The following is a 57,671-nucleotide window of genomic DNA, read 5'->3' on the forward strand; positions in this document are numbered from 1 at the left end:
CCTCGGCGGCGGCGGCGTAGTTGGAGAGGGAGACGACGACGAGCTCTCGTCCCGAGACGGCCTCGACGAGGCTCTCGAAGGCGCGGGTGCCACCACCAACAGCCGTGGCCTTGCTGGGAGTCCTGTTCCAGACCGCGACTTCGTGGCCCGCCGAGGCGAAGGCTCGTGCCAGTGCGCTTCCCATGAGACCACAACCCACCACCGCCATCTTCGCTGAACGACTCGGCTGCATGTGCAAGCTCCTTTTGTTTCGGTCCTGGAGCTCCACGAGCTCCGGGCCAGCTCGTCGCCACCCTTTCCATTCCGTCGTCAACCGGGCGATGTCAATATGCCCTACGCGTCCCAAGCGTTTCTGCGATTGACGCGTCCAGGAGGCCCGAAAACAGCCTCCTGGGCCTGTGGCTCATGGAGGAAGTGATGCGACGGTTGGGAGTGATGCTGGGGCTCCTGGGGTGCGTGGGATGTGCCTCCGCCACGCGAGGTATCGACACCCAGTACAACCCGGAGACGGGTCGGTACGAGACGCCCACGCACGAGGTCGTCTATCAGGTGCCCGTCGAGGACGCGCTGATGACGGCCCGGTACATCCTGGAGAAGAACCGCTATGCCGTGATGGAGAAGGAGGGGGGACTGGAGATGTTCTCGTCCTTCATTCCGGACGTCATCCCCCCCGAGCGATACTACATCCAGGGAGAGCGGCTCGGGCCCCGGCAGGCACTCGTTCGAGTCTTTCGCATCAGGTACGCGCAGATGGGTGGCTCCGTCGCGGAGGAATCCGGTCGGTCCAGCGTGCAGTTGTTCTCCGTGCCGGGTGCCTTCAACAATGTCCCTGGGCTGGAGGGCTACCAGCCGGCGCGCGGCTACCGCGACATGGTCATCGAGCAGAAGCTCCTGGAGCGGCTGGAGATGGCCCCCGCGCTGGAGCTGGTGAGCGGCAATCCCCCTATTCCCATTCGCTCGGTGGTGATGGAGAGCCGGGGCGAGGAGGCGGGGGCCACCGCCTCCTCCACTGCTCCGGCGTGTGGTGCTCCCGTGGAGGGAGCCTCGTCCCTGTTCTCCGCGGGAGGCGTCCTGCTCGTGGCGGACCCCCTGGGCACGCAGGAGGTACCGTCCGCGGCGCTGCGGATGTTGTGCGAGGCCACGGCCCGGGAACTGCCGGTGACGCTGGCGCTGTCCATTCCCGTCTCCGAGCAGCCGCTCCTCGAGCGCTACCTCGCCAGCGACGGCGATTCAGCGGCCCTTCAGGAGCTCCTCTCGGGGAGCGCATTCTGGCGCCGGGCATACCAGGACGGGCGCAGCAGCCGCGCCATGCTGTGGCTCGTCGAGCAGGGCCGCCGCTTGCGCGTCTCCGGAAGGGACGTGGCCGTGGTCGCCATCGACTCCGACAAGGCCTCCGGCAATGAGCGCGAGGCGCAGATGGCCCAACACCTGCTGGACGCCCAGTCGAAGCGCCCCGGGGCCTGGACGCTGGTGCTCACGGGCAGCGTCCACGCACGCACCACGGAGGTGAGCTGGGATGGCGACCTCGAGCCCATGGGCGCTCGCGTGGCACGCGCCCTGCCCTCTGTGCGTGCCCTGGACGTGGGCTTCCAGCGCGGCACCCAGTTCGCCTGCCGCTACAACGTCTGGGACGAAGAGGTGGAGTGCAACGTCTTCGGCATCAGCCCGACGCTCGAGGCACGACAGTCCTCCAAGCAGGCCGTTGGCCTGACGCTCTTCACCTCCCAGCAGCCCCACGGCTTCCACGGCCGGCTCTACCTGGGCTCGCTGACCGCATCGCTTCCCGCGCTCCAGGCGCCGCGTGAGGTCACCACCGTCAACCACGTGCCCGCCACGAAGTGACCCCGCCGCTGGCATGAACCAGCAGCCCCGGCGCCCGTGAGGGACCGGGGCTGCTTCGTTTCCACCTCCCGCCGCCTAGTTCACGTCCCCGAACACGATGCCGTAGCCCACGGCGTTGGGCGCCCCGCCATCCGCCACGCCGGTCCCCGGCGTCATGCAGGTGAAGGTGCTGGTGACGTCGTCATAGGCATACGTATAGGCCGTGGGGCAGGCCTGCTTGAGGAAGGCGATCCAGGGCTGGACGCTCTGGGCCCACACGGTGTTGTTGTTGACGCACTGCCCTGCGTCCGCCTGGGCCGGGTTGTTGCCAGCCTCCAGCGTGGTGGGCCAGAAGCTCCCCGCCGGGTTGCCCGGGAAGGTCGCGCAGCCACAGCAGGCCGGGGTGTTTCCGGCGGTCGCGTTGTAGCAGGAGCTGGAGAACTGCCCGGCGCACCCGAAGAGGTTGGTCAGCGTGTCCGTCACCGTGCCCGCGCTCATCATCTGCGAGCAGTTGAGGGGGCCATAGCTGTAGCCGGGCAGCGCCGAGCACAGGTCCTCGTAGGACCACCAGCCAATGGACCTGCCACACGCCTGGACCAGCGGAGTCATGTTGCCGATGCCCGGCAGGAACGTGGTGCCGCACGTCGGAGTCCCCGCGTCCGCCGAGCAGTCGCTGTCCGCCTGGCAGGTGCTGCAATAGCCGGCATCGGGGTTGTTGGGGTTGCTGCACACCGCGTTGCCCGCGCAGTAGGGCTGCGTGGTGTTGCACTTCGTCAGCGTCGGCTGGCAGAGGTTGTTGACGCAGCTCGTGCCCGACGCGCAGTCGCTGCTGCTCGTGCATGCCGGCAGCGTGACGGCGCGCAGCAGCACGGAGTAGTCGGCGGGGAGCCCGGCGCTCGTGTCCGGGGTGAACTTCCAGGAGCAGGCCTCCAGCATGCCCGCGTCCGCGTTGCCCTGGGCGCTTGTGCTGCCGGCATTCCCACAGGAATAGGGCGAGGGCGGAGAGGCAGGCGCGAAGCCGCCGTCGCCGCGCGGCCCCATCTGGATGCTGACGTTCGCCCCGTTGATGATGGTGACGTCATAGAAGTCGAGGGCGTTGGGCTGAAGGGTGAACTCGGCGGAGGAGAACGGGTTGGTGCCGCCCTTGCCAAGCGGGCACGGCTGGCCGGGGGCGTTGCCGCAGTCCGCGCTCTGGCACTTCGTGCCGTCGGCCTGACAGCCCAGGCGCCCGAAGATGCCGCCGCTCCACCCCACGACGGCGCGGCACAGGCACGTGCCGCCAGCCGGGCAGTCCGTCGGCGGGCTGGAGATGGCGCCACCGCTGGCCTGGAGACACCGGTTGCTCTGGCACTGCGAGTCCTGGGTGCAGGAGGTGTATTCGGGCTGGAGGCTGGCGTAGGCGGTGGGAAGCGAAGAAGGCATGCACAACGTGGCCGTCTCGCCGCTCGTCAGCTCGAGCGCGTCCAGGGGGACGCCGCCGTCCGTGGCCGGGTACTGGCACAGCCCCAGGGCCACGTCGCAGCTCTGGCCCGACGGGCAGGTGGAACTCGTCGCGCTGCACCCCTGGTTCTCGCCGGGGATGACCTGCTGGAAGTAGCAGGTGCCTCCGTTGGCGAGGCTGCACTCCTGCACGGTGCTGGAGCAAGTCGTCCCGGAGTCGGCGGGACACGCGCTCTGACCTCCGCTGGCGCACATGCACAGGCCCGTCGCCGTGTCACAGCCTTCGGCGCCACACCCCGTGCAGGGGGCCACCTGCTTCGCCCCCGTGCACAGCGGCATGGGGAGGTCGACGGTGACAGGCTTCGCGGTGCCGTTGCACTGCGTGCCGGGGGCCACCATGCACTGTCCCGTGCGGGTGTCGCACATGTTGCCCGAGTTGCAATCCGCGCTGCTGGTACAGCCCGGATTGTTGCACTGTTGGTTGGGGCCACAGTCGCTGTCGTCCGTACAGTTGAAGGGCGGCGGCGCCGCCCCCGCCGTCTGGCCGAGCCACACCGTCTGGCTCGCCTGGTTCGTCAGGGTGAAGGTGCGGAACCCCTGCGGGCATGTCACCGGGGTGGACAGCGAGGCGGACGTGGCCGCGACCTCGGGGCGAACGCTGGTGCCCACACCCTTGCAACCATGTCCCACCGCGAGCATCACCAGCACCGCGGACAGGCCCAGCGACAGCATTGGAGCAATCAACCGACGTGACGTCATGAGCGAGCCTCCCGGCGAGGGACATCCGATGATTCGAGAGACGGCGGAGTCCCCCACATTGTGATTGTCACACACGACCAGGAGCGAGCGGGCCCGGAGCAAAGCCCCCACCGCCGAGGCTCAGCGGCGTGCGTGGATCGAGGCCACCACCTCGCGCGCCATCGCCTCCTCCTCCTCGGACATCACCTCGTCCTCGCCATTCAGGTGGATGCGGTAGGCAATGGGCGCGTGGTCGATTTGCGTCCACTGGTTGTAGCCGGGAATCGGAGGCATCGCCTCGATGCGGGTGACGTCTTCGGACTTCCACAGGTAGTCGAGAATCTGGGTCCTGAGCTCCCCGGTCTCCCGCGAGCGCCGCCCGTGGGTGGCCTGGAGCCTGGGGTGGACCGGCGTCCAGTCGAAGAGCTCCTCTATCTCGTCCTCGAAGCTCTCGCGCCTGCCCGGCAGGGCCTTGTCGAGCTGCTCCCAGGCATAGTTCATGTCGCCGATGAGGACCGTGGGCCGCTGCTCCGTGTGGAGCTCGGCGATGTCGCCAAAGATTTCATCGGGGGCCTTGCTGGGGTTGGCGATGATGTGGACGCCGCCCACGGTGAGACCATGCACCCTCACCCGCAACACGGGCCGCTTCTGGCTGGCCCCGACGACCTCGATCTCCGGATTCAGCGTGTTCCGCCACATGATGATGTAGGAGCAGGGACTGGGATTGTTGTTCCGGTCTCCCGCGGGGATGTAGCGCGCCTGGTAGCCGGGGACGCTGCTGAGGTACGCGGACATCGGGCCCCCACCCTGCGACACCTCGGTCAGGAAGATGAGCGAGGGCAGTTCCTGGTGGGCGTAGTACGTGTCGCGGACCCACCGCAGGAGCTGCTCGCAACACCAGAGGCAGCGGACCTGGGGACCCAGGTTGCGGGACTCCAGGCCGCTGGCCCGCTCGGTATTCCAGTACGCGACGATCACCTGCGCCCCGCACCGACCCGGGGCTGGAACGGACGGGCGGCGACACGCGTGCGGGGGAAGCCCGGACGCGCCGGGAGCCGGGGCTGCTTCGCGGCGGCCAGCGTCGAGAGGTCCGTCACGTTGTAGGGCCCTTGCAGCACCGTCGGGGACAGCCCGTTGACGATGCTCGACAGCACCTCGCCATTCGGAGAGAGCACGCTGAGCATGTCCATCATCTGCCACTTGAGGAACATCTGCGTGTAGCTCTCGGTGGCGGTGAGGGTGTCGGAGACGTAGGCGGTGTACTCGGTGCTGAGGGAGACCTCCTGGAAGCTGGTGGAGCTGGCGCTCAGGCTGGCGGAGATGCCCACGGACATGGGCCCCCAGCCCGCGCTCGCGCTCGTGCCGAGGGAGGCGGAGACGGTGTCGGTGCTCGAGGACGTCTGCTGCATGTTCGACGTGGACGTGCTGCTGACCGTCTGCGTCTCGCCCGGGGCGATGGTGTAGGACTCGGGCAGCCGCCGCCAGTACTGCTCGCGAATCGTGCGGTTGCGGTTCTGCAGCAGGCCGGCCGCCACGAGGACGCGTGGCGAGTCCGGGGGGATGATGACCTCGGAGGTGGGCTGGGGAGGCAGGCCAATGTCGTTGGGGTCCACCATGGCGTTGGGCCCGAAGAAGACGCTGGTGGTGCTGGAGGAGATGGAGCAGACGCCAATGAACGAGCCCGTGTGGCGGCAGGACCAGCTGATGTAGTCCCCGTTGGCCACCCAGAAGTTGACCGCGTAGCCCGCGGGCACGACGCCCATGGCGCACCGGGAGGCGTCCTCGGCGAGGTAGAAGAGCTGCGCGTCCACGGGCAGGTTGTTCCAGAAGCGGATGGAGCGCATGCCACCGGTGGGTGCCGAGCTCAGGGTGCCCGCGAGGGCCTGCTGATAGATGGGGTTCATGGACGGCCTCCACCCCGGGCGAGCTCGTCCTCGAAGAGGCGGGCCCATTCCAGGGCAATGTTGTCCCACCGGAGCGTGGGGCGGGTGGCGAGCGCATGGGCGGCCCGGGAGCGGGCCTCCAGGTGCGCCCGGTCTTCGTACAGCCGGGTCAGCGCCGCCGTCAGCGAGTCCACGGACGGCACGTGGGCGTCGGTGAGGATGCGGGGCTGGCACAAGGTCAACGCCACGTCGAGCACCTCGGCGCTGCCCGCCCAGAGCTCCCCCGGGGCGGTATGGCCGGGGACCACCTGCGCGGCGCCCGTGGCGGCGTGCTCGAAGGAGACGAGCCCCCACCCCTCGCTGCTCGAGGTGTTCACCCCGACGTCGCACGCGTTGTAGACGTGGTTGAGCTGGGCAAGCGACAGCCGGGGCGCGTAGCGTTGGTCCGTGCTGATGATGAGGCGGTCGGTGACGCCGAAGCGCTCCCCCAGCCCGCGCACGTCCCAGCCCACGTCCTCGGTGCCCATGTGCAGGTAGAGCCGGGCGTCGGGGCGCCCCTTCGCGAAGGCGGCGAAGCCCCGCACGGTGAGGTCGATGAGCTTGCGCGGCTGATTGCGGTTGGCGTTCAGCACGATGAAGGCGTCATCCAGTGCATCCGTCCCGAAGAGCGCGGCGCGGCTGCGGCGGCGGGACGCGACGAATGCCTCGCCCGGGGGCGCCAGGGGGCGGAAGACGTCGGTGTCGATGCCGTGGGGGATGACATCCACGTCCGGCCAGGTGGGCGCGGTGGCGAGCCGGGAGGCGGCGGCGCGCAGCTCTCCCTGACCGAACGCGGTGTAGGCCACGAGCCGGTGGACGCCCTGGAGCCCCGCGAGGAAGCTCGCGCTCAGCGGCCCGGAGTCCACGGGGCAGTAGGCCACCGTCCGGTGGCGTCCGGGCACGCGGCCGAGCGCCCGGGCATAGTCCCCGAGCACCCAGATGTCGTTGACGAGGAAGATGAGGTCCGGCGCCAGGGTGGCGCACAGCTCCGGCAGGCGGCTGACGCCCCGGGCATCAATCGCCGGGTGGAGCGTCCACGGCAGGTCGTGGGCGCCCCCTGCGTATTTGATGCCGAGTTGGTGGATGTCGTAGTCGCTGGCGAGGGGCCGGAAGATGCTCGCGGTGACCCGGCTGAAGCCGGTGGGCGCCACGGCATCGCCCACCACGAGGATGCGTGGGCGGCTCCGGCGCCCGGACACCGGCGAAGCGGCCCGGGGCGCATCCGCGGGTGCAGTCCGGCGCTCCGCGCGCCGCTGCACGGCCTGGAGCGCCAGATCTCCCAGGACGCGGTGGCGCTCGCTCCGGCGTCGCGCGAGGACCTCGTCCCGCGCCCGGAGGAACGGCTCGTCGAAGGAGACGACCTCGGGCATGGCGAGCCCGGGATAGAGACTCCTGAGCGAGGCGGGCAGCGCGAGCTCATCCATCACCAGGTCGTCGAAGTCCACGACGAGCCCGGGAATGGAGTCGAGCGCCTCCTGGGCGTCGAGCAGGCCCTCGATGAGGGCCTCGTCGGGGTTGTCGCGGCGCACGCCCCGCGCCGGGTAGGTCCAACCCTTGTCTCCCATGGCGAGCGCGACGTCGGCGAGGGAGCGGTGGAGCTTCAGCACCCGGAGGGGACCGGGTTGGGAGAGCGCGGCGGAGACGACGAAGGGCTGCGTGACGTCCTTGTAGGCCCAGCCCGTGGGGCGCACCAGGTGCACGAGGTGCTCGCGGGCGGCCTCGAAGGCGGGGCCGTCCGACGGGCGCAGGAAGTGCACCGCCGCGGAGGCGGAGGCGGAGGCGGACGCGAAGCCGAAGCGCTCCAGGTTGAGCACCTCGCCATCGGTCACCCAGCCGGGGGACGCGAGCTGCAGTAGATCGCGCGCCCACTCCCACGTCCTCGACGAGAGGGAGCGGGGCAGCGACACCAGGAAGAGGGACGGCGTCTCTTCGGACCGCGAGGCGCTCATCCCTCCTCGAAGACCGTGAACAGCGCGCCGAAGGTGATGGTGACGTCCGACGAGAAGGTCGCCGTCCCCGAGAGGGCCTTGGGCCCTCCCGAGGAGGAGAGCTGCATGAAGTAGCTCCCGCCCGGGTCGCCGGAGAACGTCGTGGTGATGTCGGTGGTCGACGCCTTGGGGACCGACACGTTCGTCACCTCGGCAGGCTTGCCCTGGACGATCTTCTTGATGTCCGCCTGGTAGCCCTGCCCCGAGAGGGGAGCGAAGACGACACGCATCAGGGTCATGACGTCTGCTCCGAGGAGAAGACGATGGACACGTCCGTCTGGGGAGCGAGCGACGGGGAGATGATGGTCGTCGCGTAGGCGGAGCAGGCGTAGGAGCCGTAGCCCGACACCTGGAAGACACCGCTCATGCCGGTGACCTGCCCCGAATAGACGCGGACCGGGACGGAGCTTGCGTTGTAGTAGCCGTTGATGATGACCGTCACAGGCGCGTTGGCCTGGTTGCGAAAGACGACGCGTACGGGGTTGGACATCCGGCCTCCGGTAAAGTCCGATTCACGCTGGGCATGACAGCATCGGCCAACGGAAGTGCAGCAGCAACTCCATTTGGATGATGCGGGCCGTCAGAGCTCTTCAAAGATGAGCAGGCCGCGCGAGGAGTCCGTCACGTACACGTGACCATCTCCGGGAATGCGGACGAGCACCGTGTGGGTGCCGTAGCTCCCCGTCGTGAGGCTGCGCACGAACGCGGGCTCCGCGGGATTGGCGATGTCGTAGATGAGCGTCCCCGCCTCGTTGCTGGCCACGTAGAGCGCGTCGCCCTTGGCCCAGACGCCATGGCGGGTCCGTGTCGGGTGAGTCGTCTCAGCCAGACAGAGGCAGGGACAGCAGCAGGGCACTGGCGGACACCACGACTCGGAGGGATATCGTCATGGGAGGGCTTCCGGAAGGGCGCCACGCGGGGGTGCGGGCAACCTGTCGGGAAACGACACTGCCCCCACTTCACCCCTCAAACGTCTGGGAATGCTTGCGGCATGGCGGGGAACGCGCGCCTGCGGACGGCGCGTGACAGGTTTCCGGCCTGTCTGGTCCCATCGTTGCACGGCTCACCTGGCGCCTTCACCGAGCCTTGCCACGTTGGCATCCCGCGACCCCGCACGTCTCGCTGACAGCTACCGACGCGGGGAGTACGCTCGCTACGAGCGGATTGACCGCGACCCTCCTCGCGAGACACTCATGGCGCCTGGCTATCTGTACCCGGCACGACTTCCCCTGGGCACAAGAGTCGGGCCGTGGCGCGTACTGGACCGGCGTGGACGCGGAGTCTACGGCGCCGTCTATCGTGCCCTCGGTGCGGAGCGAGCCATGGCTCCCGTGGCCCTCAAGCTGGCCCTGCACCCTGGAGATGCGCGCTTCGCTCGGGAAGCGGAATTGCTCTCCCGCCTCCATCATCCGAACGTCCCTCGCCTCGTAGGGCATGGGGAATGGCAGGCTCCGGATGGCAGTGCCTACCCATATCTCGCCATGGAGTGGGTGGAAGGAAGCTCTCTTTATGACTGGGCCAGGGAGCACCGGGCCACCTCCCGACAGGTGCTCTCGTGCCTCGCCAGCCTCGCACGGGCGTTGGAGGCCACGCGTGCAGTGGGCGGCGTGCACAGGGACGTGAAGGGTGACAACGTCGTCGTGAGGGAGGTAGATGGACAGCCCTTCCTCCTCGACTTCGGCTCCAGCCACTACCTTGGCGCCGCCACGCTGACCTGGCCGCCCTTCCCTCCTGGAACGCCGGCATACCGCTCACCGGAGGCGTGGCGCACCGTGATGTCCCCCTCCCCTGCCCCCGCCGTGCCCTACGCACCGGGGCCGTCGGATGACGTCTTCGCACTGGGCGTTACCGGCTATCGGCTGGTGACCGGCGAGTACCCTCCCTCGCTGGGGCTGGATGACGAGGGCGCTCGCATCTGGAGCCTGGAGGGCCCGGGGCCGCGTGCTCCGAGAGGCCTCAACAGCCGCTGCTGCGTGGAGTTGAGTGCTCTCGTGTCTCGAATGATGTCCATGCGTCCGGAGGCGCGTGGCAGCGCAGGAGAGCTGGCTGAAGTGATGGAGAAGGCCGCGCGCGAGGCAGGGCCGAAGGCGGATGTGTCCCTCTTCGACCTGGAGGAAGCCCGGCCCGTGGCGGTACGTGCATCCTCGCGGCGCGTTTCGCTCAGGGGTCGAGAAGCGAGCAGGAGACACTGGCGCATCGCGGTCGGTGCGGGAGTGTCACTGGTCTTGGGAATCGGTTCGCTGATGAGTGCACGGACGGGACACGCGCCCACGAACGCTCAAGTCTCGGCACGGCTGGAGGCGAAGGACGGCGGCGCCGTGGCTGTCGGGGACTCCGCGCTGACGGCCCCCGTGTCCTCCACCGTGCCGCCGTCCGCGTGGTCCCCCATCGCCTTGGACGTGCCACCCAAGCCTTTCCCAGGACAGATGCGGCCGGATGCCAATGGCCGCTGCCCACACAAAGGCTACGTTCCCATCCATGGTGGCTGTTGGCTGAAGGTAGACTTGGCCCCGAAGGACTGTGTCGGGATCGCCTACGTATACAAGGAAGCGTGCTACGTGCCTGTCTTCCCACCCGCTCGCCCTTCCACCTCGGGCCCGGCGAACTGAGAGGTGTGCGCCCGCGCCGGAATCAGATGCGCGCCGTCTACCCGCATTGTGATGGAGGCGGCGGGAATCGAACCCACAGACAAGGCGATAGGAAACTCCAAGCAGGACGCGCTGTTACCCACTATCACCTTGAGCTCACGTCGGTTCGTTGTGCCGCCCTATCCCGTCTCCCCCCGTCTTGTCCCGTTCTCATCCCCGCTTGAGGGGCACACTGGGGGCACATGCAGCCCCACAGGGTCAACCCGCTCACGGACGCGAGCGGCCCGAGTTCCCCAGTCTCGCAGGGCTCACGAGAAGCCCGTGGGAGGCTGACGGTAGCGTGTGCCCTGGCGAGGTGGAGTTGGGGAGGGGCAGGTGGAGGAGCGGGGGTGGGCGTACCGGCGGAGGCAGCCGGAGGGGACGGTGCTGTACGAGGCGGTGAGGGAGAACCTTGCCACTCTGCTGGCGGAGGCGAGCGACGTGGGGCGCGGCCTGCCCCGGTGCGTGGAGCGGGACTTCGCCAGGTACCTGGAGTGCGGCGTGCTGGTGCACGGATTCGCGAGGGTGCGCTGCGAGAGTTGTAAGGACGAACTGCTCGTCGCCTTCTCGTGCAAGGGACGAGGGGTGTGCCCCTCCTGCAACGCGAAGCGGGCGCATGTGACGGCGGTGCATCTGGTGGAGCGGGTGGTGCTGCCGCACGTGCCCTACCGTCAGTGGACGCTGTCCTTTGCGCACCGGGTGCGGTGGGTACTTCAAGGACGTGGGACTACTCTCGGACGTCCTCACCCTCTTCCTGCGCACGGTGTTCGCCCTGCAGTGCCGCTTGACTCATGGGCACCATTCGCTCCTTCCGGCCCTTGCGGCCAACCGCTGGTCGAGCCGCGCCGGAAGCACCGGCTCGCCAACTGACGATGCAATCCTCCTCTGCGGCGCTTGCGACAGCAACTTGGGCGAGGGGAGTACGCAGCAACGTCTGTGGGATGGAAGATAGATTATGCAAACTAAGCGGCCAATCCGCCCGGGAGAATTCTCCCTGCCCCAACTCGTCAACGTCGCGGCCCTGGCCATTCGAGGGGCCGGCCGCCGCGCTATCTGACGCGGATCTCGATCCGGCCATCGCCGGTATGCACTCCGTCTGCGATCATGTTGCTTGCGCCCGGCACAACGAATGAGGAGCCACCACCACCACCACCGCTGCCGCCGCCGCGGCCGAACTCCCTATGCGAAAATACCGCGCCTGCTCCCCCGCCACCGCCCCCGTGATATCCACCGCCACCGCCACCGCCACCGATTGAACCGCCGTTGCCGCCAGCCCCTTGCGCGACGAACCATTCACCATCCTGTCCTTTGAAGCCGTTGAAGGCGCCCGGTCCGGTGCAGTCGGTCCTGCCGCCGATGCCTCCACTGCCGGCCGCGTCTTGCGACCCGGGTTGCCCGCCCCAGCCGTGGAGTACGGTGCACCCGACGGTGGGGACGATCTGGTCGTCACCCGGACTGCCGGGGTGCGCGCTATCACCGCCACGCCCGCCGCTCCCAGTCCCGAAGGAGCCTGGCTCGTCCCGCGCCGCCGCGCCGCCGCCCGCGCCGGCGACGACAAGGGGCATCGGTGTAGCTCCCAATAACACCACGGCCGACGCACCGCCTCCGTTGCCGGCGACATCGGTCGAGGACACCCCCGGGGTCGACTGGTGGCCACCAGCTCCGAGACCTAGGGCAGCCCCGAATCCATCCGCCCGCCAACCGACCGCCGATCGGTTGACTGCGTAAAGCCCCTTCCCGCCGACCTCGAGCTCGAGCCACTGGCCGGGGCTTACGGCGAGTGTGGCGGTGACATGAGCCCCTTTGCCTCCGGGCGTAGTCCCGGGGATGGAACTATCATCGGGAAACGAGGTGAAGTTCCCGCCGCCCTCCGCGCCGTACACGTCGACGACGATGCTGGTCACGCCATTGGGCACCCTCCATTGGTAGGCGCCCGGCGTGTCGTAGACCACAACTGGACAGCAGTCGAGGGGGCCAGCGCTCTCTCGTGCATCAAGGTCCGCAAACCCCTTCGAAATCTGTTTCTTCAGACGCTGATTAACATTGATTATTGACCTTGCAATCGAATTCGCTATGGCCTTTATGGCCTTCTGGTCGCTGGCGCGACAGGCTTTGAATGACTTCTTGGCCCATGCCTGATTGGCGCTTGCGACTGCCTTGGTGACGATGTCTACGTGCTTCTGTTCGTGTGCCTCGATAAAGGCCACTCGGGTGCGCCACATGTCTTCACATGCAGGAGAAGACGGCTTCCAGTCGATACGGGTGACTTCGGTCACTGCTTGAAACGTGAGGTCGATTTCGGTTACCCGAAAGCAGTGTGGCCTTCCCGGCAACCGCTCGATCTTGTGCTCTACCGTCTCGAAGTCCACCTCGGTCAACAGGAGGCCATTCGCGAGCAGAGTGAAGGTGGTGACGCCCCAGAATGTGGGATAGCTCGTTCCATTTTCGTCGGTAACGCCAGTCGTGGCGACGAAGGCGTTCAAGTCTCTACAGTTGCCTGGCACCAAATCGAGCCGCATGAGAAATACTCCTGAATGCTGATGCAGCCAGCCTCGGGTGGCTGTCGACCCCTTGAGTGGCTGTTGGCCCGCTGAATGTCGCAGACAGGTTGCTGCGAGGGGCTAGGGTTCAGCAAGGCAGAGAAGTGAAGTCCCGGATGTGACGGCGCGCCCACTGAAAGCGCAGCGATGCGTCGGACGCAGCGCGGCGGATATGGAGCGCGTACCGCACCGGATTGTTGAGGCACCAGGTTGGTCGTAATCAGGCCGCCTGCTTCGACTGCATCAGCTCTCGCCGGACCTGACTCGGCGAGAGGAAGTGGTGACGCTCCAGCAGCCAGTGCTCGTTGTACCTGTAGGCCCACTCCAGCAGGGCCCTCCGGAATTCCTCCACGGTGGAGAAGGTACGCACCCGGAGCAGCTGCTCCTTCAGGGTGCGGATGAAGCGCTCGGCGCAGCCGTTGCCCTCGGGGCTGCGGACGAAGGACGGACTGGACTCGGCTCCCAGGAAGCGCAGTTCGCCCTGGAAGGCGTCGGAGGTGTACTGGCTGCCGTTGTCATGGCGGATGGACAGGCCTGTCGCCACGCCCCGGCCGTACGCACCGAAGCGAGTCTTGGCACCCTGGCGGATGGGCTCGAGGGCCTCGAAACTGGTGCCCACCTTCGCTGCGTGGATGCCGACGCACTCGGAGGTGGCGTGGTCGACGGCGATGAAGACGATGGACTGGCCCTCCAGCGTCTGCACCGTGCAGGTGGCGTCGGTGCCCCACATGACGTCGGGCGTGTCGGTGGTAATCGTGCCATCGTGGTGGCGCGGCCCCAGCACCCGGCGGGCACGGCCCGGTGCCAGCAGCCCGGCCTCGCGCATCAGCCGCAAGCAGCGGGCCTTCGAGGTGCGCACACCCTGGGCACGCAGCCGAGCCCATACCTTGCGGTGCCCCCCTCGCCCAGGAAGGGCGAGCCGGCGAGCACGCCGCGGATGGCCTCCAGCAGCGTCTCGTCCGTCAGCGCCGTCTTGGGCCCCCGACGGGCTGCCGGGAGGGCCACAGCCTGACGGCGGGCGCGGTGCCGGTACACCGTGGCGCGCGGCACGCGCCAGGTGGCCATCACGAGCGCCAGCCCGTACGGCTTGCCGCTGGAAGGCGAGAGGCTGGCGCTCATCCTCTCGATTTCCTCCAGGGAAAACCCGGCGCGTTGCCCTCCAGCAGCCGGGCCTTCTCAGCCAGCAACTCGTTCTTCATCATCAGCTCGCCCACCATGGCCTTGAGCCGCAGCACCTCGTCGTCCGCGGGCTCGGGCTCGCGGCTCTTGAGGTTGGCCTCGGCCCCGGCCAGGAACTTCTCCCTCCACGCACTCAGCACCGCCGCGGTGACTCCCAGCTCCCGCGAGAGCGCATCGAGTTCCTCGTCCTTGGGCAACCGGAGCACGGCCTATTTCTTCCGCTTCGCCGAGAACCGACCGCGCTCCGCCGTCCTGTCCTGCTTCTGCTGCTTCTTCACATCCATCTCACGAGGGGAGGTTATCCCCAGAGAGGTGTCTCTGAGCGTCACCCGCTTCGATGGACAGGTTGACTACGCTGCCTGCCTCTGCACCTCAGCCGTTCGCTCGTACTCGGCGGGACTGACGTAGCCGAGTGAAGAGTGACGGCGCCTGCGGTTGTGGAACACCTCCATGTACTCGAACAGTGCGAGCTTCGCCTCCGCGCGCGTCCGGAAGCTGCGTATGTGGACGAGTTCCATCTTCAAGCTGCTGAAGAAGCTCTCGACCACGGCATTGTCCCAGCAATTGCCCTTGCGACTCATTGAGCAGGTGATACCGCGCTCGGCCAGCCGCGCTCGGTAGTCCTCGCAGGCGTGCTGCTTAGATTCAAGGGGTCGTCGCAACGCCACCTCGTTGGAGTGAGCATAGATGAGCGTCGAGAGATTCGGCGGGCGTTTTCCATCCAAGAGCCTTGCGAGGCCGGTTGTTGAGGGCAGCGGCGACAGTGGCGAGGTTTTCGCGGGAGTACCTGGACAGGTCTGTCCCTTTCGGGAAGTACTGGCGAAGCAGGCCGTTGGTGTTCTCGTTCGTACCTCGTTGCCATGGGCTGTGTGGGTCGCAGAAGTAAATGGCCAGGCCTGTATCGGCTCGGAGGCGCACATGCTGAGCCATCTCGGCGCCCTGGTCCCACGTGAGTGTTCGGCGCAGCTGTTCCGGCAGCGTGGTGCGCGAGGAGGCGATGGCGCTGCGGACTGCTTCGGCACCATGTCCGGCCAAGGCGGGACCGTTCTTGACGCGAGGTTGGCCGTGGGCGTCCATGCTGGGCAGGTGCAGGAGCATCGTGAACCGGGTGTTGCGCTCGACCAGAGTGCCTATTGCAGAACTGCCTAGCCCCAAAATCAGGTCACCTTCCCAGTGCCCAGGCACGGTCCGGTCCGTGACTTCAACTGGGCGTTGGCTGAGTCTGCTCTCGGAGCTGACGAACTTCTTGCCTTGCCCACGGGTGCGTGCCCTTGGCACCCGCAGCGCCCGTCCGGTCCGCAGGCAGCTGACCAACTCGCGTCGTAGTGCACCACGGCTTTGCACGTAGAGCGACTGGTAGATGGCCTCGTGGGAGAGCCTCATCGACTCATCCTCAGGGAAGTCCACCCGAAGTCTGTTGGCAATCTGCTCGGGGCTCCAGGAGATTGCCCACCGTCGGTCTTGCCGTTGTCCGTGGCGCCGACCATTCCATCGAGTCTCTGGGCCGGGCACGCCCGTTCCGTCCGTATCGGTGAGCATGCCTGCCAGTCGCGTCTGCACGTACTCTCGCAGCTGGCTGTTCGCCGTGAGTTTCGCGACCTTCGGACGTCTCGCGCGCCGGTCCGCATGCCACTGGGCGGTCGTGGCCCGGTACTCCAGGGCGCCGCCACGAGTTGCGGCATTGCGGCGTAACTCCCGAGAGATGGTCGATGGAGAACGCCGGAGCCGACGCGCTATCGCGCGAACCCCGAGGCGCTGGGCGTGCAGAATCGCGACTTCTTCTCGCTCGGCAAACGACAGGTACCGCCCCGACAGCGGGGCCAGATTGCTCGACGGCATACCGCCACCTTCGCGGAACCACCTGCATCCAACCACCGGCGATACGCCGGCTTCTCTCCCGGCGTCTTCGCTCGAGAGGCCGCGGGCAATTGCTTCCCAGAATCGTTGTCGGTGCTCACGCCTTCCCACGGATGGACGACCGGGCGACGGCATAGGAGACCGCCCTGCACGGGCAGACCGTCGACTCTTGTTTGCTCCCATCGCAACTCCTCAGATTCGAGCGTTGCGACGACCAGCTGAATCCACCCTGCAGCAGGTGTTGCGTTGACCAGTTGAGTGCACCGCTGCATTTTTAGTATCTCCCGCTCCAGGCGCAGCTCCCGGTTCTCCTTGCGCAGCCGGGCCAGTTCCTCGCGCTCCGCCGTCGTCAGCGCACCAGGCTTGCCCTCGCCCCGGTCCGTCTTCGTCTGCTCCACCCACAGCCACAGTGCCGACTCCGTCAGGTCCAAGTCACGGGCGACTTGAGGAAGGGACTTGCCCTCCACCAGCACCAGCTTCACGGCCCCGGCCTTGAACTCCGCCGAGAACTCACGGCGCGGCCTCCTTGGCTTCTTCGGCTTCTCCTCGTTCGCGGACATCCCGTGCTCCTTCCATCACATCTCGGGTGTCCACGGAACTGGGCTACTCCCATTTGCGCTGCTCGTGATGCAGGGAGTGGCCTCGGTGGTGGGTGCCGAGGGCCTGCCGGGAGTAGCGACGGCGTTGGTGGCGCTCGCTGCGAGTCGGAGCTAAGTTGTCATTAATAGGCTCGGCGTCCGTCGGGCCTTCTGATCGGGAGAGCGAATGCGTAGAAGAATTGCCAAGCTCATGTTGGCGGCCGTCCTGGTGTCGGCCGGCGTGCCGGCCGGCGCGACGATGCTGGTCACAGGTCCGGATTCGGCGGCGACCGCGACGTGTCAGGGCTCTCTGATCGCCACGTTGACCCACACGAGGTACACCGGGGGAGTGGTTGCGAAGACCGGCGTCTATGAGACGGCGGATCATCACATCTGCGCCGTGACGATCAAGCAGGGGGCGCTCTATGGGCAGTCGACGCGGATGGAGCTGAGGCTGACGCGCTTCCGCAAAGACAACAGTCAGACATCGGTGTCTGACGTCGGCTACTTCAAGTACCAAGCGGGGGCGCTCACGATGAGCGCGTCGAATTCGTGCATCTACATCGATTTGGCCATGTGGGGGACCGGCGGTGCTGAGATTCTGCAGGACCACACCTACACGGGATGGTGCCGCTAGGTCGAACGTTTGTCGTTGAGAGCCCGCAGGCCGCCAGGCCTGCGGGTTCCGTCGTTCCAGGACCATGGCCCGTGTAGCGGCGACGGTGAGTCCGGAGCCATCCCGCGCGGTTCCCCCAAGCGTGGGAGTGGGCCGGGCCGAAGCCACAAGAGGCGAGCCCACCGCCTGAGGCGGCGGCGAAGCTGGAAGCGAAGAAGGAGCGGACGCCGCGAGTGGATTGGGCCGGGCTGCTGCGCCGGTCGTTCGCGCTGGACGTCTTCGCCTGCTCTCGGTGTGGAGGCCGTCGGCGGGTGCTGGCATACCTGACGGCCCCCGGTGGGGTGCACGCCATTCTGGAGCACCTGGCATGGCCCTCGCGGCCTGCTCGGTTCGCCCCAGCGCTTCGGGCCACCCCAGAGCTCGTGGTGTTGAGCCCCAAGCACCCGCAGTGCCCTGGACGCCCACACCCCTGCGCCCTGCTGCCTGGCTGGGCCGCTTGGGCCGGCGGGTGCCCAGAGGCGCTGCACGGCCTCTCCTCTGGCCCGGCCCGGCCCAGCCCGCGCGGGGGAGCACGGGTGGGCGTACCGGCGGAGGCAGCCGGAGGGGACGGGCTGTAGCGCACGCTGGACGACGAGCGCATCAAATCGACCGGCGCGAAGGCGTATCGCGCGCGCGCCGGTCGCATGGTCGTCGTCATCTGAGCGCAGGGTCGCGCCTACTGCTGGACGGCCGGGTCATCAGTCGGACGTCACGATCTCGAACCCGGCGAGGAGCGCCACGCCGCCGCCGAGACCCGCGCCGACCGAGTAGGAAAACCCTTCGTACTTCATCTTGTCGTCGGCGCTGAAGAAGATGTTGAATCCGAGGCCGGCCCCGACGTGAAGACCGACGTGGGCGCCCCAGAACTCGCCTTTCAGCTCGTGTGGAAAGGCCAGCTTCGCGCCGATCGAGATCGCGGCCGCTTCCCACTCGATGACAACTCCAACGGATGCCTCGGCGCCGGAGAACCATTTCACCTTGCTGCCCTCGTGCAGCGGGAGCGCCACGCCCGTGATTCCGCCGATGCCGGCGCCGACCCTGGCGCCCGACACGATCCCTATCTGCAGGGTGTTGTGACCCCCCGGGGCCTTGGAGCCGAGGCGCTGCTGAAGATTGCTCACGAGGCGCGGATCCGCCTGGCCCGCCTGGATCATGCGCTGTGTCTGCCCGATGAGTTCGCTTCCCGCCAGCCCGGCGACGGCGCCGGAGAACTGGGCGAAGGTGTCGCCGTTGCGCGCGGACTCCTCGGCGAAGCGAGCCCAGAGCCTCGCCCCCTGGAAGAGATCGGGAAACTTCGGGATCTGCGGACCGCCGGCGCCGCCTCTCAGCAGCTTCGGGCCGACCATGTCGGCCCGCATCTGGGCGAGCACCGCAGCACTCCGAATGGCATCCGCCGTCTGGTTCTGGAATCGTTCGACGTCGTGCTGCGAGAGGAGAGTCTGTTCGCTCATGGTGCCTCCTGTGTGGCCATACCCGTTCACGGATACGGTGGTGACTTCGAGGCCCTCAGGCGATTGCCTGGGAACCACGTTCACCCAATAGCAAGTGACGTACCAGGATGAACCTCGGGGCGGTTCGAGAGGGCATCCCCTGGCATGACCTGCGCGCCCCGCACAACTGCGTCTTCGATGGACGCAGCCGCGTTCAAAGGAATGGCAGATGCGTGGAGAACAGCTTCATGACACCGCTGTACACCGCACAAGAGAAGGTAGGATTTGGACGCGTGCTGACCCTACAACGCGTGGCGACAGAGCGAGGATTCGATGCGAAACACGATGGATGGGCCAGCTTCTGCAATGCCCGATGTTGGATGACCGGAACGAGACCGCCTCCGCGCATCGGTATGATGGCGTCGGAGTCTGGGACCGAACCAGCAATCTGACCGCCTGGCGTGCCGTGCTCCCCCCTGCGTGGGCGTGGGCAGGGCCGAAGCCACAAGAGGCGAGGCCACCGCCTGAGGCGGCGGCGAAGCTGGAAGCGAAGGTCGTCGGGACGGCGAACCTTCTGGCATGCCGCAGACTGCGGCGCCACACCATCTCGACCTCACCGAACAGGAGTCACCACCGTGACGATCTCGCACTCTCCCGCTCCCGCCCGCTCCGACGTCGCCGATCGTGATCTCGGCCCCGGCTCAAGCCCCCGCCACCCGTACGCCCTGCACGGCCGCGTGCTCAGCGCCGGCGCCCTCTCGTGGGCGGCGTCGATGGCCGTCTTCGGCCTCAACCCCGACACCACGGTGGGCCTCGCCGTCCAGGGTCTCGGCGCTGCGCTCTTCCAGGTCGGCCTGCTCTTCCTGCTCCGCACGCTCTGGCGCACCCGGGCCCTGGGCGAGGGCCGGATCGCCCGCGGCGTACTGCGCTTCGAGGCCTTCCTGGTCACGATGGCCATCGGCTCGACCGTCGTCGACGCCATCCAGGTCTCCGACCTGAGCCAGCCCGGCTGGGCCGTGCTCGACGCCTTCTGGCCGCTGTCGATGCTCGGCATGTTCCTCATCGGCATCCGCATCGCCGTCGCGGGCCGCTGGAAGGGCGTGTCGCGCTGGTGGCCGATGGTCGCCGAGAGCTGGGCCGTCGTGACGATCCCCGCGCTGGGCATCTTCGGCGAGACCGTTGGTCACGCCGTGGCCTGCCTGCACCTGCTCGTCGGCTACGCCGTCCTCGGCGTGCTGGTCTCCCGCAAGACCGACTGACCCGCTCCACAACGAAGCGCTCATGCTCAACAACTTCGGCCAGGACGGCTGGGAGCTGGTGGCGATCCACACCAACGCCCAGGGCGGCCTCGTCGCCTTCCTCAAGAAGCAGAAGGCGGCCTGACATGGGAGCAGAGGCGAAGCTCGCCGAGCTGGTCATCACCGTCCCCGAGGTGGTCCCGCCGGTCGCGGCCTACCAGCCCACCGCCCGCACCGGGAACCTCGTCTTCACCGCCGGCCAGCTGCCGGCGCGCGACGGCGAGATGATCGCCGTCGGCAGGCTCGGCGGCGAGGTCACCGAGGAGCAGGGCTACGAGTGCGCCCGCCAGTGCGCGCGCAACGCGCTCGCCGCGGTGAAGGCCGAGATCGGCTCCCTCGACGCCGTGAAGCGCGTGGTCAAGGTCGTCGTCTTCGTCGCCTCGACGCCCGACTTCACCGACCAGCCCAAGGTCGCCAACGGCGCGTCCGAGCTGCTCGGCGAGGTCTTCGGCGAGTCCGGCAAGCACGCTCGCTCGGCCGTCGGCGTCTCGGTGCTCCCGCTCGACGTGCCCGTCGAGGTCGAGATCGTCGTCGAAGTCTGATCGTGCAGCGCCTGCCGCTCCCCGAGGCGCTCGTTCCCCCAAGCGTGGGCGTGGGCAGGGCCGAAGCCACAAGAGGCTTTGCCCACCGCCTGAGGCGGCGGCGAAGCTGGAAGCGAAGAAGGAGCGCACGCCGCGAGTGGATTGGGCCGGGCTGCTGCGCCGGACGTTCGCGCTGGACGTCTTCGCCTGCTCTCGGTGTGGAGACCGTCGGCGGGTGCTGGCATCCCTGACGGCCCCCGGTGGGGCTCCTCCCACCTGCGCCGAGCGCGGGAAGGCGTTGCCCTCTGGGGCGCTCCGGGGTGACGCAGCCGGAAGCTTCCACTGGAGCATGCCCGTGGCGAGGCGGGCCTACGCGCCGGGATACTCCGCGTGGATGTCGCCGTCGCGCAGCCGCCAGCAGAAGTCGTTCATCCGCGCCGCAGCAGGGGCGTGCCGAGAGAGGATTTCCGCCACGGCGGCCGGCACGTCCTGCGGAATGTCGCCGCTCGCGCATCGGCGCACGTACCTGTTGCGGTCGACGGGGCCACCGCTGGCCGGCATCGGTACCCCGCACACCGTCGTGACCAGCCAGTTCACCAGCCGCATCGCCGCGTATGCGGCATCGTGACCGACGTGCTTCGCGACGAAGTCGCGCTCGGCGCTCGACAGGTCGAACCGAGGCGAGGTGGCCAGCCCGAAATCGACGAGGTAGATCCGCTCATCGTCGGCCCGGATGTTGCCGAAGTGTCCGTCCATGTGCAGCAGCTCGCGGCGACGCAGGAACGCCACGCTCTCGAACAACTGCCGCTCGAGGGTCTCGGCCTGGCCGACCGGGTCGGTGAGCCTGTCGCGCAACGAATAGGGGACGTACTCGAGAAAGAGCACGAGGCTGGAAGTCGCGGCGGCCAGTTCCTCGAGGCGGATGCGCACGGCCGGGGCGCCGCCGAACTGGGCGACAACGGCCTCGATGTCCAGCTGTTCCGAGGCGACAGGTGCACGGCCGGGAAGCACCCGCCAATGGTGCAGCAGGGGGAAGGACTCCGCCTCACCGGCGAGGACTCCCTCGGTGACGATGAGGTTCGCACCCAGCTCGCGCCAGGCGCCAAAACCCGGTCCTGCGAGACGGTACATGCCGTATTGGCAGCAGGTTGGCAGGTCGAACAGGTTCGCTGTGCTGTGCGGATGGGCCAGCTCCCGGTCGGTCATCGGGATCCGCTTGGCGAATACCGGCACGCCGTCCACGTCGAGCACCGAGGTGCCGCCGCCCACCCCACGGCGTGGGTGGACGCGGCACGTAGGACTGCCGCCAGCTCGTCGTCGCTGCGGGCGGCGAACCCGTCCGAAATGTGGGCGTGGCGGAGACGTCGAAGGGAGTGCATCGCACCCCATCATGCAAGAGGGATGGGGGCCCTGTTGAGGGGGAGGGAGGGTGCAGAGGGGCCGAGGAGGGCCGCCCGAGTGATGCTCCCGTCCGACGCTGGCGGGCCGTGGCCCTCGAGGAGGGGCGCGGCGCTCCCGCCGCGTGCCTGCGCGCGCACTCCTTGCCTGTCCGGCGGCCTGTGTGGCCCAGCCGGTGCCGCTCAAACCGAGGTGTCGGGGACCTCTGCCCTTCAGTGCAGCCACTCCCCTTGGGGCGGGCCTCGTGCAGAGGCCAGGGGCAAGGGGACGGTGGGCAACCCCAGGTGCCTCAACACCTCCTTGACGCCGGGGCCTTTGAGCACCGCCAGTACCCTCCGGCGCCCGCCGCAGCCACGACAGGTGAAGACGTCGAAGTCGAAACTGCGCTTCAGCTGTGTCGCCCAGTCCAACCGCGCTGCGCGCTGCTCAAGTCTCCTCCAGCCGACAATGCCCCCTCCCGGCCTTCCGACCCGGGACTCAGTACGTGCCGATGTCGTAGACCGTCGCCAGCCAGCCACCGCAATTCCATCCAGTGCCCGTCGACAGACACACGGGATACTGTGTCCACCCGCGATAGACCTGGATGACATCGGTGCGGCCATCGCCGTTGACGTCCGCGGTCATGAACCGCTGCTCGGAGGAGCCCGAGTTGACGATGGTCGCCGGGGAGTTGCTGCAACTCCAGCCCGTGCCCGTGGAGTAGCACGTGGGGATGCTCCCCCAGCCACGGTAGGTCTGGATGATGTCGGTGCGGCCATCGCCGTTGAAGTCACCCGTCAGGGTCTGCTGCTCCGACGAACCCGAGTTGTAGAAGGTCCCCGCCGGCAGGGCGCAGGACCAGGTCCCGCTGGCCGTGCCGTAGCACAGCGGCTGGGCATTCCAGCCGCGATAGGTCTGGAGGATGTCCGCCCGACCGTCGCCGTTGAAGTCGCCCGTCAGGAAGTCCTGCTCGGCATTCCCCGCGTCATAGACGGACGCGCTCGCGTTGGTGCACGACCAGCCCGTGCCCGTCGACAGACACAGCGGCTGCGTCGTCCAGCGACGATACACCTGCGCGATGTCCGCCTTCCCGTCGCCGTTGAAGTCCGCCGACAGGTAGCGCACCTCGGGCGAGTCCGTCGTCCGCAGCGTGGCCGTGGGATTGTTGCAGGTCCAGCCGGTGCCGGTGGAGCGGCAGACGGGGAGCCACGTGGACGCGTGGTAGGCCTGGGCGATGTCCGTCTTCCCGTCGCCGTTGAAATCACCCGGGATGAACCGCTGACCGGCGGTGCCCCAGTCGTAGATGGTGGCCGCCGGGTTGGAACAACTCCAGCCGCCCGTGCCCGTCGAGTAGCACACCGGATAGCTCGCCCAGAGGCGGTACATCTGGACGACGTCCGTGCGACCGTCGCCGTTGAAGTCGCCCGTGATGGAGCGCTGCTCGGGGGAGCCCCAGTCGTACATCGTCGCCGCGGGGTTCGTGCACGACCAGCCTGTCCCCGTCGAGCGACACGTCGGGATGGAGCCCCAGCCCCGGAACGTCTGGAGGATGTCCACGCGGCCGTCGCTGTCCACCTTGGCCACGTGGAACTGCTGGTTGGGTCCCTGCGGGTGGCCGTAGAACTGACGCACGCCCTGGATGTCCGTGGTGCTGAGCTGCCCGCCGTTGTTCCACGTGGGGTTGCAGTAGTTCATCACTGACATCGAATCCCACGCGCCCACGTAGGTGTCGCCGTCGCTGCCCTGCGCGGGAGTGGTGCACGTGGAGGGCGTGTCACCCCGGTTGTGCTCGTGCGCGAAGCCCACCGCGTGACCGAACTCATGCACGGCGATGGACCGGATGCAGTACTCCCGCTGCGCGGCGCTGGAGCCACAGGAGGTGCTCCAGTTGGCGAACGTGAAGTTGAGCACCATGCCCTCCTCCTCGTCCTCGATGCTGGTGCCCAGACCCTCCGTGTGCGGGCCCTCGTCACTGATGGTGATGCGGATGTCCGAGGAGCTGGGGCAGTTCCCCCAGCCGGAGAACACCAGGTTGCTCTCCTTCTCCCAGGTGGCGCGGATGGCGGACCGCACCCACTCCTTCTCCGTGGCGAAGCCCGGCGTGTCCCAGCAGACCGTCAGGTTGGGGCGGCCCCAGATTTCGTCCGAGTCGACGTACAGCGCGTGCTCCGCCGTCCCGATGGCCACGAGTGAATCCGCGACGGGTGGGGTGTCTGCCTGGGGGTCGCCGCAGGCGGCCAACAGCCCCGCGCCCATGATGAAGAGCCCTCGGGCCCAGGTGAAACCGCCGCTCCGCCTCTGTGCCGCCTCGATGAACATGACTTTCCCTTGGCGTGCGCGGGCGTCCTCCGGAGGGAGGGCGGCCCCGCGCACGCAGGGCACGAACGCGGAGGCCGGCGTTTCTTCGCCACCGGAGGGCCGGGCCGCCCCTCACTCCTGCCCCGGCTCCGCGCCCCTGCTTGAGGGAGCTCAGCCGGTCATGCTCAAGACGGGGCTCGTGCAGCGGGTACGCCGTGTTGCGCGGCGAGCAGGCTCCCGACGACGCGCTGGCCCGCGAGCTGGGCGCGATGGGGCTGCTCTGAGTCAGCGCGCGCGCCGGTAGTGCATGGCGACCACGCCGCTGCGGAGCGGCTTCGCCGAGACCAGCTCGAGCCGTCGCGTGCTGGGCAGCCCGCTCTGGTACAGGGTCGGGCCGTGGCCGGCGATCCTGGGGTGGACGAGGAACTTGTACTCGTCGATCAGATCCAGCCGGTCCAGCTCGGTCGCGAGCTTGCCGCTACCGAGGAGCACGCCGGCCGGGGTCGCGTCCTTGAGCTTCTGCACGCCCGTGCGCAGGTCGCCGGCGATGTGGTGGCTGTTGGTCCACGGGAAGTCCTTTCGCGTCGACGACACCACGTACTTCGGCTTGCCCTCCAGCTTGACCGCCCACTCGCGCAGCGCTGGCGGCGCCTCCTCGTCGCCGCGGGCGACCGCCGGCCAGTAGCTCTCCATCATCTCGTAGGTGACGCGGCCCCACAGCATCGCCCCGCCCTCGTCCATGAGGCGGGTGAAGAAGGCGTGTGTCTCGTCGTCGGCGATTCCCTCCTGGTGGTCGACGCAGCCGTCCAGGGTGACGTTCATGCTGAAGGTCAAGAGTCCCATGCGGCGAGTCTAAGCCATACACTCCTGGCGATGGAACGGCAGGCCGTCGCAGAACTTGTCGCTGAGGATGGGCGCCAAGAGCGAAGGTGTCGCGAGCGCGCGCGGCAGGGTCTGCGGCGGCAGCGGTGCGGTCACGATCGTCGGCTCGGCAGTGTCCGCCGCGCCGGCGTCGCGGTACCTGGCGCGGGCGATGACCATGCGGACGTGGCTCGGGCGCCGCCAGGCGAGCTGACAGCTCTCCTCCCAGCCGCTCCTCGGGGAGCCTAGAAAGGACAGGAGCGCTATTGGGGGTTCGCCTGGCGTCCCTGGTCCCCCCGCCGAGGGCGAACCTCACAAGATTCCACGGCCCTGGAAGGTGCCTTGCGTCCGCGAGGGACGCTGGCGCTTCTTCCGGCGACGCACCTCAGACCCGAGACAGTGTCAAAAGAGTTGAGTCGAGATTCGAGCCGCGGGACTCAAGTCCTGACGAGACCTGGCGTGGATGGGTGAGGCGACCGGCTCCCAAGTCTTTCCGAGGATATGGAGTTGGAGCGCAGGGGGCAGATGGAAGCGCTCAGGACGGTGGAACTCGCCTTGCATGACACACATGGCGTACGATTGAACTTCACCCTGCGAGAAGACTCTCGCTCGGAGCCACGGCGCCAGACACTTCTGGCGGGTGCTCGCGGTCCGGGCACCAACCCGTCGGCCGCGACTCACCATGCCCAGCCTTCCCCCGTTGATAGTGCGAGCCGCCCAGGTGGATGCCCTCCGCAAGGAGCTCCTCGACAGATTCGTGGCGAAGATGATGACCCACGCGCAGGCATTCTTCCCTTCTCAGTGCGCGGCCCTGGGCGAAGCAGGGACTGAGCGGCGCATCCGCGACGCCATCGACGAAGGGGCGAAGCACGGGTTCGTCACACAGCGCAACGTCTGCAAGCTCGTGAACGTCGCCTTCGAGCTGGGCATGGGCGCGCTCCGCGAGCCGTGGGCCACGGCCATCCTCGCGGACGCCTCCACGTCACCGGCGATCCGGCTCCTGCGCCTGCGCGGAGACCCGGCCGCGAAGAGCGGGCGCAAGGAGCAGGCCGATGTTTGACTGGCTGAGGAAGCTCCTCGGTATGGGCGCCTCGGCCCCGGACAAGGCCGCGGAGCGCCTTCCCGACGAGCCCATCACCGTCGTGGTCCCGTGCCCCTATGCGCAGCATGCGCCCAAGAAGAAGGACCCGGAGCCCGAGTGGCGCGTCCATCTTGAGCTCGATTTGAACCGCGACGGAAAGTACGTCGAGGTGATGCACCCGGAGGCGGCCCCGTGGGCCTACGGAGAGGGGGGCAAGAGCCTGGGGGCCGTGCTGCCCTTCAACAACGACGGCGACAACGACGCCGCCCCCGCGGGGGACCACGAGGACAACCGCGCTGTCACCGAGCTCGACCTCGCGGACCTCACCGAGCTGCGCATCCGCCTCGAGCCCGCGGATCGCCCCTTTCCCGTGGGCTGGACCTGCCTCGTCGGCGTGGACCGCGTGGACCGCATCCGCATCTTCGACAGCTACCAGCCGGGTGCCAGGGAGCTGATTGGCCCGACCTCCGGGCGGGACCACGTGTACCTGGCCCTCCACCCCCCCAACGGGAGTCACGCGCCGCTCGTGTCGCGGCTCGGCATGGAGGCCGTGTGCCTCCCGAGCGCCGACTTCGACGGGCAGGTCCAGCTTGGCATCGCGTTATTCGATGACACCGGCAACATGGTCGGCGAGGAGCGCACCGCGGCGCTCCGGGTCACGCCATGGCTCATGTCGCACCACCTCCAGCCGGTGGAGGTGGCCTACATGGTGGACCGGTATGTCACGCACTCCATGCCGCCCGGCCCGCACTCACCGCCGCCCGTGCGGGTCCGCGAAGAGGCGAACGGAGCCTACGTCGACAGGCTCTGCAGGGCGGCCGGCGGCACGCTCATACCGCTGGAGCTCGAGCTGCAAGACAACTGGCTCCGCGACATGTTCTACGGCGGTTGCTCCAGGGGGCCGACCATGGACGAGCCCATTCTCCAGATCGTTCGCTGCCCGTCGACCCGCGGGCGCAAGGGTGAGGCTGCCGCGTACGAGCTGATGCGGAGGCTCCACGTCAACCTGGACCATGGCTGGGCCGAGCCCATCGCCCCCCGCGACCTCCAGAGCGACCTCGACTCCGGAGGCAACCTCCTCTGCTCGCCGCCCGTGGACGGGCACCCGTTCGGGCGCATCGTCTACGGGCATGACGACAACCGCCCGATGAGCGCGGATATCGTGCGTTTCCTCTGCGCGCAGGACGCGCAGGCGCCCTTCCGCCTCGACACCTCGTGGCTCCAGGTCGGGCACATCGACGAAGTGCTCACATTCATCCCGTGGCCCCAGGGCAAGGACCCGGTCAAGACGTCGTCCCACGGCTTCCGCGTGCTCGTGGCGAGCCCCGCGACCGCGCTCACGCTGCTCCAGCGAAGCGCGGGGGAGAACCTGCTGTTCCACGGCTTCCACCAGCAACAAGAGGCCGCGCTCGTCATCCCCGACGCGCTCCGCGAGCAGAAGATGCTCGACATGAAGGACTTCTCCGCGGCACAGGTCCTCCAGTCGAAGGTGCTCACCGCCGCGGCCGAGGAAATCGAGCCCATCCTCGAGGGCATCGTCGCGACGCTGATAGAGCAGCTCGGCATCCGGCCCGAGGACGTGATGCGCATGCCGGTGCTCTTCCACAGGTATGGGGCCGTCCCGCGCGAAGCGGCGGCCATCAAGAAATTGGCCGCGGAGCACCCCATGTTCGGCGGCGTCCCGGAGAAACAGCAGCGGAAGGCGCACGTCGCGTTCACGCCCAACGTCGTCAACATGCTGGTCATGACGGGCGACGACGGGCGCGCCCAGCTCCTCATCCCCAAGCCGTTCGGCCCAAGCTCGGGCAAGCACGACATGTACGGCTGCTCGTTCGAGGCCTACATCGCCTACCTGCTCGCGCCCTCGGGCAATACGCTCGCCTTCGTCGACGACTTCGCGGCGTGCCACCTGCACACGGGCGAAATCCACTGCACCACGTTCGAGGTGCGGAAGGCCCCGGAGAACCCCGCCTTCTGGGCGCGCAAGCAGGGCAGCGGCACGGTGAGCCCCGCGAGCGACAGCGGCGGCAAGCCGGCGCCCAAGCGCGCGCCGCCACCGGCCTCCTCTTCGGGCTCGACATGGCGCGCCACGCTGAACGACGGCGAGTACCTGGACGACGAGGTCATGCGCCGCTTCTACGCCGACATCCGGCGGCGCGTCCCGGCAGGCGTGCAGCTCATTGACCCCGCCAACTCGTACATGATTCTCAACAACGTGAATGAGGTCGAGGCGGCCGCCGAGCTGGCTGCGCTGACCCAGAACGACGCCGCGCTCGTGTTCTTCCCGGTCAACAACAACCGCAACAGCGCCAGGCAGGGCGGCACCCACTGGACGCTCATCGTGTACACCCGCGCGCAGAACCAGTTCGACTACTACGACTCCCTCAACCGGGCCCCGGACGCCGCCGCGAACGCCGCCCACGCGCGGCTCCAGGAGCTCTACCAGTCGCAGGCCGTCCTCACGCGGCGGCTGGCGCCCCAGCAGCAGGAGTCCGAGTGCGGGGTGTACGTGCTGCTCATCACCGAGCACCTCGCCGTCAGCCACGCGAACGCTGCTGCACCGAACGTCCCCGGGCTCGCCAACATCCAGAACCCGCGACAGCGGATCCGCGATGCCCTGCCGTAGAGGGAGCCGGAGCACTGTTCAAGTATATCCTGGCCGCTGCCTCCGGCCCCGCGCTCGCCCCTCCGCACCTGCTTGACGTCTGCCCGCCCGTGCTCAACGAGAGCGCGAGCCTGAGTCGCTCCTGGAAGGCCATCCCGGCTCGGTATCTTGCGGCCGGCGTGCCGCCCCTCTTCCAGGAGCGCCCGGGCTCACGCGCCCCTGGGCGCTGCATGCCGGAACGCAGCTGCGTCCCCGGAGGACGCGTCCCCGGAGGCTCGCACCGCTCATCCCGGCGTGGGTCCACGCGGTACGGCGCTTGCTCCAGCGGCCTGGCGCACGTCCCGGCGGCTGCTTTTAGCGGTTCCCCATGATTGGAGACGCCAAGGCGGGTGATGCCGGGAAGGGGCCCCTCCTCAATGCCCTGAACGCCGTGAGGACACCGAATCACCGAACCCAGGAGCTGACATGCGACTGCAGTACCTCAATCCCAGAGCCCCCGTCTTCCAGGATGCCGCAGGCCAACGCACGGTGGTTCCGATGGAGCGCCTCGCCGCGGTTCCAACCGCCTCGGAGCTGACCCTCTCCTCGTTCAAGGCGGAGCAGTTCAACGCCTCCATCATGCTGGAGCTGGGCTTCTCGTCGATGCAGGGCCGCAGCGACAGCACCTACGACTTCTACATGTTCGCCTTCTCGTTCGCCTCGCCCATGCTGAGCATCGAGAACGTGCAGGGCATCGACCGGGCCTTCGAGTACGGAACGTCGGCCCGCATCGCCATCAGCGTGGCGCGGACCACGGCCACCGCCTCGCTCAACCTGGCCGGGCTGGCGGCCTCCGCCAGTGTCCAGGGCGTGAAGTCCTCCGTCGAGGCGCAGTTCACGGGCATGGACCTCAAGCTCTCCACCCGGCTCGGCAACTACATCACCCTGGGCGCGCCCTTCGACGCGACGATGATGAACAACATCGGGAAGATGACGGCGGACTTCCAGAACAGCGTCGCCACCAACCCCGAGTGGATTCTCCCCGACCGGCTCTCGAGCGCGGACCTCATCTCCGACGCGGGCGGCAACTACCTGCAGGCCATCTCGTCCGCCTACGCCATCCACCGCATCACCCAGGGAGACACCCTCCAGTCCGCGCTGAACCGGCTCTCCAGCAAGGTGTCCTCGAACAGCCGGGGCTACGCCTACGAGGAGGTGAGCACCTGGCTCACCCAGGCGGTCTACTACCAGATCAGCGGAGGGGACCCCTTCGGGCCGCTGGCGTCGTCGACCAAGACGAAGGCGCATCAAATCTACGACAACACGCAGGCCACCTGACCCCGAGGCCCCCCATGACAACCACCAACTCCGCCATCGTCCCGGTCAGTCCCAACCTCATCAACAACAACCAGGGCCAGGGCATCATCGCGTCGCTGGCCGGGCTCGCCCCCATGAGCCAGGTCCTGGTCGACCTTCCCGCGCCCCAACTGCCGCAGAATGCTCCCGTCCGCCTGGTGTCCCAATTCGCCAGCGCCTCGGCCGTCATCGACGCGGGCTTCGGCGGCGTCGTGAAGTTCAACGCCGATGCGTCCGCCACCTACGTCCTCGGGGACATCCGCGCCATCGTCCAGCGGCCCGGCCGCACCGGCGGCATCATCCTGAGCGAGACCTGGGGCATCTCGTACCGCTTCACGCTCAAGGCGTGGAAGCTCAAGACGACGACCAACATGACGCTGGCCACCATCGCCGCGGACTGCACCGTCAGCGGCTCGGGCTCGGCCTTCCAGGCGTCCGTCATCGGAATCGACGCCGCGGCGCTGCTGCGCGAAGTCCCGGGCCTGACGACGGTGATGGGTCCCTTCGACATGGACAAGTACCAGGAGCTGGGCATGGTCCAGACGCAGCTCGGCGAGTACATCCAGGACAACGTCGCGGCCCTGCGGCCCCAGTTGCTGGAGGTCGAGGTGGACCTGTCGAAAGTCACCGCGCCGTACGCCAACTCCCCGTCCACGCTGCTGGGCATGTCGGGCGTCCAGAACGGGAAGACGGAGCAGCAGGCGTGGGCCAAGCGCCCGACGCCCGACAAGCTGCCAGCGGGCATGTCCGTCGACGAGGCGCTGGTCAAGGACATGTACTACGCGCTCGGCGTCGACGACAGCCAGCCGACCTCGTCCCAGAAGGCGGCCGCCGCGAAGTCGACGTTCCGCGGCGAGTAGTCCGTCCGTACCACGCGGCGCCATCTCCGGCGCGGAGTGGGAGGCCGGGCTTCGTGGCTTGAAGCCCGGCCGGGAGCTCAGGTGGAGGGAAGCGTGAGCTCCGGGACGCGCTCAGCTCGCGCGGGCCCGCGTGCGCGCCTTGCACGCCGCCCGCGCATGGCCCTCTGGCGCAGCGGTCTTCGCGCCGTACAGCCGCTCGTAGTCCTTCATGCCCGTCCTACGCTCGCGCCCAGGGTGACGAGAAGCTCGTCCAGTTGCTGGAACGTCTCGACCAGCGCCTCCGCCGCCCCGGTGCCGGCAGCGTCGAGAGCTTCCTTCGAGGGGTAGAGCTCGCTCACGACCAGCAGCGTCTTGCCCCCTTTTTCCTCGAAGGTCACCGTGGTGACGGACTCATTGTCACCACCTTCCTCATTGGTCCAGACGAGGCGCGAGTGCGGTGTCACTTCTTTGTACGTACCGAAGAACGCCATCCCTTGGCCGAACACCAGACGGTACTTGCCCCCGGTACGCACATCCATCTCGCAGGAAACCAGGGTCATTCCCATCGACTTCGGCACCCACCACTTCTTGAACAGCTCGGGCTTTGTCCACGCCTCGAACACGATGCGTGCCGGACCATTGAAAGTTCGAGTGACGACGGTCTCACGCTCGGACTTCCGTTCCACAGTCGTGCGGTTCTTCATGGGTGTGGGCTCACTCTCTCTTCTTGCGTCCATCGACCTGCTCCTTCCGTTTCAATTCCTCGACAACCCTGTCCAACTCGTCGAAGCGTGCGTCCCAGAGCTGGCGGTACCTCTCGAGCCATGCCATCTCTTCCTCCAGTCGGCGCGGGCCGATCTTGCAGGTCCGCACACGCCCGACCTTCTCCGTGATCACGAGCCCGGCCCGCTCCAGGACACCGACGTGCTTCTTCATGCCCGTGAGGGTCATGTTGAACTTCTCGGCGAGGTCCGTGATCGAGGCCTCCGCACGCCCGAGCTGCTCCAGAACACCGCGTCGGGTGGCGTCGGAGAGCGCGGCGAACGAAGCATCGAGGCCGGCATTTGCATACTGAACCATGTGGTTCAGTGTCTAGCACTCGGATGGCTGGCACGCAAGGGCAGTTCGAGCGCGCGCTGCTTGAACAGTTCGCGGTGGTGCCGTCGGAGCATCAGAAAAATGGGAGGCCGGTTGAAGGTGGGGGCTGGAGCGGAGGGGCCGAGGAGGGCCGCGGACGGGAGCCGCCCGAGCTGTGTGCCCCCTGTGTCAGAGATGTTGTCGCCTCGGCCGCGCGCGCCTCACTCACGCGCCTTGACGCGCTGTCGATGGTGGCCTTGACCCGCTCATGACGCAGCGACCGGGTTTTGGGTAGGCACAGCCCCTGACCTTCCTGGCCGCACCGCTGGTGCCGGCGAGCTGGCTGCCGGAGCGGCGGGCCGCGAGGGTGTCTCCCCGCGTGACGATGTCCGCGAGCTGAGGCGTCCGCGGGCCGCGGTGAGGGACCCGACGCGCTCGGCGGCCGGGCCTATGGCCGCGTGACGTGCACGAGGCTCGTCATCGCGTCCACGTACAGGGTCGTGTCGTCGGCATACAGCGGCAGCAGCGGAGTGACCGATACCTGGTTCAGCTTCGTCTTTCGGAGCTGCTGCGTGGCCGGATCCTTGAACACGGCGTACGGGACATCCTGGATGACGTAGGGCTCGCCATCCACGTGGCCGATGAGCATCAATACATGACCGGGAACGACGATGAGGTCACCCACCTGCGCTTGAGCCAGCGCGCGCAGCCGCTCGGCGTGCGAGTCCTGCGCCGTGAAGAGGCGGTGGTTCAGCGCCACGCTCTTCCCCTGCATCCCGGAGTTGGGCGGCAGAAACAGCCCCAGGCTGCGATACACTTCGCTGGTCAGGCCGCTGCAGTCGCGCGCATTGAACTGGTGCCCCCAGCCGTAGCGCTCGCCGAGGAACTTGAACGCCTGACGGAGGATGTTGGCACGTGTCAGCGGCAGATAGCCCGGCGCGGTGTCGGCGGAACGGCGCAGCAGCGCGCTCTGGAAGGCCAGTGTGCCGTCCTGCTCGCGCACCGGCAGCAACACCGGCCACGACGCATAGCTGCTGGCGCCGTTGACGGGCTCGCCGGGTGCCACGTCGGCCCGTGGCAGGGCGGCCCCCATGTCGAGCTCGAGCTCGGACACCCCTGGTGCTTCCGGCGTGAAGACCGTGCGCACCTGGTCGCCCGTGACGACACGCCCGGGCGCTTTCGCCACGTACGAGAACACCGTGTCCGCCGTGCCTTCCGCGACATCTCCGCGCCGGACCCACGCGGGGCCCTGGGTCGTCAGGACGAACAGCCATTGCTGGTCCGCGCTGTGGTGCGCGATGACGACCGGCTCGCCTGGGAACAGGATGCCGGCCTGCAGGCTCTCGTAGTCGCGCAGGTTCTCCTCCGCGAAGAATCGCCGGTCGGACGGCAGTGACCGCAGGGGCGTGCGCCGCACGCTGAGGCCGTAGCGCGCGGTGGAGACTTCGGGGATGTGCTCGGTCGCGGCGTTCTGGCGCAGTTCTTCGAGCATCGCCTCCGTCACCGGTCGGCCCTGTTCGTCGATGGATGCCTGGATGGGCGTCTGCTGCGCATCCTTGACCCAGCCGGCAACCCGCGCCCGCGTCAGCGTGGCCGGGATGCGCTTCAAGTCGACCAGGCCCCCATCCGGACCGAAGGCGCGCATGCGCTTCGCCGCCACCTGGTCGGCATCGAGCAGCACCTCGTCGGGAGACGGCGCGCGGCGGATCCAGAACTCGGGCGACAGCATGTCTTCGCTGAACGCGGGCACCCCGGCCGGAGACACGGCGAGCGCCGACGGCGCGGCGCAGGCGGCAAGGCTGGCGGTGGTCCCCATCACCGCGAGCGAGAGAATCCGCATGCGCCATGTGCGTGCGCCAGCCCGGCAGGTCGTCGCACGTGGCTGAGTGGAGGGGGATGCCAGTCGCCTCATTCGTTCAACTCCCTGAGGGGAAGACGGCTCCGTGTCGCCGTGCTTGCGTGCGGGGGCGAGCAGGTCATCCCACTTGTGGCCGGTTGCTCACCCTCAGGACAACGAACTCTCAGCGCGAGCTATTTCGCATGCGCGCGGCGTTTTCTCCGGGAGGCCCCCCGAGGATGTCCGAGTGGCCGATGCCGCCGTGGAGGAGGCCGATGGCGACGTCATGCGGTCCGGGGTCACGCCGCTCGAGGGTGAACGGGGCTGGCAGACTGACGGCGGCGGCGAAGGCCGCGGTCTTCATGTGCGGGCTCCTGGTGCATTCGAAGCGCCTCTCCCTGCACGATGCGCCGTAGCTCCAGAAGCTCTTCGAAGGTCAAGTCCCGAGTCGTGTGTAGGCGGGGGCCGGGCGGAATTTCAGTCCGCCGCCACGTACAGCTCGCCGTCCTGACCGATGGCGCCCGGGGCAAGTGACCAGCCCTGGCCCTCCCGCATGAGGTAGAGCGTGCGCTTTCCCTCTGGCGAGCGCGCGGCTCCGATGAGCAGGTACCGGCGTGTCCGGTTCGCGCCAGTGAGCGTCAGCACGTCGTGTTTCACGCTCCAGGTACCCTGGTCGTCTTCGGAGCCGAACTTCATCGCCCCCACCTGTCCGGACGCGCCCGCGTACTTGTATTGGAACGCGTGATTGGCGCCGAAGGTGTACTCGATGCTGTAGGAGACCGCCGTCATGGTGGTGGCGCCGGTATAGGTGTTGACCCACTGGGCTCCGGTGCTGGTGCCGTAGACGAAGTGGCCCGCCACCTCCGCGTCGTCCACCAGCGGCAGTCCCACGGGGCTCCCGCGCACACCTTTCAGCGCCTCCTCCACCCGGGCGTAGGACCTGTTCCAGGAGAACGAGGCCGACAGGGCTTCACCCAGGCCCCCGGGCGTCATGAAGCTCTGGATGAACACCAGCGGCTCCAGGCGGTCGCCCGCCTCCACCAGGTAGAGGCTCACGCGGAAGCTCCGGTCGTTGTTCTTCGCGCGCACCACCGCGGCGGTGAAGAAGGCGCGGGCCCCGTTGGACATGAAGCGCCGCATCACCAGCGGGTTCGGCTGCACGCCGTTCCAATCCGCGCCAATGCGCTCCTGCCACAGCCGCGCGAGCCGGCCCTCGGCGTCGTCGAGCCCGGGCAGGGCCGGCAGCCGGAGTGCTTCCACCCCCAGGGTGTCACCCTGTTCGGTCCACTCGAGGATGAACCGCCCGTCCTCCTGGGCCTTCCATCCCTGGGGCGCGTCGAACGCGAAGCCGCCGGGCTCGCCCGGGCTGCCGCCACGCGCCCGGTTCACCGCGCCTGGAGTCCCGGGAGTGTCGCTGTCTCCGGCGAAGAAGCCCAGGGCCATGAGCCCCAGGGTGCCGGTGCAGCAGAACGCGCAGGCGCCTCCGACCGCGAGGAGTATCCAGACGAGGGGATTCTTGGGACGGGCCATGGTGAGGTGCCTGGGATGGGTGTTGGGGCACGAGGGATTTTCCGGTGGATGCGCCGGTCCCCTGCTTCAACGCGCTTCGGGCCCAATCTTCACACACCCCAGTCCCTCGCGCCTCAGGGCGGCGGGCATGAGCCCCGTCACCCGGCGGAACACCGTGATGAAGTGACGCTGGGAGCTGAAAGGCCGCCCACGAGGGCGATGTCTTCGAGGGAGCGGGTCGTGTGGCTCAACAGTCCGCGTCGCCGTTCACCGGCTCAGGCGGAGAGCGCGAGCTGAGATGCGGCCGCAGTGCTGTCCACCGGCCGGGAGCATCGCTCGGGCGGCCCCTTCAGTGGCTGCAACCGAGCCGCGCGAAAAGGGAGACAGCGTGGCGAGACGTACCTGCCCGCTGTCTCCCGCAGCTTTGCGGTCACGTCCTCATCAGGCGCCGTGCCGTCTGTCTTTCAGGCACCTGTGCGATTCGCCCTGGCATTCCAACGACGGCCCTGGACGAACCCGCGACGGGAAGCTCACGCGGTTGCGGGCGTGAGCATCTTCGTCGCATCCACATTCCACGGCACGCCTCCCTTGGGCATGATCGCGATGCTCGCGGCTTTCGGGTACGCCGGCGTGGTGGCGAAGTTCAGCGAGTTCAGATCGATCATCGTGAGAACCCCGCTGAACGCAGACATGAAATAGTACTTGAGATTGGTGTGGTCGCGTACGCTCGTCCACATCGTGTAGTCGCCGTACGTGGTCGTGTACGAGGGCGGCGTGGTGGCGGGGGTGCCCGTCGTGGACGGCGAGTTCTTCACCGTCTCCAGCAGCATCCCGTACGGCGTCCCCATGCAGATCTGCGTGAGCTGCAGCGCGACCGTGACCGCGGTCTGCTCTGGACCGGCGAAGCCGGGCGGGGTCTTCGTCGGCGGCGTCGTCTGGAAGATGCCTGGCGCCGGCAGCCAGCCCGTACCGTCCGCCGGGAGCTGGCTGATGCCCTGCGAGAGGATGGTTGCTTTGACGAATCGCGAGGCGGACAGCGAGTCTCCGGGCAGTCCGACCAGACCGCCTCCGACGGGATTGCCAGCACCCGTGGTGGAGGTGGAAGTGCCGACGAGCGTCAGATTGTAGTAGTTCTGGACGTTCGTCAGCTGCCAGTCGTAGGTCGGCCAGTTGGTCATGACGCCGTTGGTACACTTGTAGATTTGGGGCGCGCCCCCGATGAACTCGATGACGGCGCTCTGACCGGTGTTGTCCGTCACGATGTAGTGCAGCGGGACATAGTCCTGCGCTCCCGGCAGAGGCCCGACGACGATGATCTCCTGAAAGGCTGACAGGAAGTCATTGACCGACGCGAAGTTGCCGAGAATCCACGCGGGAAAATCCAGGAACGACACCTGATTGGTCGTCTTCCCAGCCGCAATGGCGCCATACTGGGTACCGGGGGCGAGCCACAGCGCTCCGACGGACAGCCCAGCGCTGTTGATGCCGTCGTTGAAGGTCGGCTGAGAGTCCCAACTGCTCCCGGAGGGGGCGATCCCCACGAAACCATAAGGATTCGTCCAATTGAGCGTCGTCCACCCCTGGGCTGCCGAGCCGGGAGTGGCCGGTGTCAGCGGCCAGGACTGCTTGCTCGGCATGACGTAGACGCTCTGCTCAATCACTCCCGGCATCTCCAGCGCTCTCCCGCTCACGAACATCCGCGGCGCGTCTGGAGAGCTCTGGCCGGGATTGGAGGGGACGCTGATCATCAGATGCGTGCACATTCTGGGGCCTCTCTGGATGGTGTTTCACCGCTATGCGCGACGCCTCGGCGTATGTTGGTGCGTACCGCCCCGCACGAGAATCGCGGCGCCTCCTACCCGATCCGGAAGGGCATCAGGCGTCAGTCACCCGGCGAGGGAGGTCTGGATCAGCGTGTCGATGATCCTTCTCGTTTCATCGAAGATCGGTGCGGCGATTCCCCGAGGGGCGTCGTCCACGTCCCCCGTCCCGGTGACGACGCCAATGGAAGTCCACGCGGAGCCCTCCTGAACGAGCACGGGACCGCCGCTCATCCCGGGTGCGGTCGCGTCCACCGGGTAGTACAGGGGCGTGGTCGTCTGTTTCTCGGCCGTCACGGTGCTGCAGTACACCTTGCGATTGCCCTCCCCTACCCTGGCGCTCAGGCCTCCGGCGATGGTCGCGGCCACCCGGAGCGTGTCCCCGACGGTGGACAGCGCAAGCGGGGCATTCGAACCTCCCGCACCTTCCTGGAGGATCATCACCGCGAAGTCGAACGCCGGGCTGTGCGGACGCTCATCATAGCCCCGGGGAATCGCGTACCGGAGGGTGCCATTCTTGCGCAACGCGACGGAGTAGACGTCGCGGTCTCCGTAGAGGGTGAAGTGCACCTCCCGCAGGTCCTGCTTCCGCAGGAAGACGAGGTTGTGAGCGGCGGTCAAGACGATGTCCCTGCGGTGCGGGTACATGGCCGTCTTCAAGAGGTACCCGCTACCGACCCACTTCCTCAGCGCTCCACCCTCCTCGTAGAAGATCTCCAGCACGCCAACGACGGTGTATGGGTACTGCTTGGAAGCGAGAAGGGGCGGCATGGCGGAGATCCTTGCTGGGGACCTGAACGCGCCCCATCCCCTCCTGACGGTGGACGTGAACTCTTGTGATGAGGAATCCGAAGGCCTGTGCGCCGCGAACGGCGCCAGCGCGTCGGCCCCGCCGCTCGTGGCCTCCAGTTCCCCGTCATGCGTCCGAAGGGACTGCTACTTCATGCGCACCGTGACGGTGTTGGTGGCGGTGGTGAGCGTGAGGAAGCCTCTCTGGAACTCGCTCTCGCGCCCGCCGGTGACGGCGTACTCGTCACGCACCGGGTAGCCCAGCGCCCCTGTCTCCCAGCCCATCGACTCCCACTTCGCGCGAATCGGGCCATGCACCTCGTGCGCTCCCGTCGTCGGCGTCCAGTAGATGCTTCCATTCTGGAAGTGATTGAAGCGCCCCACCCCGTCCGGCGTCTTCGTCTCGTCCGTCAGCGGGTAGCCCAGCAACCCCGCCTCACGACTCAGTGCCACCCACAGGGCGTTGATGTCGCCAACCACCGCATGTGCTCCCGTCGCCGGCGTGAAGTAGATGCTTCCCTTCTGGAAGTGGCTGAAGCGGCCCACTCCGTCTGGCGCCGCCTGCTCGTCCGTCACCGGGTAGCCCAGGTAGCTCTTCTCCCACCCCAGCTCCACCCACTTCGCATGGATGAGTCCGCGCACCTCGTGCGCCCCCGTCGCCTGCGTCCAGTAGATGCTTCCATTCTCGAAGTGGTTGTAGCGGCCCACCCCGTCCGGCGTGACCAGCTCCCCCGTCTTCGGGTAGCCCAGCACGCTGCGCTCCCAGCCCAGCTGCTCCCACTTCGCGCGGATGTCCCCGTGCAGCTCCCACGCCCCCAGCTCAGCCGTCCAGTAGATGCTGCCGCGCTCGAAGTGGTTGTAGCGGCCTCGGCCGTCCGGCGTCGTCAGCTCGTCCGTAATCGGGTAGCCCAGCACGCCCCGCTCCCAGCTCAGCTGCTCCCACTTGCCACGGATGGCGCCCAGCACCACGTGCGCGCCCAGCGTCGGCGTCCAGTAGATGCTGCCGCGCTCGAAGTGATTGAAGCGGCCCACCCCGTCCGGCGTGGCCAGCTCACCGGCCTGGCATGCCCCCAGCAGCACGGGACCATTGACCGCGTCGTACTTCGCCTTGATGTCCCCCATCACCACGCAACCGGAGCCCCAGTTGTAATCGGTCCGGTAGCGGTTGAAGACCGCGGACACGAGCGAGGAACCACCCACCGTGGTCCTCCCGCATTGCAGGGCATACGCGCCCACCCAGGGGGTGTACGTGTAGAGCGCGGCGGTGGCCTTGGTGGCGGGCGTCACCGTGCAGGGGTCCAACGTCTGCTTGGTGAGGCCGACCTTCCACCCACTGACCGTGGGCCTGCCCGCGTCCAGGTCCCTCAGGTATCCCCGAATCTTCGCGGCACCGCACTCCACCTGGTTGCCAAACCCCGCGTAGCTCGTGTCGCAGCCCCCACTGTCCGGACAACCGCAACCGGTGGCCTTGGCCAGGTTGGCCGAGGTTCCGCTCTGGATGAGGCTCGACTCAATCTGGATGCGCGCCAGCATGTAGAGCGGGCTGATGCCATGGGCGAGGGAGCGCTCGACGATGAGCGTTGCGGCCGTCTTGTTCCCCCACGCGGGGTCCCTGTACCCGGCCAGGTAGGAGCCCTTCTGCTGGAGGAACTGCTGCACCTGCGCGGGATTGATCCATCCCCCACCCGCCAGGTCCCCATCCTCCATCAGCCGGTGCATGTCATAGCCCCCGGCCACCTCGAGCAGGACCTGGCCGGTCAGCTCATCCACGGGACGAGGCGCTTCCTCGGGACCACCGCAACCGACGGCGAGGGCACACAACAACAGCAGATGGCGAGACAAGCGCATGCGTCTTCTCGGGGAAAGGGGAGGAACTGGCGAAGGTGTCGCCGCGCGGCGGGAGGCGGATGGTCGCACTCCCGCCGCGGGCGGACTTCAGTCGTCTGATGCGGACCGAGGGAGTCCGCCGGTACTGCTACTTCATGCGCACCGTGACGGTGTTGGTGGCGGTGGTGAGCGTGAGGAAGCCCCTCTGGAACTCGCTCTCGCGCCCGCCGGTGACGGCGTACTCGTCACGCACCGGGTAGCCCAGCGCCCCCGTCTCCCAGCCCATCGACTCCCACTTCGCGCGAATCGGGCCATGCACCTCGTGCGCTCCCGTCGTCGGCGTCCAGTAGATGCTTCCATTCTGGAAGTGATTGAAGCGCCCCACCCCGTCCGGCGTCTTCGTCTCGTCCGTCAGCGGGTAGCCCAGCAACCCCGCCTCACGACTCAGTGCCACCCACAGGGCGTTGATGTCGCCAACCACCGCATGTGCTCCCGTCGCCGGCGTGAAGTAGATGCTTCCCTTCTGGAAGTGGCTGAAGCGGCCCACTCCGTCTGGCGCCGCCTGCTCGTCCGTCACCGGGTAGCCCAGGTAGCTCTTCTCCCACCCCAGCTCCACCCACTTCGCATGGATGAGTCCGCGCACCTCGTGCGCCCCCGTCGCCTGCGTCCAGTAGATGCTTCCATTCTCGAAGTGGTTGTAGCGGCCCACCCCGTCCGGCGTGACCAGCTCCCCCGTCTTCGGGTAGCCCAGCACGCTGCGCTCCCAGCCCAGCTGCTCCCACTTCGCGCGGATGTCCCCGTGCAGCTCCCACGCCCCCAGCTCCGCCGTCCAGTAGATGCTGCCGCGCTCGAAGTGGTTGTAGCGGCCTCGGCCGTCTGGCGTCGTCAGCTCGTCCGTAATCGGGTAGCCCAGCACGCCCCGCTCCCAGCTCAGCTGCTCCCACTTGCCACGGATGGCGCCCAGCACCACGTGCGCACCCAGCGCCGGCGTCCAGTAGATGCTGCCGCGCTCGAAGTGATTGAAACGGCCCACGCCGTCCGGCGTGGCCAGCTCACCGACCTGGCACGCCCCCAGCAGCACGGGGCCGTTCACCGCGTTGTACTTCGCCTTGATGTCCCCCATCAGCACGCAGCCCGTGCCGCAGTGTGAATTGGCCCGGGCGAGGTAATCCCGCCAGGGCCAGTTGGCACCGGGGTCCGTGCGGTCATACGGCTGGAGCTTGCCGTGGCCCACCACGTGGTAGCTGTCGCGAGGAATCCCGTGGTCACGAGTGATGTCGCAGAGCAGCCGGGCCGAGGCGTCGATCTGCCCCACCGGCCAGTTCACCGTCGACGCATAACCGCCGTGCTCGATGCCGATGGTGAAGTCGTTGGCGCTTCTCCCGTTCAGCCCGCACTCCGCCCCGCTGTTGTTGCTGCACTGGTAGGTGGCGCCGATGTGCCAGCCCCGGCTCCCGTCGCGCACGAGCTGGCTGATCTCCCCTCCGTCCTCGCGCACCACGTAGTGCGCGCTCACCTGCGAGCTGGGGTTGGTCAGCCAGCTCCAGCACCCCGAGTAGCTGCTCTCACAGGTGTGGATGATGACCATCTTCACCCCCATGGGCCGGGCGTTGTAGTTGGGCGAGGGCCGCCACACGGCCGGGGCGTAGTCCGGACCGGCGAGCGCCTGGGCCTGCTGCCCCAGCTCCCCTTCGGCCAGGCCCTGTCCACTCGCGGCCCACTCCTTCGAGAGCGTCCCGAGTCCCAGGCGGGCCACCCGGAAGACCTCGTTCTGGACGAAGCTGCGACGGCCCGCCTCGTCCTGGATGCCGGACACCTCGGCCACCGCCGGTGCCCACTTCGCAGCCTGAGTCCGCTCCACCTTCAGCGCCTTCGCGTGACGTGACAGCAGCGCCGCCGCCGCGCGGACGTGGGAGCGCGCTTCGGTCCTCGCCTGCTCCGCCGTGACACCGGCCAGCTTCGCGCCCTCCTCGAGCTGCGCTCTCGTGAGCGCCATCATTCCGAAGACGGCCGGGCGGCCCGCGAACTCCTCGGTGCCCTCCACCATCTGGTAGCGCGTCTGCACGAAGGCAATGGACTTGAGGAGCGCGGGCGGCACATCGAACTCCGCGCCGGCCTCCTTGAAGAGCGCATCGAAGGTCTCATCCTCGCGGGCTGCGTCCTCCGTCCCTGGCGCTTCCCTCTGCACCTGGGGGACCGCGGACGCCTGCTGCGGCGGCTGCTCGTCCATGCCACACGCCTGCGTCAGCGCCAGCGCGGCGGCGAGCACGACAATTCCTGGCCTCTTCTTCATCGATTCCTCCGGACTTCGTCACGCGAGTCAGGTGCGGCTCCAGGGAGCGCGAAAGACGGGCGCAAGGGGAGCCAGAGCGGAGGAGATTACAATTCTATTGGCCTCCGAGAAATCAAGAAATCGCGACTAGGCCAGAAATTCTGGGTCTCCATTTTTGCCGTTGCCCTCAACAACACAGGTGAGTACTGCGCGCGCAAACCTGAACAGCATCCGTGTCAGTCCAGCGGATGCGCTGACCGACACATTCACGGACATGACCCGGTGGACCAGCGCCCTGAACGAGGGCGCAATGGAGGGCGTCCGTGGTGGACATCAGCGGTGAAACAAATCAAGACTCCGAGTGTGAGCTCACCATTGCTCACCCTTCCGCAACATTGGAGATTCATCGCGATGCGACATACCGGCCGTGCCCTTGTCCTGGGAAGTGCGCTGTTCTCGCTGTTCGCCCTCGGGTGTGGAAGCACCCTCTCCCCTGGAGAGGAGTTGGAAGGAGCTTCGTCGGAGTTCGTGCCCGAGCTGGCCACGAGCGAGGCCGCGCTGAGCTGTTCGACGACCACCAGCCTGGTGCCGGCGATGACCAGCGCGACGGCCCCGAGCGGAAGTGTCACCCGGTCGGGCGCCTATGACTCCACGTATGAAGCGTGGAAGGCCTTCGACAGCTCCAACACGAGCATGTGGATCTCGACCGTCTACCAGACGCCCGCGTGGATCGCGTACGAGTGGACGGACTTCACGCCCCGGCTCGTCACCAGCTACGCCATCACGTTCGCCAATGGTTCGTTGACGAGCCGCGCGCCCAGCGCCTGGACGCTGGAGGGATGGAATGGCAGCGGTTGGGTCGTGGTGGACACGCGCTCCGGCGAGACCGGCTGGGCCGGGCTGCAGACGCGCACGTACACGGTGGGGTCTCCGGGAAGCTTCCTGAAGTACCGGCTGAACATCACGGATGACAATGACCCTTCGGCGGGCATCGTCGTCGTGTCCATGGGCCGGCTGGAGCTCTTCGGCTGCGGCCAGACCCACTGCGGTTACAACGGCGAGACGTGCTGCCCGGGGCAGGTCTGCTCCGGCGTGCTCACGTGCAGCGGCGGAACCTGCCAGCTGTTCTGCGGGCACATCGGTGAGAGCTGCTGCTCGGGCGCCTATTGCGTGCAGGGCGGGTGTGGCACGTCGGGCCGCTGCGAGACCTGCGGTTACCGCAACGGGCCGTGCTGCGGCAATTCTTGTGGCTTCCCGCTCACCTGCAGATTCGGCTTCTGCCAGTGAGCGGAGGGAGGGCTCGACCGGCTCCCCTGTAGGGGTGCCCGCGAGCAAGGCCCTCTACGGCGTGGCCAACCCCGCGGGCGCGGTGCCCGCGGGCGTGGGCTTCGTCTAACGGCGCGCCGGGCGCGGACTTCGCCCTCCATGACACGGGCGACCTGTTCGAGCCCGGTACCGGCACTCACCGGCGGGTGACAGGTGTCATCAGCCACGAGCGGGGCGCGCGTACGAGGGGAACGCAGGCGCGTCACTTCCCGACGCGGCGAGCACGCTCCCCGGCGCCCACTCGCCTCGCGACGCGGGGGGCGTGTCACGGGCATGACGATTGCTCTCGCGGACGTCCCTCCCCTCACCAGGAGCCTCTCGATGCCCGCCATGAAGAGCGCTGTCTGTGTCGTCGGATTGCTGGTCGCGGTCAGCGGGCTGTGGCCCGCCACGGCTTCCGCGGCCTGTGGTTGCAGCAACATGCGGCTGGTCCACGCGGGGGCAACGGGAACGATGTGCTCCAACGCGGCCCTGAACTTCCTCGCCACGGAATGCGCCGTGGCCCCGGGAGCATCCAAGGGCTGCGCGACCACCTGGGCCTATGAGTGCAACCTCGGAGTGAACTCGAAGAAGTACGCCAACGTGAAGCCCTACCAGAGGACGGGCTTCCAGCCCGTGGCGACCCTGACGGCGGGCAGCACGGTGAGCCAGTGCAGCACGGGGCAATTGCTGCAATTGACCATCACCGGCAACGGCAGCGTCGAGGCGAATCCCGCCATCAATCCGACGTCCCTCGCGGGCACTCAGACGGTGGGCGGCAGGCGGCTCTACATCGACAACTCGGGGGCGCATCCTTTTCCCCAGGTCGGTGCCACCCAGCCGTCCGCGGGGGGAGACCCGAAGTTCGGCGGGGACAACTACTCCAATTACACCTCCGGCGACGTGCTGTTCAACTACAACGCCGCCACGCGCCAGCTGAGCTGGTGGGACAACACGGACCAGTCAAAGGACGCCCAGGGCGAGGTCGCCACCTGGAAGTACAAGTTCGTCTCGTTCGTCCAGGGCACGGCCGGACAGACCTCCTGCGCGTGCGCCTTCGACATCGCGGTGAACTGGCCGGCCAACAACAACGCTCCCGTTACGACGTGGACCTACCAGGCGGGTGGCAGCCAGAACTGCACCTGGTGACCCGGGGCGCGGCCGAGCACCGCCACGGGCTCTTGAAGAAGAAGTCGTGAGGACGTCCTGGCGCGGAGGACCCGCCCGGGTGTGGACCGCGGGCAACGCTCCTTGAAATGGTTCGGTCTCATTTCAAGGAGCCTGGATGCCCCGCAGCCCCACACCGACCCGCCGGAAACAACCTCGTCAGTCCCGGGCGCAGGCCACCTGCGACGCCATCCTCACGGCCACCGCCCGCATCCTCATCCGGGACGGGTACGAGGCCACGAACACCAACCGCATCGCCCAGGAGGCGGGCGTCAGCATCGGCTCGCTCTACCAGTACTACCCGAACAAGGAGGCGCTGGTGATGGCCGTGCTGGAGCAGCATGGCGCCCGGTGGCTGGCGGAGTTCGAGGCCGGGCTGAATGAATCCGCGTCGGCCCCATTGACGGTGGCGGTGCGAGCCATCATCCAGCAGATCCTCACCCTCAAGCGGCTCCACCCCCAGCTCGACCCGCTCCGGTATGGCCTGCTGCCGCACCTGCGCCCGCTGGGCTACGTGGACACCTTCGAGCAGCAGCTCTTCCGCCTGGTGCGCGCCTTCCTCGCCCCACGGCTGGAGGACATCCGCCCGCGAGAGCTCGACATGGCCGTCTTCATCGTCGTCCACACGCTGGAGGCGCTGTGCCATGCCGCGGGCGTGGACCGGCCCGACTACCTCACCAACCACGCGTTCCCGGAGGAGCTGTGCGCGCTCGTGCTCGGCTACCTCCGCCCGGAGCCTCCTCTCCTCCGCCATCCCCCGCCACCGCGCCTCCAGGCCTGGAAGGAAATATGAGCAGTAGACCCGCGGAGGGCGGCGGAAGGGGCGTGTTTCCCTCTGGGGCTCGAATGTGAGCACCCATGCGAGTTGAGCCGGAGGTGCAATCAAAGACATCCTGATTGCATCTCCATGAATCAACATCCCGAAGACCAGCAGCGGGCCGTCGCCTTTCAACGGCGCGAGCTCGAGGCCTTTCCTTCCCTGACGAAGGCGCAGCTCGACGACCTCCGGCACAAGTCCCACGCGCTCCAGCAGGAGTTCCGGGCCCACCCCGTCCTCCACGACACGCTCAATGTCTTGCTGCTGCTGGGGCTCTTCGCCGCGGACCTGCTGAGCCTGACGGTGTTGCCCTTCCTGTCGCCGTGGCCCCTGTCGACGCCGGGCGGCGCCGCGCTGGCGGGCGTCGTGTCCGGCGCGGTGCATAGCTTCCTCGTGTGCGGCATCGTCACGTTCAGCGTCCACGAGGGCGCCGCGCACAACCTCATCATCCTGGGCAGGGGGCCGGTGGCACGGGCGCTGCGGCTGCTGGCGAACAACGCCTGCCGCCTCTTCCTGGCGGACCCCGTCCACTACGCGGAAGCCCACGGGACCCATCACCGGAGCCTGGGCACCCCCGAGGACGGCTCCTTCACCCACTTCGTCCGCTTCCGGCGCCTGCTGGGCGCCCTGCTTCCCCTGGCGCCCATGCTCAGCCACTCGGACTACTTCCCGTGGCGGCCACGGGAGCACACGCGCAGCCGTCGACTCTCCGTCGCGCTCACCAATTCCTATCTCCTGTTCTGCGCGGTGCTGGCGACCTGGCTGCACGGTCCTGTCTTCATGCTCGTGGCGCTGCTGGTCGTCGGAAGCTGGCTCAGCTTCGTCCTGGACCGCCTCCGCGAAAGCACCGAGCACCTGTTCATGCCCCTGGACCGGGCGAATGGCACACGCGAGCTGGGGCTGGGGTTCTGGGGGCTGCTGCTGGGCGGAGGGCCGTGGGGCCAGCCCTGTCACCTGACACACCACCTGGAGCCCGCCCTGCCCTGGTACCAGCAGCTCCGCCTGCACTTCTTCCTGCGCCGGGTGCTGACGGCGGAGCAGCGGCGCCACTTCTTCCCCAGGCCCGTCATCGGCGTGCCCCACCTGCTCTGGCGACTGGCCACCGCGAGCCAGCCCACCGCGGCTCGCGACTGAAGGGGCGCCATCATGACTCCGTCCACTTCACGCTCGGACGAGACCGCCCGGGGTGGGTCGTTCGACGCCATCTGCATCGGCTCGGGCATCAGCTCCCTCGGCACCGCGGCGCTGCTGGCGCGGCACGGCAGGAAGGTGCTCGTGCTGGAGCGTCACTCCATCGCTGGAGGGATGACCCATACCTTCCACCGCAAGGGCTACGAGTGGGATGTCGGGCTGCACTACCTGGGCAAGCTGCACGACCCGGCCGCGCCGCTGCGCCGCGTCTTCGACTACGTCACCGACGGCGCGCTCGCCTGGGCGCGCATGGACCGCGTGCATGACCGGCTCGTCTTCGACGACCGGAGCTACGACTGCGTCGCGGGAGCGGAAGCCTTCCAGGAGGAGCTGGTCCGCGCCTTCCCGGCGGAGCGCAAGGCCATCGCGACGTACGTCTCGCTGCTGCGGGACGTGGAGCGCGCGTCGCAGCGATACTTCCTCCAGCACGTGCTGCCCACGTGGCTGACACCGCTCACCCAGCCCCTGCTCGGCGGGCCCTTTCGCCGCCACGCGAACCGCTCGACGCGGGACGTGCTGCGCTCGCTCACGTCGGACGCGCGGCTGCTGGGCGTGCTCACGGGACAGTGGGGCAACTACGCCCTTCCCCCCGCGGACAGCAGCTTCGCCATGCACGCGCTCATGGCCGAGTACTACCTGGAAGGCGGCTGCTACCCGGTGGGCGGTCCCGGCGCCATCCTGAGAAGCATCGCTCCGGTCATCACCCGCGCGGGTGGCGCGATTCGCACCCGGGCGGAGGTGCGGGAGATTCTCGTGCGGGATGGCCGGGCCCTGGGCGTGCGGCTGAGCAACGGCGAGGAGCTGCTGGCCCGACACGTCATCAGCGGCGCGGGTGCGGCCCTGACGCTGGGCTCGCTGCTGCCGGAGCCCTGGCGCCCCGCCGAGGCCCTCGAGGCGCTGCGCCGGCTTCCCCCGTCGACAGGACACCTCGGACTCTACCTGGGCATCCGCGGCGCACCGGACGAAGTGCGCCTTCCCGCGACCAATGTGTGGGTCCACGCAGGCTATGACCATGACGCGAACGTGCGCGCGTCTCGCGGCGGCCCCTCGGCCCCCTTCCCGTTCACCTTCCTGGGGTCCAGCTCCGCGAGAGACCCCACCTGGGCGCAGCGGCACCCGGGCCGCTCCACCCTCACCGCCTTGTGTTCCGCCCCCTATGACTGGTTCGCCCGCTGGGAGGACACCCTGTGGCGTCGACGAGGGGCCGGGTATGACGCCTTCAAGGCGCAGCTCACGGAGCGACTGCTCGCCGTCGTCCTCCAACAGTTCCCCCAGCTCCGAGGGCGCGTGGAGTACCAGGAGCTGTCCACGCCGCTCAGCACGGTCCACTTCGCCAACCGCCCCCACGGCGCCGCGTATGGCCTGGAGCACAGCCCGGAGCGCTTCCGCCAACGCTGGCTTCGCCCCAGGCTCCCCGTTCGCAACCTGCTCCTCGTGGGACAGGACACCGTCTCCGTGGGCGTCGGCGCGTCCCTCATGTCCGGCGTGCTCGCCGCGACCATCCTCCTGAAGCGAAACGTCCTCGGCGACATCCTCCGCTAGTCCCTCTCACCGCGACTGCCTCCTCAGCGGCGCCCGTCTCGCGGGCCCCGGATGTCCCGGCTCATGCCCGGACGCCGCTGTCTGCTCGAAAGGATTCACCATGAAGCCCTCCCTGCGATTGCTCCAGACCCTCCTGCGCGGACAGGCGCGTGGACGCATCACCCCGCTGGAGGAAGGCGTCACGCGCTGGCGCGTCCTCCCCACGGACCTGGACCTCTTCGGCCACATGAACAACAGCCGCTACCTGGCGATGATGGACCTGGGCCGCGTGGACCTCCTCGTGCGCGCGGGGCTCCTGCCCGCCATGCTGCGCAACCGGTGGGTCGTTCCCGTCGGTGAGACGGCGCTCCAGTTCCGGGGCTCGCTCCGGCTGTTCGAACAGTACGAGCTGGGCACCCGGCTCGCCGCCTGGGACGAGCACTGGCTCTACTTCGAGCAGCAGTTCCGCCGCCCCTCGGAGCCCGACCGCCCGGTCGCGACCGGCCTCGTGCGCGCCGTCTTCCGCGACACCCACGGCACCGTGGCCCCGCACCGCATCCTCCAGCAGGCGCTGGGCCGCGAGGTCCGCTCACCCGAGCCCTCCGAGGCCCTCCGCCGTCACTTCGGCCTCGACCGCGCCCCAACGGCCAGACAGGGCGAGGACGGCCCCCGGGAGCCGCTGGCCATCGTCGGCATCGGCTGCCGTCTTCCCGGCGGCATCGAAGACACGGAGGACTTCTGGAAGGTGTTGATGGAGGGGCGCGAGTGCATCGTCGACATTCCCGAGGAGCGCTGGGACCCGAAGAAGTTCCACGATGCGTCAGGACGTGCTCCGGGACGCACCCATGTGCAGCGCGCGGGCCTGCTCCAGCAGGACCTGCGTGAGTTCGAGCCCGGCTTCTTCGGCATCACCCCACGCGAGGCCGCCGCCCTGGACCCGCAGCAGCGGTTGATGCTGGAGGTGTCCTGGGAAGCGATGGAAGACGCGGGGGTGCCCCCGAGCTCGCTGGCGGGCAGCCGCACAGGCGTCTTCGTCGGCGGCTTCATGATGGACAACCTCATCCTGCACGCCAGTCCGGACAACCGCGAGCAGCTCGATACCCACTCCGCGACGGCGAGCACGCTGACGATGCTCTCCAACCGGCTGTCGTACTTCTATGACCTGCGCGGCCCCAGCGTCTCCATGGACACGGCCTGCTCGTCCTCGCTCGTGGCGCTGCATATGGCCTGTCAGAGCCTGTGGTCGAAGGAGAGCGAGGCCGCGCTCGTCGGCGGGGTGAATGTCCTCCTGCTGCCGGAGACGCAGGTCACCATGTCCAAGGGACGCTTCCTGTCGCCTCGCGGGCGCTGCCATGCCTTCAGCGACCAGGCGGACGGGTACGTGCGCGCGGAGGGCGCGGCCATGCTCGTCATCAAGCCGCTGTCCGCCGCGCTTCGAGACGGCAATCGCATCCACTCCCTCATCCTCGGCACGGCCGTCAATCAGGACGGACGCACGCCGGGCATCACCGTGCCCAATGCGGAGGCGCAGGTGGCGGTGATGCGGGAGGCCTATGCGAAGGCGGGTGTGGACCCGCTGCGCGTGGCGTACGTCGAGGCCCACGGCACGGGCACCCCCGTGGGAGACCCCATCGAGGCCCGCGCCATCGGAACGGTGACGGGCGTCGGCCGGGGCGAGCGGGAGCGGTGCCGGATGGGCTCCGTCAAGACGAACCTGGGCCACCTCGAAGCAGCGGCGGGGGTGACAGGTGTCATCAAGGCGGCGCTCGTCCTCAAGCACGGCACCGTCCCGCCCCACCTCCACCTGGAGAAGGTCAATCCACAGATTCCGCTCGACGCCCTGGGCCTGCACATTCCCACCCGGCCGGAGCCGCTGCCCCGAGGCGCGGGCCCGCTCCTCGCGGGTGTGAACTCCTTCGGCTACGGCGGCACCAATGCCCACGTGGTCCTCGCGGAGCCACCGCGCCCTCCGTCCATCGAGACGCATCCGCGCATCGAAGGGCGGCCCCATCTGCTCCCCCTGGGCGCGAAGTCCCCCGAGGCGCTGGCGGCACTCGCGGGACGCTACGCGGACTGGCTGGACGCGGGCCGGAGCAGCCCCGATGCGCTCTGCCGCGACGCGGCCGTCCACCGCTCCCATCCACGCCACCGGCTGTCGGTGCGCGGCACGAGCCGGGAGGCGCTGGCGACGTCGCTGCGGGCCTTCGCGACCGGTCAGCGGGACGTGGCCGGCCTGGACTTCGTGGCGGAGCCTCCCGAGGCTCGCAAGCTCCTCTTCGTCTACACGGGAATGGGGCCGCAGTGGTGGGCCATGGGCCGGCAGTTGCTGGCCACGGAGCCCGTCTTCCGCGACGCCGTCGAGGAGTGTGACGCCCTCTTCCGCGAGCTCACCGGAGGGTCCATTGCCGAGGAGCTGAAGCGGGACGCGACGTCGTCGCGCATCACCCGGACGGAAATCGCCCAGCCCGCCAACGCCGTGTTGCAGGTGGCGCTCACGCGGCTGTGGGCGTCATGGGGCATCGTGCCCGACGCCGTGGTGGGGCACAGCATCGGCGAGGTCGGCGCGGCCTGGGCTTCGGGAGCGCTCGACCTGCGCGACACGCTGCTCACGGCCTTCCACCGCAGCCGCCTCCAGCAGCGCATCGCGGGCCAGGGCGGCATGCTGGCCGTGGGCCTGGGACCGGACGAGGCGCTCGAATGGGTGGCGCGACATGGCCCGGGCATCGCCGTGGCGGCCGTCAACAGCGAGCGCTCCGTCACGCTCGCGGGGGAGCGCGCGCCGTTGGAGCGCGTGGCCACGGAGCTCGCGTCCGCCGGTCGCTTCCACCGCTTCCTCCAGGTGGAGGTGCCGTACCACAGCCCGTTGATGGACCCGCTCCGGGGGGAGTTGCTCACGTCCCTGGCGCCGCTGCGTCCACGGGCGCCACGAATCCCCATCTACTCCACCGTGTCGGGACGCCTCATGTCCGACTCCGAGCGGCATGACGCGGCGTACTGGTGGAACAACGTCCGGGGCTCGGTGCGATTCGCCGATGCGCTCCGTCAGGCCGTGGCGGATGGGCATGGAACGTTCGTCGAGGTCGGCCCGCATCCGGTGCTGGCGTCGTCCATCCGCGACGTGGTGGGCGCGGCCGGGACTCGTGGCGAGGTCCTCGCCTCGCTCGTGCGGGAGACCTCGGAGCAGGAGACGATGACCACTGCGCTCGGGAAGCTCCATGCCCTGGGCCTGACACCTTCCTGGCAGGGCTACTTCGGCACGGGGACCTACCAGGGTGCTCCGCGCACGCCCTGGCAGCGCAAGTCGTATTGGGAGGAGAGCCACCGCTCCCTGCGACGACGCCGCGCCTTCGCGGGACACCCGTTGCTGGTGGACGCGGAGCCGGGTCCGTCCCCGACGTGGACGGCGGAGCTGAGCCTCGCGGCCCTGCCGTTCCTCTCGGACCATCACGTGGCGGGAAGCCTCCTCTTCCCCGGCGCGGGACATGTCGAGCTGGCCCTGGCCGCCCGGCATGCGCTCACGGGAGACGCGCGGTGCTGCATCGAAGAGCTGGAGCTGATGTCCGCAATCGTCCTCCGAGAGGACACGAACGTCCGCGTGCGCGTCGGGTTCAACGCGGAAACAGCAGCCTTCCAGGTCCAGCAACAGGACGAGGAGCGGACCCCCGTGGTCCGGGCCCGGGGCAAGCTCTTCTCCGCCGGTCGGGTCGAGCGCACGGTGGACCTCGCCATGCTCCAGGCACGGCTGTCGGACGAGGTCGAGGTGGCGGCCCTCTATGCCTCACTGGAGCAGCGGGGACTGCGCTACGGCCCGGCCTTCCGCGCAGTGACGGCGCTGCATCGCGCCCCCGGTGAGGTACTGGCCCGGCTGGCCCTGCCCACGGCGGTGGAGGAGCAGGGCTACCACCTGCATCCCGTGCTGCTCGATGCCGCGTTCCACAGCCTCCTCGCCTCTGCGCCCGACGACGCGCGACACGACATCGTCCCCGTGGGAATCGACCGCATCCAGGTGCTGGGGCTCCCAGGCCGGACGCTCCTCGCGCACGGGCGGCTGTGCTCCTCACGCCCCGGCATGGTGCGCGGCGACCTCACCCTCGTGCGTGAGGATGGCGGCGTCGTGGCCGAAATCACGGGCTTCACGGCCCGGCTCCTCCCGCGCGCCCAGACGGACGACGCCGCCCTCCTGGAGCGCGCGGTGTATCTGCGGCAGTGGGAGCGCTTCGAGCCCTCCGAGCCCGACGCCGAGGAGGCCACGTGGGTCGTCCTCGGAGGCCCCACGCCCGAGCCCCGTCCGCGCGCCTGGCACCACGTCACCAGCACCGTGGCGTTGATGTCCCTGCTCGACGGGCTGCCCATGGAAGCCCCGGTAAGGCTCGTGGACCTGCGCCAGGCGGAGCACGCGCGGGAAAGCCAGACGCCGGTGGAGCACGGCGCGGAGGCGGCGGAGGCCCTGCTGCGGCTCGTCCAGGCCCTGCGCCCCGGTCGCGTCGGCCGCTACTTCCTCGTCACCACGCGCGCCGAAGCCGTGGCTTCACCGTCGGAGACACCCGCGCTCATGCTCGCGCCGCTGTTGGGGCTGGCCCGTACGGCGATGACCGAGCGACCCGACCTGCGCCTCACGCTCGTGGACCTCGACACGGTGCCCACGAACATGGAGACCTTGCTGACACGACTGCGTGTTTTGGGAGCGGAGCAGGAGGTCGCCGACCGCGGGGGACTGCTCCACGCCGCGCGGCTCACGCGAGGCACACTGGCCCCGCCCCAGGCTGTCGCCGAGGCACCACCGCTGGAGTCCGTTCCCGAGGGCATGGGCCATGAACTGGTGCAGGGAGAGGCCGGGAGGCTCGACACGCTGGGCTTCGTGGCGCGTGCACGACGCTCGCCAGGGCCCGGCGAGGTGGAGATTGAAGTGGAGTCCACCGCCCTGGGCTTCAAGGACGTCATGAAGGCGCTGGGGTTGCTCTCCGACCGGGTGAAGCAGAACACCTATATCGGTGACGCCATCGGCATGGAGGGCGCGGGCCGCATCAGCGCCGTGGGCCCGGGGGTGACCGGGTTCACGGTGGGAGACAGGGTCTACGGTGTCGCGCCGGGCTTCCTCGCGTCGCACGTCGTCCTGCCCGCGGGCCATGTGGTGAAGCTGCCCGCGCACCTCTCCTTCGAGCAGGGGGCCAACCTCATCGTCTTCCTGACCGTGTACCACGCACTGGTACGGGTGGCGCGCCTGCGCCGGGGCGAGCGCGTGCTCATCCATGGGGCCACGGGCGGCGTGGGACTCGCGGCCATCGAGGTGGCTCGCTGGTGCGGCGCGGAGGTCATCGCCACCGCCGGCAGCGAAGAGAAGCGTCAGTACCTGCGCGACCAGGGCCTCACGCACGTGAGCCACTCTCGCGACGTGAGCTTCGCCGAGGACGTCCAGGCCTGGACGGGGGGACGCGGCGTGGACGTGGTGCTCAGCTTCATGCCGGGCGAAATCATGACGCGGAGCTTCTCCTGCCTCGCGCCCTTCGGCCGGTTCATCGAGCTGGGCAAGATGAGCTTCGAGCAGGATGAGCTGCTTCGCCTGCGGCCCTTCAACGAGAACCTGATGTACGCGGCCGTGGACTTCGACCGGCTCCTGGAGAGCCGCCCGGAGGAGGTGCGGGAGCTGTACCAGGAGGTGCTCCAGCGCTTCGAGGAAGGCAGCTTCCGTCCCCTGCCCTCCCGCGCCTGGCCCGCGAGTCAGGTGGAGGAAGCCTTCCGCACCCTGGCGCGTGGCAAGCACATCGGGAAGGTGTGCGTCACGCTGAAGGACCCGGCACTGCGCGTCCGCCGCACCGCCCGGCGCGAGCGCCTGTCCCCCGACGCCACCTATCTGGTGACGGGCGGCCTCGGTGGCTTCGGGTTGGAAGTGGCCCGGTGGCTCGTGGAGCAAGGCGCCCGGCATCTGGCGCTGGTGAGCCGCCGTGGGGCCCAATCCGAGGAGGCACGCGAGGCGCTCGCGGCCTGGAAGACGCGCGGGGTCCAGGTCCTGGCTCTCGCGGCGGACGTCGCACGACATGATGAGTTGGAGCGCGTCTTCACCCAGGTCCACCGCACGCTGCCGCCTCTGAAGGGGGTCTTCCATTGCGCCGTCGCACTGGATGACAAGCCTCTCGCCAGGCTGGACCGGACCTCACTCGACCGGGTGCTCGCGGCCAAGGCGCAAGGGGCCTGGAACCTCCACGTGCTGACCCGGGAGATGTCGCTCGACAGCTTCGTCCTCTTCTCCTCCATCTCCTCCCTCATCGGGAACGCGGGCCAGGGCAGCTACGTCGCGGCCAACACGTTCCTGGACCAGCTCGCGGTGTACCGTCGTCGACTGGGGCTGCCGGCCACGGCCATCCAGTGGGGGGCGCTGGGAGAGGCCGGGCTCGTCGCGCGAAACGCGAGCGTGGCGCAGCACCTCGAACACCTGGGCCTGCGAGGGTTGTCCACCCGCGCGGCGCTCCAGGCACTGGGGCGCGTCCTGGACTCCGCGCCCGAGCAGGTGGCCGTCGCCGACGTGGACTGGAGCCAGCTTGGAGCGGCCCTCGCGCCCTGGACCGGCGCTCGCCGGCTCGTCGCGCTGCTGGACGCTCCGGGGCAGCCGAAGCGCGCGGCGCGGGGGGAGGACTTCGTCGAGCGGGCCTTCGGGGGACTCGATGACGAAGCCCGCCGCGCGCTCATCACCCGGACGCTGACCCGGGTGGTGGCCCGGGTCATGCGCACGCAGGAGGGGGGCCTCAACACGGCCCAACCCCTGCGTGAGCTGGGCATGGACTCCATCATGGCCCTGGAGATCGTCACGGCCATCGAGGGCGAGCTGGGAGTGAAGCTGTCCTCGATGGAGGTGGTGAGCGGCCCGTCACTCCGGGAGCTCACCACCGTGGTGTTGGCGCACGTCCAGCGCTCGCGCCCCTCGGAGCCGCTCCCCGACCAGCGAGCGGCATGACACCCCTTGGCGAGCGGCGCTTGTGCGAGGGGCGAAGCAGCCGGGGACCTACTTCGCCCGGTGCTGTACGACGGGGAAGTCAATCTCTGTCTTCGCCACCTCGTTCACGTAGTTGGTGAGCGTGTTGAGCGCCACGTGCAGGACGATTTCGATCACCTGCCCATCGCTGTAGCCCGCGGCCTTGACCGCCTGCACGTCCGCGTCGGTGACGTGGCCGCGCTCGCGGGTGACCTTGGAGGCGAAGCGCACGGCGGCGGCGGCCATCGCGTCCATCGAGCCGCCCTCACGATTCGCCGCCAGCTCCGCGTCATCCAGCTTCGCCAGGTTCTTGCCCAGGTAGGTGTGCGCGGAGAGGCAGTAGTCGCAGCCGTTGATCTCCGCGACCGCCATCGCGATGCGCTCGCGGGTGCGGGCATCGAGCTGGCCCTTTCCGAGCGCCCCATTGAGTCCAAGGTAGCCCTCGAGGGCGGCGGGGCTGTTCGCGACGACGCGGAACAGGTTGGGCGCGACGCCAAGCTGCTTCTTGACCGCCTCGAGCAGGGGCCGAGCCGCGGCGGGGGACGCTTCGATGGAGGCCGGAGTAGGGATGCGCGACATGGGGAGCTTCCTTTCGGGTAGGTGGCGGAGCCTTTCGTCCGCCGCCCCAACAACGTGTCCCTGTTCGAGCGCTGCAACAATCCTGCTCCTTGACACTTCACTATTTCATCTTTTGCAATAATGACATGGACCGTCTTGATGCCATGTCCGCCTTCGTGGCGGTCGCCGAACATCGTGGCTTTGCGCACGCCGCGCGCAGCCTGGGGCTGTCACCCTCGGCCGTCACCCGGCTCGTCGCCGCGCTGGAGGAGCGACTGTCCATCCGCCTGCTCCAGCGCACGACGCGTTCGGTGACGTTGACCGATGCGGGCGCCCGCTATCTGGAACGCGCCCGCCGCATCCTGGCGGAGGTCGAAGAGGCGGAGGACGCGGCTCAGGAAGAACGAACCGTCCCGCAGGGCCGCTTCGTGCTCACGGCACCGGACCTCTTCGGCCGGCTCCACGTCGCTCCACTCATGAGCACGTTCTTGTCACGCCATCCGGCCGTCACGGGTGAGTTGCTCCTGTCGGACCGCACGGTGAACCTGGTCGAAGAGGGCGTGGACGCGGCGGTTCGGATTGGCGTGCTCGCCGACTCGAGTCTCTTTGCCCGCAGGGTCGGGGAGACCCGACGCGTCGTCGTTGCTTCGCCGGAATACCTTGCTCAGCACAAGAAGCCCCAGGTGCCCGGTGACGTCGCATCACACGACGTCATCCAGTTCACCGCGCTCAATCCCACACCCGAGTGGCGCTTTTCTCGTGACGGTCGCTCGAGCCACGTCTCATTCACTCCCACCTTCGTGACGAACAGCGCCGAGGCGGCGCTCGGTCACGTGGAGCGCGGTCACGGACTGGCGATGCTGCTCGCGTATCAGGTCGCCGAGTCCGTACGAGCGGGACGGCTCAAGGTGGTCCTCTCGAAGTTCGAGCCGCCGCCCCTGCCCATCCACCTCGTCTATCCGACCACCCGGTTGCTCTCCGCCAAGGTCCGGGCCTTCGTCGACCTGGCCGTGGCGACGTGCAACTGGCACTTCGTCGCTCTCTGACTCATCCGAGACCCCATCCGAGCAGGGCCACGTCCTGCCCCCACGGCGCGACGAGCTGAACGCCCACCGACAGCGCACCGAGCGGACGCGGGAGGCACAGCGTCGGCGCGCCCAGCAGGCTCCACGGCGCGGTGATGCGCAGCACCGCGCGCCGTACCGGCAGCACGCCTTCGGCGACACTGACGTCTTCCTGGTCCATCCGTGGCGCCACGTCCGGCACCGCGGGGCCGAGCAGGACGTCCACCTCACCGAACAGCGCTTCCAGTCGCGAGCGGTACGCTTCCCGCCTGGCGTGCGCGGCCGCCACGTCCGCCTGGCTCAGCGCCGCCCCCACGCGCAGGTTCGCTTCCGTGGCGGCGAGGAAGCCCGGCGCTTCGCTCGCCAGGGCCCGCGCGTGGATGGCCGCCGCCTCGCTCAGCACGATGGGGGTGTACGCATCCATGACGTCGGGGAAGGACACCCGCGTGACTCGCGCCCCCAGTGCCGCCAACCTGGCCGCGTCCGCCTCCACCACGGCCCAGACCTCCGGAGTGACCCAGGCACGGATGTCCCACACGCCCACTCGCACGCCGGCCCAATCCCGTGGAGCCACGGCCTCGCCCGACAGGGCCGTGTGGACGCGGGCCACCCCACGCACGTCCCGCGCGAGCGGCCCCGTGTGGTCGCAGGTGGCACTCAGCGGCAGCACGCCCTCGGTGGGCCAGGCGGCGCTGCCTTTCGTGGGCTTGAAGCCCACCACGCCGCACCATGCGGCCGGCACGCGGATGCTGCCACCCGTGTCCGTGCCGAGCGCGAAATCCACCTCGCCCGTCGCGACACTCACGGCCGCACCGCCACTGGAGCCACCCGCCACCCGCGTGGAGTCCCGTGGGTTGCGAGTCCCGCCGAAGGCGTTGGCGCCGGTGATGCCGAGCGCCACCTCGTGCAGGTGCGTCTTGCCGACAAGCGTCGCCCCGAGCCCCAGGAGGCGGGCCACGA

Annotated in this window: 43 protein-coding genes and 4 pseudogenes (2 of these 47 running past the window's edge); 18 read left to right on the forward strand and 29 right to left on the reverse strand. The window is 68.5% G+C overall.

Translation table 11 applies throughout. The features are described from left to right. Positions 1–268, reverse strand: the 5' portion of a protein-coding gene (locus tag OV427_RS01730; RefSeq protein ID WP_267854370.1) for an NAD(P)-dependent oxidoreductase. The gene continues 650 nt to the left of window position 1, outside the view; only the first 268 of its 918 coding nucleotides appear in the window; the start codon lies at positions 266–268; its stop codon lies off the left edge, out of view. Between the two features lie 149 nt (positions 269–417). Between OV427_RS01730 and OV427_RS01735 the strand changes: the two genes are divergently transcribed. After that, on the forward strand, positions 418–1,842 hold the full coding sequence (locus OV427_RS01735; RefSeq protein WP_267854371.1) for a hypothetical protein: 1,425 nt from the start codon (positions 418–420) through the stop codon (positions 1,840–1,842). Between the two features lie 75 nt (positions 1,843–1,917). Here the strand turns inward: OV427_RS01735 and OV427_RS01740 are convergent, their stop codons facing one another. From OV427_RS01740 to OV427_RS01770, 7 genes are all read right to left on the reverse strand, one after another. Then, positions 1,918–4,020: a thaumatin family protein gene (locus OV427_RS01740; protein WP_267854372.1), complete on the reverse strand. Its 2,103-nt coding sequence runs from the start codon at positions 4,018–4,020 to the stop codon at positions 1,918–1,920. Positions 4,021–4,140: 120 nt separating this feature from the next. Continuing rightward, entirely contained in the window at positions 4,141–4,977 is an 837-nt protein-coding gene (locus tag OV427_RS01745; protein WP_267854373.1) for a hypothetical protein, read from the reverse strand. Further along, complete coding sequence (locus OV427_RS01750) at positions 4,974–5,903, reverse strand: hypothetical protein (RefSeq protein ID WP_267854374.1); 930 nt, start codon at positions 5,901–5,903, stop codon at positions 4,974–4,976. The genes OV427_RS01745 and OV427_RS01750 overlap by 4 nt, the downstream gene beginning before the upstream one ends. Continuing rightward, the gene (locus OV427_RS01755) at positions 5,900–7,870 is read right to left on the reverse strand and encodes a hypothetical protein (RefSeq protein WP_267854375.1); all 1,971 of its coding nucleotides are present in this window, start codon (positions 7,868–7,870) and stop codon (positions 5,900–5,902) included. The genes OV427_RS01750 and OV427_RS01755 overlap by 4 nt, the downstream gene beginning before the upstream one ends. Continuing rightward, positions 7,867–8,148 carry a hypothetical protein gene (locus OV427_RS01760; protein WP_267854376.1) on the reverse strand — a complete coding sequence of 94 codons (282 nt, stop codon included), beginning with the start codon at positions 8,146–8,148 and terminating at the stop codon, positions 7,867–7,869. The genes OV427_RS01755 and OV427_RS01760 overlap by 4 nt, the downstream gene beginning before the upstream one ends. Further along, positions 8,145–8,399 (reverse strand): hypothetical protein, encoded by a 255-nt coding sequence (locus tag OV427_RS01765; RefSeq protein ID WP_267854377.1) that lies wholly within the window; start codon positions 8,397–8,399, stop codon positions 8,145–8,147. Before OV427_RS01765 ends, OV427_RS01760 begins: the two co-directional genes overlap by 4 nt. A gap of 90 nt (positions 8,400–8,489) precedes the next feature. Continuing rightward, positions 8,490–8,765 carry a hypothetical protein gene (locus tag OV427_RS01770; protein ID WP_267854378.1) on the reverse strand — a complete coding sequence of 92 codons (276 nt, stop codon included), beginning with the start codon at positions 8,763–8,765 and terminating at the stop codon, positions 8,490–8,492. Between the two features lie 337 nt (positions 8,766–9,102). On the opposite strand from OV427_RS01770, the gene OV427_RS01775 reads away from it, so the two are divergent. Further along, entirely contained in the window at positions 9,103–10,518 is a 1,416-nt protein-coding gene (locus tag OV427_RS01775; RefSeq protein WP_324289914.1) for a serine/threonine-protein kinase, read from the forward strand. Positions 10,519–10,977: 459 nt separating this feature from the next. Next, positions 10,978–11,406 (forward strand): transposase zinc-binding domain-containing protein, encoded by a 429-nt coding sequence (locus OV427_RS01780; RefSeq protein ID WP_420718345.1) that lies wholly within the window; start codon positions 10,978–10,980, stop codon positions 11,404–11,406. 179 nt (positions 11,407–11,585) lie between these two features. Here the strand turns inward: OV427_RS01780 and OV427_RS01785 are convergent, their stop codons facing one another. From OV427_RS01785 to OV427_RS50700, 5 genes and pseudogenes are all read right to left on the reverse strand, one after another. Next, positions 11,586–13,055: a DUF922 domain-containing protein gene (locus tag OV427_RS01785; RefSeq protein ID WP_267854379.1), complete on the reverse strand. Its 1,470-nt coding sequence runs from the start codon at positions 13,053–13,055 to the stop codon at positions 11,586–11,588. Positions 13,056–13,296: 241 nt separating this feature from the next. Then, positions 13,297–14,539: pseudogene (locus OV427_RS01790) on the reverse strand (IS3 family transposase). Between the two features lie 66 nt (positions 14,540–14,605). Further along, positions 14,606–14,893 (reverse strand): annotated as a pseudogene (locus OV427_RS01795) (IS3 family transposase); the annotation flags it as partial. Between the two features lie 7 nt (positions 14,894–14,900). Beyond that, positions 14,901–16,295 carry an IS30 family transposase gene (locus OV427_RS01800; protein ID WP_420718239.1) on the reverse strand — a complete coding sequence of 465 codons (1,395 nt, stop codon included), beginning with the start codon at positions 16,293–16,295 and terminating at the stop codon, positions 14,901–14,903. Between the two features lie 89 nt (positions 16,296–16,384). Continuing rightward, positions 16,385–16,672: pseudogene (locus tag OV427_RS50700) on the reverse strand (transposase); the annotation flags it as partial. A 205-nt stretch (positions 16,673–16,877) separates the two neighbouring features. On the opposite strand from OV427_RS50700, the gene OV427_RS01810 reads away from it, so the two are divergent. Further along, the gene (locus OV427_RS01810; protein WP_267854382.1) at positions 16,878–17,327 is read left to right on the forward strand and encodes a hypothetical protein; all 450 of its coding nucleotides are present in this window, start codon (positions 16,878–16,880) and stop codon (positions 17,325–17,327) included. Positions 17,328–18,043: 716 nt separating this feature from the next. Here the strand turns inward: OV427_RS01810 and OV427_RS01815 are convergent. Then, positions 18,044–18,796, reverse strand: coding sequence for a hypothetical protein (locus OV427_RS01815; protein WP_267854383.1), 753 nt, complete (start codon positions 18,794–18,796; stop codon positions 18,044–18,046). Positions 18,797–19,118: 322 nt separating this feature from the next. On the opposite strand from OV427_RS01815, the pseudogene OV427_RS01820 reads away from it, so the two are divergent. The 3 genes and pseudogenes from OV427_RS01820 to OV427_RS01830 form a co-directional block, all read left to right on the forward strand. Next, a pseudogene (locus tag OV427_RS01820) lies at positions 19,119–19,247 on the forward strand (alpha/beta hydrolase); the annotation flags it as partial. A gap of 163 nt (positions 19,248–19,410) precedes the next feature. Next, the gene (locus OV427_RS01825) at positions 19,411–20,034 is read left to right on the forward strand and encodes a hypothetical protein (RefSeq protein ID WP_267854384.1); all 624 of its coding nucleotides are present in this window, start codon (positions 19,411–19,413) and stop codon (positions 20,032–20,034) included. A gap of 125 nt (positions 20,035–20,159) precedes the next feature. Beyond that, positions 20,160–20,615, forward strand: coding sequence for a RidA family protein (locus tag OV427_RS01830; protein ID WP_267854385.1), 456 nt, complete (start codon positions 20,160–20,162; stop codon positions 20,613–20,615). 348 nt (positions 20,616–20,963) lie between these two features. Here the strand turns inward: OV427_RS01830 and OV427_RS01835 are convergent, their stop codons facing one another. The 4 genes from OV427_RS01835 to OV427_RS01850 form a co-directional block, all read right to left on the reverse strand. Continuing rightward, positions 20,964–21,845: a hypothetical protein gene (locus tag OV427_RS01835; RefSeq protein WP_267854386.1), complete on the reverse strand. Its 882-nt coding sequence runs from the start codon at positions 21,843–21,845 to the stop codon at positions 20,964–20,966. A gap of 624 nt (positions 21,846–22,469) precedes the next feature. Then, positions 22,470–24,158, reverse strand: coding sequence for an FG-GAP-like repeat-containing protein (locus OV427_RS01840; protein ID WP_267854387.1), 1,689 nt, complete (start codon positions 24,156–24,158; stop codon positions 22,470–22,472). Between the two features lie 396 nt (positions 24,159–24,554). Then, entirely contained in the window at positions 24,555–25,112 is a 558-nt protein-coding gene (locus OV427_RS01845; RefSeq protein WP_267854388.1) for a dihydrofolate reductase family protein, read from the reverse strand. Positions 25,113–25,121: 9 nt separating this feature from the next. Next, complete coding sequence (locus OV427_RS01850; protein ID WP_267854389.1) at positions 25,122–25,310, reverse strand: hypothetical protein; 189 nt, start codon at positions 25,308–25,310, stop codon at positions 25,122–25,124. Between the two features lie 502 nt (positions 25,311–25,812). Between OV427_RS01850 and OV427_RS01855 the strand changes: the two genes are divergently transcribed. The 4 genes from OV427_RS01855 to OV427_RS01870 all read left to right on the forward strand — a co-directional run bounded on the left by OV427_RS01855 (position 25,813) and on the right by OV427_RS01870 (position 31,011). Further along, positions 25,813–26,190 carry a hypothetical protein gene (locus tag OV427_RS01855; RefSeq protein WP_267854390.1) on the forward strand — a complete coding sequence of 126 codons (378 nt, stop codon included), beginning with the start codon at positions 25,813–25,815 and terminating at the stop codon, positions 26,188–26,190. After that, positions 26,183–28,837: a protein-arginine deiminase family protein gene (locus OV427_RS01860; RefSeq protein ID WP_267854391.1), complete on the forward strand. Its 2,655-nt coding sequence runs from the start codon at positions 26,183–26,185 to the stop codon at positions 28,835–28,837. Before OV427_RS01855 ends, OV427_RS01860 begins: the two co-directional genes overlap by 8 nt. Before the next feature lie 444 nt (positions 28,838–29,281). Continuing rightward, on the forward strand, positions 29,282–30,133 hold the full coding sequence (locus tag OV427_RS01865; protein WP_267854392.1) for a hypothetical protein: 852 nt from the start codon (positions 29,282–29,284) through the stop codon (positions 30,131–30,133). 14 nt (positions 30,134–30,147) lie between these two features. Then, on the forward strand, positions 30,148–31,011 hold the full coding sequence (locus tag OV427_RS01870; protein WP_267854393.1) for a hypothetical protein: 864 nt from the start codon (positions 30,148–30,150) through the stop codon (positions 31,009–31,011). 206 nt (positions 31,012–31,217) lie between these two features. On the opposite strand, the gene OV427_RS01875 is transcribed toward OV427_RS01870, so the two are convergent. The 9 genes from OV427_RS01875 to OV427_RS01920 all read right to left on the reverse strand — a co-directional run bounded on the left by OV427_RS01875 (position 31,218) and on the right by OV427_RS01920 (position 42,142). Continuing rightward, entirely contained in the window at positions 31,218–31,694 is a 477-nt protein-coding gene (locus OV427_RS01875) for an SRPBCC family protein (protein WP_267854394.1), read from the reverse strand. A gap of 10 nt (positions 31,695–31,704) precedes the next feature. After that, a complete protein-coding gene (locus tag OV427_RS01880) occupies positions 31,705–32,070 on the reverse strand; it encodes an ArsR/SmtB family transcription factor (RefSeq protein WP_267854395.1) in 366 nt (121 codons plus the stop codon). 445 nt (positions 32,071–32,515) lie between these two features. Beyond that, complete coding sequence (locus tag OV427_RS01885) at positions 32,516–33,907, reverse strand: SH3 domain-containing protein (RefSeq protein ID WP_267854396.1); 1,392 nt, start codon at positions 33,905–33,907, stop codon at positions 32,516–32,518. Between the two features lie 181 nt (positions 33,908–34,088). Continuing rightward, the gene (locus OV427_RS01890) at positions 34,089–34,268 is read right to left on the reverse strand and encodes a hypothetical protein (RefSeq protein WP_267854397.1); all 180 of its coding nucleotides are present in this window, start codon (positions 34,266–34,268) and stop codon (positions 34,089–34,091) included. A 113-nt stretch (positions 34,269–34,381) separates the two neighbouring features. After that, entirely contained in the window at positions 34,382–35,434 is a 1,053-nt protein-coding gene (locus tag OV427_RS01895; protein WP_267854398.1) for a lipocalin family protein, read from the reverse strand. Between the two features lie 509 nt (positions 35,435–35,943). Then, a complete protein-coding gene (locus OV427_RS01900; RefSeq protein WP_324289915.1) occupies positions 35,944–37,176 on the reverse strand; it encodes a linear amide C-N hydrolase in 1,233 nt (410 codons plus the stop codon). 123 nt (positions 37,177–37,299) lie between these two features. Beyond that, the gene (locus OV427_RS01905; RefSeq protein ID WP_267854399.1) at positions 37,300–38,004 is read right to left on the reverse strand and encodes a trypsin-like serine peptidase; all 705 of its coding nucleotides are present in this window, start codon (positions 38,002–38,004) and stop codon (positions 37,300–37,302) included. A 165-nt stretch (positions 38,005–38,169) separates the two neighbouring features. Beyond that, entirely contained in the window at positions 38,170–39,792 is a 1,623-nt protein-coding gene (locus OV427_RS50545) for a hypothetical protein (protein ID WP_324289916.1), read from the reverse strand. 205 nt (positions 39,793–39,997) lie between these two features. Further along, the gene (locus OV427_RS01920; RefSeq protein WP_267854400.1) at positions 39,998–42,142 is read right to left on the reverse strand and encodes an N-acetylmuramoyl-L-alanine amidase; all 2,145 of its coding nucleotides are present in this window, start codon (positions 42,140–42,142) and stop codon (positions 39,998–40,000) included. A gap of 390 nt (positions 42,143–42,532) precedes the next feature. Between OV427_RS01920 and OV427_RS01925 the strand changes: the two genes are divergently transcribed. From OV427_RS01925 to OV427_RS01950, 6 genes are all read left to right on the forward strand, one after another. After that, the gene (locus OV427_RS01925) at positions 42,533–43,408 is read left to right on the forward strand and encodes a discoidin domain-containing protein (RefSeq protein WP_267854401.1); all 876 of its coding nucleotides are present in this window, start codon (positions 42,533–42,535) and stop codon (positions 43,406–43,408) included. Positions 43,409–43,768: 360 nt separating this feature from the next. Then, the gene (locus OV427_RS01930; RefSeq protein ID WP_267854402.1) at positions 43,769–44,575 is read left to right on the forward strand and encodes a hypothetical protein; all 807 of its coding nucleotides are present in this window, start codon (positions 43,769–43,771) and stop codon (positions 44,573–44,575) included. A 136-nt stretch (positions 44,576–44,711) separates the two neighbouring features. Beyond that, a complete protein-coding gene (locus OV427_RS01935; protein WP_267854403.1) occupies positions 44,712–45,386 on the forward strand; it encodes a TetR/AcrR family transcriptional regulator in 675 nt (224 codons plus the stop codon). Between the two features lie 114 nt (positions 45,387–45,500). Continuing rightward, positions 45,501–46,544 carry a fatty acid desaturase gene (locus tag OV427_RS01940; RefSeq protein WP_267854404.1) on the forward strand — a complete coding sequence of 348 codons (1,044 nt, stop codon included), beginning with the start codon at positions 45,501–45,503 and terminating at the stop codon, positions 46,542–46,544. 12 nt (positions 46,545–46,556) lie between these two features. Then, complete coding sequence (locus OV427_RS01945; protein ID WP_267854405.1) at positions 46,557–48,143, forward strand: phytoene desaturase family protein; 1,587 nt, start codon at positions 46,557–46,559, stop codon at positions 48,141–48,143. Between the two features lie 100 nt (positions 48,144–48,243). Beyond that, positions 48,244–55,071 carry a type I polyketide synthase gene (locus OV427_RS01950; RefSeq protein WP_267854406.1) on the forward strand — a complete coding sequence of 2,276 codons (6,828 nt, stop codon included), beginning with the start codon at positions 48,244–48,246 and terminating at the stop codon, positions 55,069–55,071. 48 nt (positions 55,072–55,119) lie between these two features. Here the strand turns inward: OV427_RS01950 and OV427_RS01955 are convergent, their stop codons facing one another. Next, positions 55,120–55,668 carry a carboxymuconolactone decarboxylase family protein gene (locus OV427_RS01955; protein WP_267854407.1) on the reverse strand — a complete coding sequence of 183 codons (549 nt, stop codon included), beginning with the start codon at positions 55,666–55,668 and terminating at the stop codon, positions 55,120–55,122. Between the two features lie 125 nt (positions 55,669–55,793). On the opposite strand from OV427_RS01955, the gene OV427_RS01960 reads away from it, so the two are divergent. Beyond that, on the forward strand, positions 55,794–56,693 hold the full coding sequence (locus tag OV427_RS01960) for a LysR family transcriptional regulator (protein WP_267854408.1): 900 nt from the start codon (positions 55,794–55,796) through the stop codon (positions 56,691–56,693). A gap of 1 nt (position 56,694) precedes the next feature. Here the strand turns inward: OV427_RS01960 and OV427_RS01965 are convergent, their stop codons facing one another. Then, a protein-coding gene (locus OV427_RS01965) for an amidase (protein WP_267854409.1) crosses the window boundary here: on the reverse strand, positions 56,695–57,671 show its 3' portion. Its footprint extends 175 nt past the window's final position; the window shows 977 of its 1,152 coding nt (coding positions 176–1,152); its start codon lies off the right edge, out of view; it ends in the stop codon at positions 56,695–56,697.

This window comes from Pyxidicoccus sp. MSG2, from assembly GCF_026626705.1.
Taxonomy (GTDB): domain Bacteria; phylum Myxococcota; class Myxococcia; order Myxococcales; family Myxococcaceae; genus Myxococcus.

What these genes read in the sequence shown, in the direction of transcription:
- OV427_RS01950 (WP_267854406.1), top strand. Translation starts at nt 48,244, where the DNA reads ATGAAGCCCTCCCTGCGATTGCTCCAGACCCTCCTGCGCGGACAGGCG.
- OV427_RS01865 (WP_267854392.1), top strand. Translation starts at nt 29,282, where the DNA reads ATGCGACTGCAGTACCTCAATCCCAGAGCCCCCGTCTTCCAGGATGCC.
- OV427_RS01900 (WP_324289915.1), bottom strand. Translation starts at nt 37,176, where the DNA reads ATGTGCACGCATCTGATGATCAGCGTCCCCTCCAATCCCGGCCAGAGC.
- OV427_RS01845 (WP_267854388.1), bottom strand. Translation starts at nt 25,112, where the DNA reads ATGGGACTCTTGACCTTCAGCATGAACGTCACCCTGGACGGCTGCGTC.
- OV427_RS01940 (WP_267854404.1), top strand. Translation starts at nt 45,501, where the DNA reads ATGAATCAACATCCCGAAGACCAGCAGCGGGCCGTCGCCTTTCAACGG.
- OV427_RS01740 (WP_267854372.1), bottom strand. Translation starts at nt 4,020, where the DNA reads ATGACGTCACGTCGGTTGATTGCTCCAATGCTGTCGCTGGGCCTGTCC.
- OV427_RS01830 (WP_267854385.1), top strand. Translation starts at nt 20,160, where the DNA reads ATGGGAGCAGAGGCGAAGCTCGCCGAGCTGGTCATCACCGTCCCCGAG.
- OV427_RS01895 (WP_267854398.1), bottom strand. Translation starts at nt 35,434, where the DNA reads ATGGCCCGTCCCAAGAATCCCCTCGTCTGGATACTCCTCGCGGTCGGA.
- OV427_RS01935 (WP_267854403.1), top strand. Translation starts at nt 44,712, where the DNA reads ATGCCCCGCAGCCCCACACCGACCCGCCGGAAACAACCTCGTCAGTCC.
- OV427_RS01815 (WP_267854383.1), bottom strand. Translation starts at nt 18,796, where the DNA reads ATGAGCGAACAGACTCTCCTCTCGCAGCACGACGTCGAACGATTCCAG.
- OV427_RS01880 (WP_267854395.1), bottom strand. Translation starts at nt 32,070, where the DNA reads ATGGTTCAGTATGCAAATGCCGGCCTCGATGCTTCGTTCGCCGCGCTC.
- OV427_RS01855 (WP_267854390.1), top strand. Translation starts at nt 25,813, where the DNA reads ATGCCCAGCCTTCCCCCGTTGATAGTGCGAGCCGCCCAGGTGGATGCC.
- OV427_RS01810 (WP_267854382.1), top strand. Translation starts at nt 16,878, where the DNA reads ATGCGTAGAAGAATTGCCAAGCTCATGTTGGCGGCCGTCCTGGTGTCG.
- OV427_RS01945 (WP_267854405.1), top strand. Translation starts at nt 46,557, where the DNA reads ATGACTCCGTCCACTTCACGCTCGGACGAGACCGCCCGGGGTGGGTCG.
- OV427_RS01920 (WP_267854400.1), bottom strand. Translation starts at nt 42,142, where the DNA reads ATGAAGAAGAGGCCAGGAATTGTCGTGCTCGCCGCCGCGCTGGCGCTG.
- OV427_RS01885 (WP_267854396.1), bottom strand. Translation starts at nt 33,907, where the DNA reads ATGCGGATTCTCTCGCTCGCGGTGATGGGGACCACCGCCAGCCTTGCC.
- OV427_RS01955 (WP_267854407.1), bottom strand. Translation starts at nt 55,668, where the DNA reads ATGTCGCGCATCCCTACTCCGGCCTCCATCGAAGCGTCCCCCGCCGCG.
- OV427_RS01760 (WP_267854376.1), bottom strand. Translation starts at nt 8,148, where the DNA reads ATGACCCTGATGCGTGTCGTCTTCGCTCCCCTCTCGGGGCAGGGCTAC.
- OV427_RS01750 (WP_267854374.1), bottom strand. Translation starts at nt 5,903, where the DNA reads ATGAACCCCATCTATCAGCAGGCCCTCGCGGGCACCCTGAGCTCGGCA.
- OV427_RS01875 (WP_267854394.1), bottom strand. Translation starts at nt 31,694, where the DNA reads ATGAAGAACCGCACGACTGTGGAACGGAAGTCCGAGCGTGAGACCGTC.
- OV427_RS01905 (WP_267854399.1), bottom strand. Translation starts at nt 38,004, where the DNA reads ATGCCGCCCCTTCTCGCTTCCAAGCAGTACCCATACACCGTCGTTGGC.
- OV427_RS01735 (WP_267854371.1), top strand. Translation starts at nt 418, where the DNA reads ATGCGACGGTTGGGAGTGATGCTGGGGCTCCTGGGGTGCGTGGGATGT.
- OV427_RS01860 (WP_267854391.1), top strand. Translation starts at nt 26,183, where the DNA reads ATGTTTGACTGGCTGAGGAAGCTCCTCGGTATGGGCGCCTCGGCCCCG.
- OV427_RS01785 (WP_267854379.1), bottom strand. Translation starts at nt 13,055, where the DNA reads ATGCGGCTCGATTTGGTGCCAGGCAACTGTAGAGACTTGAACGCCTTC.
- OV427_RS01850 (WP_267854389.1), bottom strand. Translation starts at nt 25,310, where the DNA reads ATGGTCATCGCCCGCGCCAGGTACCGCGACGCCGGCGCGGCGGACACT.
- OV427_RS01930 (WP_267854402.1), top strand. Translation starts at nt 43,769, where the DNA reads ATGCCCGCCATGAAGAGCGCTGTCTGTGTCGTCGGATTGCTGGTCGCG.
- OV427_RS01925 (WP_267854401.1), top strand. Translation starts at nt 42,533, where the DNA reads ATGCGACATACCGGCCGTGCCCTTGTCCTGGGAAGTGCGCTGTTCTCG.
- OV427_RS01755 (WP_267854375.1), bottom strand. Translation starts at nt 7,870, where the DNA reads ATGAGCGCCTCGCGGTCCGAAGAGACGCCGTCCCTCTTCCTGGTGTCG.
- OV427_RS01775 (WP_324289914.1), top strand. Translation starts at nt 9,103, where the DNA reads ATGGCGCCTGGCTATCTGTACCCGGCACGACTTCCCCTGGGCACAAGA.
- OV427_RS01765 (WP_267854377.1), bottom strand. Translation starts at nt 8,399, where the DNA reads ATGTCCAACCCCGTACGCGTCGTCTTTCGCAACCAGGCCAACGCGCCT.
- OV427_RS01870 (WP_267854393.1), top strand. Translation starts at nt 30,148, where the DNA reads ATGACAACCACCAACTCCGCCATCGTCCCGGTCAGTCCCAACCTCATC.
- OV427_RS01890 (WP_267854397.1), bottom strand. Translation starts at nt 34,268, where the DNA reads ATGAAGACCGCGGCCTTCGCCGCCGCCGTCAGTCTGCCAGCCCCGTTC.
- OV427_RS01960 (WP_267854408.1), top strand. Translation starts at nt 55,794, where the DNA reads ATGGACCGTCTTGATGCCATGTCCGCCTTCGTGGCGGTCGCCGAACAT.
- OV427_RS01800 (WP_420718239.1), bottom strand. Translation starts at nt 16,295, where the DNA reads ATGGGAGCAAACAAGAGTCGACGGTCTGCCCGTGCAGGGCGGTCTCCT.